Below are 57671 nucleotides of genomic sequence, written 5' to 3'. Positions count from 1 at the left end.
TAAGATCAGGACAAACTGTTTCTCAAGGAACGTTCCTAGGCTATCAAGGTAACACTGGGGCTTCACGCGGTCAGCATCTTCACTTTGAGCTACACAAAGGACCATGGAATGCTTCAAAATCAAATGCGGTCGATCCAAGACCATATATTCAATAATAAAACATAAAAAGACGCAGAGAACTCTTACTCTCTGCGTCTTTTTTATATGACTCCTGCAAGAAGACGACGGACTGGATGCCGTGTGTATTCTGCCATGAGTCGGTAATTCGGACGGATGATTTCAGCTGTTAAGTACGCTGGAACGGTCGCCCCTGGTCTTCTTTTTTTGTTTAAGATATCAATTATCTCGCCGATCGTGCCCGTCCCGATTCCATGTCCGAATACTAAGCCGTTCCCAAGGTCGATCACGTTCTCACCTTGCCATTGCGGCGTGTTCGGATGATGGTCTGGGTTCTTAATGTACCTCACATCTCCAGGCATTGAATCTCCGGATGGCACGGCAACGATCTGCAGATCAGCGTCATGTTCTGTACTATATAGAAGCAGTCCGTTGAACAATTGATTAAACATTTTTGTTCCAATTGACTCAAGCAATGCTTTATATAACATGATCATGATCGCCGTTGTGCATTCAAAGCCATATCGTTTTCCATTAATGAAAATATCCGTTATGGCATCAGATGGGTTAACATCTGGCCGAAGCAAAAATCCGCCATAAGCTGTACGTCTCCAATATTGAGGATTACAGCGCGAATTAACAAAAGTGGAAAAGCCAGCACCACTGTCACGCATGGCGAAAGCGGCCGCTACGATATTTGAACGCATAATTACTTCAAATAAGAATTGGTGGGGACTTCTGTAATAAAACGATTCTCTTGAATTCTTTAGCTTTTGGCCAATTTGTTTCTGAGTGGCTGTAAGCTGGTTGAAACCGGAAATCTGATTCGTATCAACTGAATAGCCTTGAACAAATATCAATTCTCTCCCCCCTGTCTGCACAGGATATTACATACTATGGCAAGAGGAGAAAGTTGGTGTTTTTTAAATATTGAAATCTGGTACTGAAGCTCTTCGTCCGTTTTTTAAAATCCATTTGATTCAAAAACCATTGTTTCTACCAAACACTGCTCTATATATAACTTTCTCAAAAAAAAAAGGGTTTATATCCTATATTTCTGTTCCATTTGAAGACCAAGGAAATCCTTCATTACCTTTCTCCAGACTAAGGATAAAAATAAAAAATTTACCCATATTAAGGAAGAGAAATTTAGGAAGCGAGGCTTCAACCATGTGGAAGAAAATTGTTATTGGGACCTTACTGGTCAGTAGTCTTTTTGCGTACCCTGAACCCTACCTCGCAAAAGAACCGTTAACGTATTTTCCAATCGTAAAAAAGGGAGACGTTTTACCGTGGAAGAAAGTAAGTAAACTGATTCCGAAAGGTTCAACTTTTAAAGTAATCGATCTTGAAACCGGTTTTTATTTTCGAGTACAGCGAAGAGCTGGAAATCAGCATGCAGATGTTCAGCCTTTAACCCACGATGATACTGCTGTTTTAAAGCATCTATATAACGGAAAATGGAGCTGGAAACGCAGGGCGGTGCTAATCCCTGTGAAAGGGAGAATGATTGCAGGAAGCATGCATGGAATGCCTCATGGAGCTGGTGCGTTAGAGAATGGCTTTCCGGGTCACTTTTGCATTCATTTTTCAGGTAGTTCTACTCATCGCTCAAGGAATATCGACCCATCTCATCAATTGATGATCTTAAAAGCTGGAGACAAGCTGAATCGATATGCTGCAGGTGCAAGCGCAAAACAAACCGTGTCCATGTTCCTTATCGGCATGAAACAGCAAGATATTAAAATCGCCAAACCCATCCTTAGTACTGCTTTGTTACATAACGCTAAGATTAAGGATCTATTTAAAGGCGTAACCGGCTTGAATTATGAAATAAAGAAGAATAACTCAAGGTACCCGCCTATCGTGCGTACTGAAGTTTCCGCAAGAGTTAAACAATATGATGAAGACGGCAAGCATAACAGGGTTTATCGATTTTCGTTAGAGCGTAAGTCTATGACAGATGGATGGAAAATCATAAAGATTAAGTACTAATTGAGGACAGTTCACAAGCAGGATGCCCTGCTTGTGAACTGTTTTTTAATACAAATACGAATGATTTATAACTTTTTTTGAAAATTGTTCGGTTTTTAGTTGAAATTTGATCGGATAATTGTTATATTTACCAAGGGTTACAATATATCAATGAACTTAACGACTTTTTCAAGGGGGATATCATGAATACCCATTATGATGTAATTGTTGTTGGAGCAGGTCCTGCCGGAATATTTACAAGTTATGAACTAACTAGACAATTGCCAGAAGCGAAAATTTTATTAATCGATAAAGGACACGATATTTACGCGAGATCATGCCCTATTTTAGAAAAGAAAATTAAAAAATGTCCGCCAGCTGCTGGGCGAAAAGAGTTTGCTGGATGTCTTCCTGCTTGCTCCATTACAAACGGTTTCGGCGGTGCCGGTGCTTATTCGGACGGAAAGTTCAACATTACTTCTGAATTTGGCGGATGGATGACAGATTACCTTCCTGAAGATAAAGTTGTAGAACTTATAAAATATGTGGATGAAGTCAATCTAGAGCATGGTGCAACAGATTCCATTACAGATCCTCTTACACCAAAAGTAAAAGAGATTGAAAAAAGAGGCTATGCTGCAGGCTTGAAACTATTGCGTGCACAAGTCCGTCACTTAGGAACGGAACAAAACTTAGAGATTTTAAAAAGTATATATGAGTATTTAAAAACGCGAATTGACATGAAATATAAAGCAGAAGTTGAGGATATTCTTACGGAACGAACAGAATCAGGCTATGTTTCAAAAGGGATTCTTTTAAAGGATGGAACTTCGCTAACTGCTACAAAGACAGTCATTGTTCCTGGCCGTGACGGATCTACATGGCTGACTAAGATTTTAAAGAAGCGCCGTGTTAAGATGACCGCAAATCAAGTGGATATTGGTGTTCGTGTGGAAACATCAAATCTTGTGATGGAAGAGATCAATGAGCATCTGTATGAAGGAAAGTTTGTTTTCAATACCTCTGTCGGAACAAAAGTCCGTACTTTCTGTTCCAATCCTTCAGGACACGTCGTGGTTGAAAATCATTCAGGAATCATGCTGGCCAACGGTCATGCTTATAAAGATCCTAAACTGGGAAGCGAGAATACAAACTTTGCTCTGCTAGTGTCCCATCAGTTTGCTGAGCCGTTTGACCAACCGACTGAATATGCGCATGAAGTATCAAAATTAGCGAATCAGCTTTCAATGGGTGGTCTTGTTGTACAAAAATACGGAGATATCCTAAAAGGCCGTCGTTCAACAGAGAAACGTATAAAAGAAGGATTCTTACGCCCTACTTTAAAAGAAGCTGTGCCTGGCGATCTTGGTCTTGTCCTTCCCTATAACACAATGAAAAGTCTTATTGAGATGACAGAAGCGCTTGACAAAGTAACGCCAGGAATCGCATCTGAGCATACTCTCTTTTATGGTGTGGAAGCCAAATTCTATTCAGCACGTCCTAAACTTGATGATAAGTTTGAATCTGAAATCAGCGGATTATATGTGGGTGGAGACGGAGCCGGAATCACTCGCGGCCTAGCCCAAGCAAGTGCATGCGGTGTTTGGATCGCTCAAAATGTTGCGGCTAAGCTAAAAGAAAAAGTACCAGCGATGGTGTAAATAGAAAGCTTGTCCATATCACTTCAAACACAACAAAAAAACGATGCAAGAAGGATTACTCCTCTCGCATCGTTTTTGTTCAAGTTGAGAATATAACGATTCTTCCTCTGACCAAAGCGATAATGAAACCAACGATTGCTCCTATGATCGCCGGAATCAGCCATCCGATCCCATCAGCATACATAGGAATGTGAGAATAAATCTGATCAATCGTTCCTAGGTTCAAACCAAATGCTTTTAATCCATCTGCAATCGAAATTAAAGCTGTTGCGATAATAGCACCTAGATAAACTTCCTGTCGCCCAGAAAATGCGTCATGAAGGAATGATAAAAGGATCAGCACAATAGCCACAGGATAAATTGCTGTCAGCACAGGCACAGATATAGAAATCAGTTGACTAAGACCAACATTTGAAACGGCTGCACTAAAGATACTTAAGGCAAGAATGACTCCTTTATAAGACAGCTTCGGGAATCTTTTTTGTGCAAATTCGCCCGTAGCTGTTACAAGTCCGACAGATGTCGTCAAACAAGCGAGTGCCACTGCTAATCCGAGTAACAAGTTCCCCGTTTCTCCAAACAATTGATAAACGACATTCGTTAAAATTTGTCCGCCATTCTCCGATTTTCCAAGACTCTGGCTTGTTGCGCCAAGATAAGCAAGAATGCCATAGACTGCCGCTAAACAAACTGCCGCAATCACACCTGCTTTTATAACCATCTTTGTTACATTTTCTTTTTTCATGCCTGGTGTCTTCACGGCTGTAATGACTACGATACCAAATGCGAGAGCACCCAGCGTGTCCATCGTTAAATAACCGTCCATAAATCCTTTAACCAACGGGCTAGCCTCATATTCTGGCGTAGGGTTACCCAGTTTACCGACAGGTGTAATTAGTGCTTTTACAAGTACGGAACCTATAATAAAAAGTAAAACCGGCGTTAAGATATTCCCAATTCGATCTACTAGCTTAGAGGGATTTAACGCAAGCCAATACGTAATTGCAAAAAATACAATAGTAAAAATGAACAGTGGTAGTCCTGTATTTATTCCTTCAGGAAGGAAGGGTAATGCGGCCATTTCAAAGGCCACTGTCCCAGTCCTTGGAATACCAAAGAACGGTCCGATCGCTAAATATAAGACAATGGCAAAAACTGATCCAAATAAGGGATTAACGCGTTCAGTTAGAGTATGCAGTCCCCCGCCTACTCGTGCTAGTGCAATCACTCCTAAAAGCGGCAGACCTACTCCAGTTATGAAAAAGCCGGCCATGGAAAGCCAGACCTTATCCCCCGCTGCCTGACCTAATGCCGGCGGAAATATTAAATTTCCTGCTCCAAAGAACAATGCAAATAACATTAATCCCACCGAGAGCGTTCGTTTCTCCATGTAGTGTTCCTCCTCTGTGGTCCAAAAAACGATCTATTTTTATCGAATTATGTCGAATTTATTTAATTACCATATGTAGTTGTAACACGATTACCGATTGGAGTCAATATTCAGATATAATGAATTTTCTAATAAATCGTGACAAGGGAGAAGGACTGAGAAATTCTCAGCCCTCTTTAAGAGTTAATTAACGATCTGTAGGGAAAATACGGCGGATCGTATCGTTGAATTCTTTGATGAATTCAGTCACAGGATTTCCTTTGTTGATCTCATCTGCCCATTCGTTCATTCTGTCCAAAAAGTCTGGATTTGTTGAAACGAATACATCGTTGATATCAGGATCTGTATTTCGAACCTTATCCGCGATCTTCTCTTCCGTTTCTTTTGTTAGCTTCATGTTTTCTCCGCCTTCAAGCTTGGCAGCTACATAAGCATTATTATCTGTCACGATTACTGTTGCATCTTCAACTTCTTTTAATTCAGTTACTTTATCAGCGGCTTCGTCAGCAACATCCATACGTGCATTTTCATCATACTGATTGTCCATACCCACGTCCAGATTGTTGTCTAAATCATTATCTAGATCACGGTCAGCACGGTTATCGTAGTTTACTTCTGTCATGTTATCGCGTGATTCTTCTCCTAAGTCTTTATCTTTATCATTCATTGCGCAAGCCCCAAGAAAAGAAGACAGCACGATAGCCATAGTAGTAACTAAAATGGTCTTTTTCATATTTAGATGACACTCCCTTGTTAAATTTTTGACTGTCATCTTATAAAATTTGTAGGGAGAAGAGAAAATATACATCCTGTAAAGTTTTAACCCTGATAAAGTCAATTAAAAAAAGCTCCCTTGAGGAGCCTCTTATTTATACCATTCATTGGAGTATGTGCTCTTATTTTTCGGCTTGAAGATCAGCCAAGCAATGACACTTAAAGCAAGAAGAGAAAATGCATATATTCCGATTTTATGAATAACATCCATGACAATGTACCAGCGCCCCGCAAGTTGATAGCCAATTAAAATGAAGAAAGAACACCAAAAAACAGCACCAAAATAAGCATAGACGGCAAACTGTTTAAACTTCAAAGAGTACATACCTGCAAAATAAGCTGTAAGGTGTCTGACTCCAGGAACAAAGTAACCAAACAACAATGCCGCTTTTCCGTACTTTAAAAAGAATTGCTGCGTTTTATTTATTTTATCATCAGAGATCCCAACTTTTGGACCAACTTTATATAAGAGTGGTTTCCCACATATTCTTCCAAAAAAATAGCTCCCCGTACTACCTGTTAGCGCTCCCAAAAACGCACTCAGTAAAGCGGGAACCACAGGCAGGTCACCAGCAAAAATAAAATAGCCAACTGTAGCTAAAAGGATCTCATCAGGAATCGGCAATCCAATTATGCCAAGAGCTAATAGTAGAAAAATTCCAAAATAGCTATATTGATAAATAATATTTATTAAGTCAAATTCCATGACGTCACCAACTTCTTTTTTTACACCTTCTACCATTGTAACGATAATATGGGGTATTTGGAAAGAGGAAAACGAAAATTATTAAGAATAAGTGTCTATCTTAACATATGCCATGTAGGACGAGATGGCCACTAATCAATAAGGAATGACACATCATTCCACGCATAACAGTCCTCAAAAAGTTCCTGTTCGCCGATCCTAATCAACTCTTCATCTATCTTTTTCCCACCAAGTGTAAGATATGCACGTTTGGCAGGATTATCTTTTAAGACCAAACGATCTGTGTACAAAAATATATTCATTGTTGGACTTCTTTCATTTTTGTTCCTTCTCCTGGATTTGCTACAATGTGAGAAAAGAACAGGAGTTGAGAAAATGCCTATCGCAGATATTACAATCATCCCAATCGGTACGGAAACCCCAAGTGTAAGTTCATATGTAGCAAAAATACAAAAGGTCCTTCAGCAAAATGAAGGGAAAGTCAAATATCAGCTCACACCAATGAGCACGTTGATCGAAGGTGAGCTTTCTGACCTTTTTGATGTGATCCAGGAGCTTCACGAGGTTCCATTTGAAAGTGGGATTCAGCGTGTTGCTACGAATATCCGCATTGATGACCGCCGGGATAAAAAATCAACGATGGAAGGTAAACTGCAAGCCGTTGAAGAGCAGATGAATCGCTCGTAAAACTGGGCAACGTCTTTCATCGTGCATATTTCATTCTGAGCGCGCATAACAACCTCATATTTAGCAAAAAGCTTACTCGTGATGGCTGTTTCCGGCCCACGAGTAAGCTTTTTTCTATTATTCGCCTTTAACCGCTGTTACTTCTGTTGCTTTTTCTTTTGTTCCGGCAGCGTTTGGTTCTTTTTTTGCAAATTCTATGCGTAGGTCGTCAATACTTTGACGCACGTTTCCTTTTCCTGAGAAGTTTTCAAGCATTTCTTTAACATCAATCCCAGAGGAAGCCTTTAGAGACTCTTGCAAGCTTGACATCAAGTTTGTAGCATAACCTGTAATACGGTTGGCTCCGCCGTTCTCACCGCCGCCTGTATCTACTACTGTGATCTTATCGATGTTCGATAACGGTGCTGCCACTTGCTTCGCGTATTCTGGAAGCATCTTGATCATCATATCCATCATCGCTGCCTGGCCGTATAACTCGAACGCTTCGGCGATCTTTTGCTTCGCTTCTGCTTCTGCAAGACCTTTTAAGCGGATAACTTCAGCTTCAGATTCCCCTTTAGCACGTTCCGCTTCGGCTCTTGAAAGACCATCTAATCGAACTTTTTCTGCTTCCGCTTTTGCCATTGCTTCTACACGATATTTGTGTGCGTCAGCCTCAGCAACTTGCTTGCGCTTTTCAGCCTCTGCTGATTGCTCAACAGCATAGCGGTCTGCATCAGCTTTCTTCTTAACTTCTGAATCATACTGCTTTTCACGACGTGCAATTTCTTTTTCTTCTAGCTCGATCTGTTTTTGACGCTCAATGATCTTGATCTGCATCTGCTGCTCTGTAACCTGCTGTTTCGCAATCGCTTCTTCTAGGTGGTATGCCTGGTCAGCACGCGCTTTCGCAACGTCCTGTTCACGTCTGAATTCCGCTACTTTCAGCTGGTTCATCTTTTCAGCTTCCGCTACTTCTGTTGCACGGCCAAGTTCGGATTGTTTCGCTTCTTTATCTGCTTCAGCACGTTTGATTCGTGTTTCTTTTTCAGCCTCAGCTGTTGCGATGTCAGCATCACGTTTAACTTGTGCGATACGAGGCTTACCAAGTGCGTCAAGGTATCCATTCTTATCACGTACATCTTTTATCGTAAATGAAACGATGATCAATCCCATTTTTGCAAGGTCTTGAGACGCGACACGCTGAACCTCTTGAGAGAATTTTTCACGGTTTTTATAGATTTCTTCAACGGTCATTGATCCGAGGATCGAACGCAAGTGACCTTCTAGTACTTCACGCGCTTCATTCTCACGGTCTTCTTTTGTTTTTCCTAAGAACTGTTCAGCTGCCGTTGCGATTTCGCCGATTGAACTTCCGACTTTGATGATTGCCGTTCCATCAGCCATAACTGGAACACCTTGTTCTGTATATACTTCTGGTGTTTGAACATCTAGCTTGCTCGTTAATAAGCTAAGGGGTTTTGCTTGCTGGAATACCGGCAGAACAAATGTACCGCCTCCGCGTACGATTTTGATTCTGTTGCCAGACTCATCGATATTAACGTTTTTGCTTCCTAAGAAGCTTCCCGTTACGATCAAGGCTTCATCAGGACTTGCTGTACGATATTTTGTAATAAATACACTGATAAGAGCAGCTACTAGAAATACAGCAACTCCGATGACAATAAATAATGGTGAAAAACTCATGAAATCCCCTCCAGATTAATGAAAATATGTTTGTTCAACTTGCTCGTAACGCATTACTGACACGACACCTTTTTGAATATCGATGATTAGGATTTTTTCCCCTTGCTGAATCGGTTTGTTATCTATACTTATGGCAGTTTTTGAGATTCTGCCGCTGATTCCTTCAATTAAGATTTCTCCAAAACCATCGGCTGGAACCGATGTAATGACAGTTCCCACTCTTCCTTTTAGATCCTCGTCGCGATAGGCTAATGACTCTTCAGCTGATCGGATGGGTACCAAAACGAAAACATTTAAAAGGGTGACGAGTAATAGCGATAGCAGAGCACTGAATATCAGGATGAACCAGCTGTTGATGGCGGTCATAACTTCAAGCAGATAACCTGAAGCGCTGCCGATCGTGAAGAATGAAAGAACAAGTGCTGGATGCAAGAACTCCATTGCTGCATCAAGCATGTCACCAAAAAGAATATACACGAATGTGATACATCCAAAAACGATGAAACTTCCTAAGTATATAGTGGATAACGGATACCCGAACAGTTCCATAGTCATCTCTCCCTATCCCTTTTTTGAATCCTTATCATTTTTAGATAACAAGCCCCCCATGTCGAATTTCTTTAATCCTATCAAAAGCATCAAGAGAAACATGTAAGATTTTGTCGACAAATTATATAATTTCCAATATTGGTTTTATATTCATTTATTACGGAAGACTCTGTAAAAAGTTTCAGTTTATTAACTAAATTTTGTATAATTCTGTTAAAGAGAGGATGGGATGTATGTATACAGAAGATTTATGGATACATTTGAAGAAACAGGAGAACAAAGATGACGCGATTCATATGAAAAAATATATGAGAGATCAGTTTGAATTCTTTGGACTGCGGTCACCCGTTCTAAAAGAACACTTAAAAGTTTTTTTAAAAGAAAAGGGGCTTCCACCTCCAGAAGAACTCTCATCTGTCTTAAAAGAATTTTGGTCAAGACCAGAGCGTGAAATGCAATATGCGGGGTTGTCTGTTGTTAATAAGCTAAAAAAACATATGAAGAAGAGTGACATCGAATGGATTGAGTTTATCATCCTTCATAAAAGCTGGTGGGACACTATAGATCACATTGCTAAGAATATTGCAGGGTATTACTTTAAAAAGTTCCCTGAAGAAATCATTCCTGTAACGGAGCGTTGGATTGCATCTCAAAACATCTGGCTGATGAGATCAGCTATCCTATTTCAATTGGGATATAAAGAAGAGACCGATAAAGAACGGTTGGCACATATAATTAAAGAGACCAAATATGAGCAAGACTTCTTTATTCGAAAGGGAATCGGCTGGGCTTTGCGCGAATACGCGAAGGTTAACCCATTTTGGGTGTGGGATTTCGTACATAAGGAGAAATTAAGCCCTCTCTCCTATAAAGAAGCCATCAAAAACATAAAGAAAACAAAGCAGCCGTGAAGATGAACGGCTGCTTTTACTTGTTTATGACGAGATTCCTAGTTTAGAAGCGACATATCGGATGGCATAATGGAATGACACAAAGTTCTTTTGATTTGTATCAATTCCGAGTGTTACCATGTTCTTCACCATATCTTGTTTAAAACCGCAATACAAGACTTCTGCTCCCATAAGTTCAACCGTTGATGTAAGTTTTTGAATTTCGTACCCAATATCCGGATCTTCTACTGTACGGATTCCTGAAAAGTCTACGATGACATATTCAGCATGAAAGTTTAAACATTCTTTTAATAGTTTACTTGTTAAGTTTTTCATTCTTTCTAAAGTCAGCTCACCGATAAGCGGAACGAGAAGTGTGTTTTCCGCGATCGTCGGCAAAATGGGAGTAGAAAGTTCATTAATAATCGCTTTCGTTCTTTCCTTTTCTTTTTCACGTTCAGTGACGTCTCTCCATGTCAGGATATACCCTCGTCTTTCTCCTCTAACAATGAGTTCCGTTACGATCAGTCTAGCAATGAACTTGTTAAAGAGAACAAGCTGCATATCGATGGGAAAATCACCTTTTTGAAGCATCTCTTCTTGATAAGAAGGATTTTTATGAAAACGGGCCATAGGCATACCGATCAGATCATCGGCTTTTTCCAGTTTAAAATAGGCCTTCAGGGAATCAATAAATTCTTTAGCAGAATCATTCATCCAACTAATCTTATAATCTAAATCTATAATGAAAATATTTTCTTCTAAACATTGAAGTGTATCCGTAATGGTGTCTTCTAAATGATAAACCATATAAAGTTATCCCCTTCTTAACATACTGTATTTATCATATCTGAGTTCCGCACATACTTCTACAAATTTCACCTATATTCTCATCGTTTCCCATTCTATCACCTTAAATGTAAGCGCTGTCTTATTCTTTACAAAGAAAACGGTTGTAACCTTCCTTCATACCATGTAAAATGTCCCTATCAAACATACAATTGTATTTCTCAGAAAAACATAAGGGGTGGATGAAATGGTAGATCAAGTTTCGGTTGGACTTTTAGGACTAGGTACGGTTGGCAGCGGTGTTGTTAGAATGATTGAAGGAAACCGTGAAGAACTTCAGCATCGTGTGGGCTGTCCTGTGAATATTGAAAAAATCTTAGTTCAAAACACTGAAAAAGAACGTCTGGTTGCCATCAAAAATGACTGGCTGACTCAAGAACCACATGAAGTATTAGAAAATCCCGATATTCAAGTTGTCATTGAAGTAATGGGAGGCATCGACCTTGCCCGTGAATATATTACCCTTGCTTTACAAAATAAAAAACATGTTATTACAGCTAATAAAGATCTTATGGCACTTCATGGTACTGAACTCTTACAAATTGCACAAGAAAACGAATGTGACCTTTTCTATGAGGCAAGTGTTGCAGGTGGAATCCCAATTATCCGTTCACTCGTAGATGGACTTGCTTCTGACAGGATCACAAAAATGATGGGCATCGTAAACGGAACAACGAATTATATCCTTACTAAAATGGATAAACAGCAGCGTCATTATGAAGAGGTGCTAAAAGAAGCACAGTCCTTGGGTTATGCCGAAGCTGACCCGACTTCTGATGTTGAAGGAATTGATGCAGCAAGGAAGATGGCGATCCTCTCGACACTTGGTTTCTCTATGCATATCCACCTTGATGATGTACAAGTAACAGGTATCTCAAGTGTCACACAAGAAGATCTTGAATACGCGAGACAGTTTGGATATACCCTTAAGCTCATCGGAAACGCAAAGAAAGACAACGGCAAAGTAGAGATCAGTGTTGAACCTACATTGTTGCCAGATTCTCATCCATTAGCAAGTGTACAGAATGAATACAATGCCGTTTATGTATATGGAGAATCTGTTGGAGAGACGATGTTTTTCGGTCCTGGTGCCGGTCAGCTTCCAACTGCGACATCCGTCGTATCGGATCTAGTAGCTGTCGTTAAAAATATGCGTCTAGGTGTTAACGGGAAAAACGCTGTTGCTCCTCAATTTGATAAACAATTAAAACAGCCTGAAGAAATCGATGGTAAGTTCTTTTACAGACTGCACATAAAAGATGAAGCTGGCGCATTTTCAGCGATTACTTCCCTTTTTGCCCTTCATGAGATCTCTTTGGAAAAGTTAATCCAGAGTCCTGTTGGTAAAAAAGGTGTTGCAGAAGTAGTCATCGTTACTCACGGTACGAACAAGGCGCAAGACAACCATGTATACAATTTACTGCGTGATTCAGATGTGGTCCAAGAAATCAAAAGTCATTACAGAGTGGAGGGCGCTTAACATGAACTGGAATGGATTATTACAGCAATATAAAGAACACTTACCCGTGAATGAAGACACGCCTCTGCTTACTTTAAATGAAGGTCATACCCCACTCATTCCGTTAGAGCATCTTTCAAAAGAATGGGGCATCAAACTGTATGCAAAATATGAAGGTGCAAATCCAACAGGTTCTTTTAAAGACCGAGGGATGGTGCTTGCCGTAGCAAAAGCGAAAGAAGCCGGTAGCAAAGCGATTATCTGCGCATCAACAGGCAATACTTCTGCAGCGGCTGCCGCCTATGGGGCGCGTGCCGGTCTACGCTGTATTGTTGTGATTCCCGATGGAAAAATTGCTCAAGGCAAACTGGCCCAAGCGAAGATGTATGGAGCTGAAATTTTTGCTATTCAAGGAAATTTTGATGAAGCTCTAGAAATGGTTAAACAGATGAGCGAAGAAGAAGGTTATACACTTGTTAATTCGGTAAATCCCTACCGGTTAGAAGGTCAAAAAACAGCAGCTTTCGAACTGGTAGATTCACTCGAGAAAGCACCGGACGTTCTCGCGATCCCTGTCGGAAACGCGGGCAACATAAGTGCGTACTGGAAAGGATTTAAAGAATACGATTCAGTTAAAGCTTCCGGCCTGCCAAGAATACATGGCTTTCAAGCAGTGGGTGCTGCCCCTATTGTAAACGGCAGCCCTGTGAAGAATCCTGATACGATCGCAACGGCTATCCGAATCGGCAATCCGGCAAGCTGGCAGCTTGCAACCGCCGCACTTGAAGAGTCAGGCGGAATCATCGACAGTGTAACAGATGAGGAAATTTTAGAAGCTTATCAGATGCTTGCTTCAAAAGAAGGTGTGTTTGCAGAACCGGCATCTTGCAGTACGATCGCAGGTTTATATAAACAGCATAAACAAGGACTCTTGCCAAAAGGCGCTTCTGTCGTTGCCGTTTTAACGGGTAATGGATTGAAGGATCCTGACATCGCATTAAAAACGGTCTCACAGGAACCAGTTGTAATTCCTAATGACCTGGAACAATTACGTCAACAGCTGAAAGGATGTGTCGTTTAAATGAACTTTGATGCTTTTTCCATTCATGTACCCGCCAGCACTGCCAACCTTGGCCCTGGCTTCGATTCTGTAGGACTTGCCCTCAATCGTTACTTATCCGTTCATGTGCAGCCAGCATCAGAATGGAAAACATTCTTTTTTGGCGAAGAACTAGAATCTTTAAATGATGAGGAACAAAATTTAATCGTTCAAGCTGCTCAATTTACAGCAAACACTTATGATAAAGTCCTCCCTGCTTGCAGATTAGAAGTAGAGAGCGGGTTCCCTCTTTCAAAGGGAATGGGAAGTTCAGCATCAGCAATCGTAGCGGGAATCGAACTCGCTGATTGCCTTTTAGACCTCCAGCTTTCAAAGAAGGAAAAGTCAGTTTTAGCTTGTTCGTTAGAAAAACATCCGGATAACGTAATCCCTGCCATTTATGGCGGACTGACAATCAGCTTTTATAATGGAAAAGATGTTGAAACGGTCCACGTTCCGGATGTTGCCGTTGAAATGATCGTCGCGATTCCTGATGAAGTTCTTCATACAAAAGAATCCCGAAAGTCATTGCCAAATCTTCTTCCCTTTAATAAAGCGGTAGAAGCAAGTGCGATCAGCAATGTACTCGTTGCAGCCCTCATAAAGAATGACTGGGAAAAAGCGGCGGATATGATGAAACGTGATCTTTTTCATGAACCTTTCAGAACAAAGAATATGCCTTTTTATCATGAGCTAAAAGAAAAAGCTATCTCACTCGGTGCATATGGGGCTTCAATCAGTGGTTCTGGACCTTCGATCGTTTTCTTTACTCCTCATCAAAAAGCAGCAGCAATAACAGAGCAGCTGGCATATCTGTATCCAGACTACTCTTTTGAAACTGTGTTTCCTGACAGAAAAGGCACAGTGGTAAATAAGTCTTTATCCGCCGCAGCCTTATAGGACTAACGTTTCTATTCCTCCTGATCGCGTTTGGTTTTACAAGAGCGTGGTAAAGGACTATATCAAATCCTTTGGGAGGGATTAACGTGACGGAAGAAAAGAATGAAGTGATCAAGGAAAGCTTTAAAGAACAGGAAAAGAAAAGGCAAGAAAGAGAGCAAGCGAAATTTGAACAGACAAAGCGGATTCCGAATGAGCAGAATCGGATGATTGATACACAGAAACGATAATAACAAAGTGGCCGACTTGATTTATTGAAGTCGGCCACTTTCTCGTTTATTACCTTTTTATGATTTTGAATTCATCTCGAAGCAATGTCCAGTTTTCTGGGAAAGGTTCTCCAAGTACCCAATACGCAAGACCTCTTAGTTTATATTGTTTAACAAGCTTGTTTTTTGCTTCGGCACTTTGTTCATTTTCAAACCATACAACATGTTCTTTACCTCTGTCATCTGTATAGTTAAAGAATGGAGCTTGCGCATCATTATCATATTTAACCGTAGCGTTTTCTTTTAAAGCTAAATCATGTGCTTCTAGTGGAGCAACACGTTTCGCAAATTTGTTTCCTTTTTTATAAGGAAGTGTCCAGTCATATCCGTAAAGAGGGGCGCCCATGATGATCTTTTCAGGCGGTATAACGGAAACGGCATAATCAACTACTTTTTTCACTTGCGGAACAGGTGCAACAGCCATTGGAGGTCCGCCAGACCAGCCCCACTCGTAAGTCATGAGTACCACAAAATCAGCCAGTTCTCCATGGCGCTTGTAATCATGTGCACCATGCCAAGGTCCTTTTTGTTCGTCACTTGTTTTAGGAGCTAGTGCGGTTGAAACCTTGAACCCTTCTTTTTGTACTTTAGGAATAATGGTTTCTAAAAAGCCATTGTATAATTCGCGATCTTTTTCTTTGATGTGCTCAAAATCGATGTTTAGCGCTTTGTAGCCTTTTTGTTTCATCGTACTGATCACACTGCCGATCAGTGTTTTTGAGGCTTGTTTATCAGTGAAGATGTTATGTGCGATTTCAGGAGAAAAGTTTCCTTCTGAAAAGTTTGTTAACACCATCATTGGCATAGCACGTGTTTTTTTGATTTCTTTAAGTGCAGCCCAGTCCTTGATCGGTTTTAATGTTCCATTTTTGTTTACTTGGTAACTGAAGAATGCGATATAAGTAAGATCGTTTTCTGCTTCTTGCACATCTTTAACCGATTGTTTTGGTTCAATTGGCTCTAAAAACCCAAGTGTTTCAATTTTCGGCTTAGGATGTTTGGTCTCCGCTTTTGTAGTATCCGGTGTTTTTTTCTTAGGTGAGTGGATCTGTTCAACCCTAGGATTTGCTTTCGGTTTATTGCTCACATTCTTGGGCGCAGCTTCACTCTCTTCTAAATTATTATTGCCTCCGCCGCAGCCGGAAAGTACAATCGTGCACGCCACAAAGAGCGCGATTAATTTTTTCATAGATAAACCTCCTCTAGTTTTCGTTATTTTTCCTTGAGGAGGCAAGATATATTCTAAATTTTTTTAAAAGATAAGATGGTTCATATTGAAAGGTAGTCATGCTTTACCCTCCTTCTTTAGCGAGAAAAACTAAAAAGAAATCGACTATTTTTCTAAAATTTGGTATCCTGTTGATTGAGGTTTGCTTGTAAGTTCATAACGTTATATTCCATAAAAAAAAAGACTCCGCATATGGAGTCTTTTTTTGGTTTAGATCGCCCAATTTCCGTTTTTGAATAATGGGATGCGTTTGCCATCTTCAAATTCGGCTTCAATCTCAAGATCAGCAGATCCGATCATGAAATCTGTATGGCCTCTGCTGTGATTAATTTCTCTTTCTTCCATAAGTTCAGGTGTAAGGTTCCCTGCCTCTTTAACAGACATTGTGATCGCAGTGCCGATGGCCAAATGACAAGAAGCATTTTCATCATACAAGGTATTGTTAAAAATGATGCCTGAGTTTGAGATTGGTGAGTCATAAGGTACAAGCGCCACCTCCCCTAAATAACCCATACCATCGTCGATGCTGAGCAGCTGTTTCAGCGTGTCGTATCCTTCTTCAGCTGTAAAATCGATTACTTTTCCATCTTTAAACGTCAAGCTGAAGTTGTTGATCATGTTCCCCATTGCAGATAAAGGCTTTGTGCTGGATACCTTTCCATTAACACCATATTTTCTAGGCGTAGTGAAAACTTCTTCGGTTGGCAGGTTCGGAATGTAGTAAGTGCCAAACGTGGAATGATGTCCCCCGCCAATCCATGTATGATCAGGGTGTAAATCAATGCTTAGATCCGTTCCTTCTGATCTGTAATGCAGTGTTTTAATTCTTTGTTCGTTTAAGTAGTTCACTTTTTCTGAGAGTGCATGAACATGCTCTTCCCATGCAGCAACCGGATCTTCCTGGTCGACGCGAACCGTTTTGAAGATCGCTTCCCATAAAGCAGACACTGCTTCTTCTTCACTTTTCTCAGGGAAAACGGTTTTTGCCCAGCCTTCTGTTGGCGCACCAGCAATTACCCAGTGCATATCTCCTCTAAGCTGGCCAGCTGAAAAAGCCTGCAGCTTCTCGCCTCTATTTTTCTGAACAAACATCATGCGTTCAGAAGGAACACCTTTGTATGCGTTTGGATCATTGCCAGTTATCATTAAGAAACAATCATGATTTTCTACGAGAGTGTTATACTTATCGACCTCCCAAGATTGAAGGTCATCTTTAAGTACTTCTTCTTTTGCGTTCGTATAATGAATTCGGTTGGTTTGAGTATCTACCCAATCCACCATCACTTTGTGGCAGCCGTTCTTATAGGCATGCTCCGTTACTTTACGAGTAAATTCTGCTGTTTCAATTGGAGAACTAATTAATAGCTTCTGTCCCTCTTGCATGCTCAAACCAACTTTTACAACAAGTTCAGCATATTGGTCTAATTTTTCTTCAAATGATTTCATAACATACCCCTCCAGTGAGCTCAAATAAAAACGACTGATAAGTTTATAATATACATTATAAAGTAAAAAGAAAATGTAGACTAATCAAAACTAAAAAAAGAGCCATTTTTTATCCTGGCCCTTACTCTTAAAGTCTATGATTTTTTATTTAATACAAATCCAATATGAGAGAGTGCACTCTCTAAGTTACTAGTTATGACTATATCTTCAAAATCCACGTCTACTTCCATCGTCTTTATCGCCAAATCAGGTCTGAAGCCTGTAAGAATTGGTGATACACCTATTAATTTTAAAAGCTTCACGATATTGAGAAGATAGCTGCTTACAGAATTATTAATCTGACTGATCCCCGATAGATCGATAATCATGTACTCTAAGTCTAAGTCCATACTGCTGTTTAACGTATTTTGTATGATAATATCAGCTCGGTATTCGCTAATATGTCCAATGATCGGTAATATGGCAATGCCTTTCGTCAGTGGAACAATTGGTACGGATAAATCCTTTATTTCTTTGTTGGCTTTGTCCAGCTCCAATACATAAGTCAAAAGAGAAGACATCGTCTGAAAAAGTTCGACATGCTGGTCGGTAAATTCAAAGCGTTTTGTATCCAGCCCACAGATCGTACCGTAATTTTCTCCATCTTCGTAATAGATGGGTATCGCTATAAAACTCCCACCACCTAAACTGGCTGTCACACTTAGCTCTTTCGTCCGCTCATTTTCGTTAATATCTTCAATCATCAGGATTTCCCTGCCTTTATCTACACTAATCTTACAAAAGGTTTCATGGAATGGCAGAGTAGATCCCTCTTCTAATAACGTTTCTTCTTTATTGATTACTTTTTTTATTTCGTTCACTTTTTGATCGTTTTTCGCAATAAATAACGTGTTAATGTTAATCAGCTTACTCATAAAAGTAAGAATGTTCTCCGTTGCTTCCTCGAAATTCTTCACGGATTTAGGGTGAATAGAAAATGACAATGGATTGACCGACCTTTCATGTCATGGAATTGACTTATTTATGTAGATGAAAAGACTCCACCTTTCTAATTTCCCTATATAAGTAAAAGTAAACATGTTGAGCCTAATGTTTTTGGTGGAGAAATGAGAAAGATGTTTGTTTGGTAGAGTTTTCACGGTACGTGTCTTTTCATTTATTACACGTTCGCGCAAACTGCACTACATTTCGCACAACTTCCTCTAGTTTCGCTCAATGCCGATCTTAAATTCTTGATCTTCGCTCAAAATAGGTACCTTTTCGCGCAAACTGCCTGCTGCTGGGTTTAGTATCTTCTTTAATCAACACATTTAATAGTAATAATTTCCCATCACAGATTTAAAACAAGGGATATATCTCCTATTCTAGTATTCGACATTGCGTGGTAACATTTTGAATATGCGGAATTATTCGACAATGATTATTGTTGATTCCGGCTGTGAAAATACGACTAGGGGGGGAATTTTAGTGAAAAAGGGAAAATGGGTATCAGCTGCCCTTGCGGCATTGTTGAGCTGCAGCACTTTTGCAAGCGTAAGCGCCGCACCTGTCAATGTTCAGTCTGATGCAAAAACATCACCGGTAGAGGAAAAAAGTCTTAAACACGCGGGTGGTCCTTTCGATTTAGCAGTGGCTAATGATGAAAAATTAATAGAAATGCTCAAGAAGAACGGACAGATCTCAAAAAATGCAAGTGAAACACAGGCACAAGCAAAGCTTCAACAATTCTTGAAAAACAAACAAGAGAATGCACAATCTCTTCCAAAGGGAGAACTGGAAGACAAACATGCTAAACATGATGAAAAAGGACACAAAAAACATAAAAAAGATGGTCTTAAGCACGGCAAGAAAGGTAAAGGAAAAAAAGACATCAAGCCTGTTGAGGAAGAAAAATGGACAGGCGATCAGCGTGTGGATAATGTTCTGGTATTACTAGTCGAATATCCAGATTTTCCTGCTTCTAACATCACACCAGAAGAAACAGATATGTACTATGCGAATTACTCAAAAGAACATTATGAAGATATGATTTTCGGTGAAGATGGATATGAAGGTCCAAATGGTGAAGATTTAATCTCTGTAAAAGAGTTTTATGAGCAGCAATCCGGAGGAAGCTATTCGATCACAGGTAAAGTCGGCGGCTGGTATCAAGCTAAATACCCTGCTGCTTACTATGGTGGGAACGATCCAGCGCCAGATGGTAGTGATGCGAATCCGCGCGAGCTAGTAAGAGAAGCATTAACAGCTGCAGCTAACGACCCAAACATTGATTTAAGTGAATTTGACCAAGAAGATCGCTATGATTTGGACGGAGATGGAAATCTTCGTGAACCAGATGGCTTAGTCGATCACTTGATGATTGTTCACTCTAGTGTTGGTGAAGAAGCTGGAGGCGGACAACTTGGTGGGGATGCCGTATGGAGCCATCGTTGGAACCTTGGAGATGTATTCCCAATGGATGGTACGGAAGCAGAGGTCCCTTATTGGGGTGGAAACATGGCGGCTTACGATTATACAATCGAACCTGCTGATGGAGCCGCTGGCGTATTCGCTCATGAATACGGCCATGACTTAGGTCTGCCTGATGAATATGACACGCAATACTCTGGAACTGGTGAACCGATCGCATACTGGTCCATCATGTCTAGCGGAAGCTGGGCTGGAGATATTCCGGGAACAGAGCCAACTGGATTCAGTGCTTGGTCAAAAGAATATTTACAATCCAGTATGGAAGGATCTAACTGGTTAACAGGCGAAACGTTCGATTTGAAGGAATTAAGCCCTAAAGGCACAGAAGTTTTATTAGATCAAGCGAATACAAAAGGAACAAACCATGATGCTGTTCGTGTCGATCTTCCTCAAAAGGAAACGGTTGTTAATACTCCATTCAGCGGAGCGTATGAGTATCATGGCGGCAGCGGAAATAACTTGGATAACGACATGATTACATCCGTTGATCTAACAAACGCATCTTCTGCAACCCTTTCTTTTAAAGCGTGGTATGACATTGAAACAGATTGGGATTATGCATCTGTTCAAGTGAAAGAAGAAGGTTCTGAAGCTTGGGTAGCTATCCCTGGTAATATAACAACAGATACTGATCCGCACGAGCAAAATCCTGGTCATGGAATTACAGGTAAATCTGATGGATGGATTGATGCAACCTTTGACCTTTCCGCTTTTGCAGGCAAGAATATTCAAGTAAAGCTTAACTATTGGACAGATGTTGCAGCAGTTAATCCAGGGATCTATGTTGATGATGTAAGTGTAACCGTAGACGGTACACAAACATTGTTTGATGATGCAGAAGGTGAGCCTGCTTTTACGTTAGAAGGCTTTAAGAAAGACCAAGGGAAATTCTACTCTGACCACTACTATCTATTAGAGTGGAGAAATCATGAAGGCGTTGACGAAGGTTTAGCACATATCCGCCGTGGCAATAGCTTAATGCAATATGATGGAGGTTTACTCGTTTGGTATGTGGATAATAGCTACAGTGATAACTGGACAGGTATTCACCCTGGAGACGGATTCCTCGGTGTGGTGGATGCGAATCAAGAAACGCTAAAATGGAGCGACAAGTCCGTTGCATCTTCTCGCTACCAAATCCATGATGCAGCGTTCAGCAAGAAAAAGAGCGCCAAAATGTTCCTTGATTATCGTGAGTTGCTCGGGTTGACGCTAACTGATAACAAAGTTAACCCAACTCATAAATTTAACGATAAAAAAGACTACAGCAACCCTGGAATGCCTGATGCTGGCCGTGACATTCCAACATTCGGACTTCAGTTTGAAGTTGTAGGTACAAGCAAGGATGATTCAGTAGCGAAGATCAAGTTAGCCCGCAGATAAATAAAACATCAGCAAAACCCAATTGCCCTCATGCAATTGGGTTTTGTGTCATAATAAATAGAAAAGAAGAAACAAGCGTAAAGGAGTGATTCTATGAAACAATGGCTGACTCTATTCTTTCTTGTTTTATTCACCGTTTCATTTACAGCCTGTTCAAACTCAGAAAGCTCCAAAAAGAATCAACCTGTTGAAAAAAAACCTACAACCGAGGCGGTTCAAATGATAGCGAACGATGAGAAAATTATTGAGATGCTTAAGAAAAAAGGTGAGATTCCTGAAGATGCTTCACCAGAGGATATCAAGACAGCTCTGGAAAAATATCTAAAAAACAAGGCACCTGGACCTGGCAGTTTACAGGACGAAAAAGAAAAAAAGAATTATATTAATAAACTGAAAGAAGAAATTCAAAAGAATCATAATAACAATCAAGAGGATAAATCATGATTAGATTTATCCCCTTTTTTTCTACTTAGATATTTGATATACCCTAGTGGACCTACTTGTTATTATTGGTGCTGCAGCGAGTACAGATAAAAAACATAATCAATGGAGGCTCCTTTGTGCCCTAGCTGATTTAGTATAGCTGATATATGCCCGCGATGATAGGTTCCATGGTTCACAACATGCTGAATCAGATCAGCATAATTCGAATGAAGGGTTCCAAAATGAGGATGATGCACCGTTGTTCCTACATATAAATCCTCTATATTCTGAATAAATGAGTCGTACTTTTGGCTTAATTCTTTAAACTTCTCTTCTATCTCTTCTATACTTGCAGCCTTTAGATCTTCCGTTACCTGCCCAAGTTCCGCTAAAATTTCATAAAAATCTTCTCCGCTCATAGCTTTAAGCCAGACATAATCCACTTGATACATATGTAATAGCACGGCTGTAACCGATGGAAATACACTCTTCGTTTCCTTACGATAGATTTCTAGAGGAAGTTTTTTTAATTGCTCGAAAACCTTTTCATTTGCCCATACATTAAACTGATGCAGCTTTACCGTTTTGTCCATTTTAACCGTCCTCCCTATCATCTTTTTAAATCAGTAAAATATAACACTACTTATTTTCTATATCGATTCATCAATCTCCTCTCATAGTTAGATACTTTCCGAACATATGTTCTCGAAATTCGTTTAAATGCCAAAAAAGCATACACCATGGATATCGGTGTACGCCTTTCATTACTATTCCTTTATCGCATTTGCTAATAATTCAAACGATCGAAGTCTAGCTTGATGATCGTAAATCTGGCTGTTAACAATAATTTCATCTGCTCCCGTTTCATCAAGAAATGATTGTAACTTCCCTTTCACTGTCTCTTGATTTCCTACAAATGTTGTTTGCAGTTGCTTGTCTATGGTAGCTTTTTCAAATGGACTCCAGAGTTCTTCTATTCCTTCAACCGGGGGCTTCAATTGTGTAGGATTTCCCCGGATTAAATTCAAAAACTGCTGCTGCAGTGAAGTTGCAAGCCACTTTGCCTCATCATCTGTATCAGCTGCGACGACATTCGCTCCAACCATCGCGTAAGGCTCGTCAAGTATTGCTGATGGTGTAAAGGAATTTCTGTACAGCTCAAGTGCAGGCAATGTATTTTCTGGTGAAAAATGACTCGCGAAAGCAAAAGGAAGTCCGAGCCTGCCGGCAAGTCTTGCACTGAACCCGCTTGAACCGAGTAGCCAGATCGGGATATTAAGCCCTTCTCCTGGGATGGCTCTTACTTTTATGCTGCCATCTGCTAATTCAGGATTCAAATACGTGCGCAATTCATCAAGCTGCATAGGAAATTCATCTCCACTCATGCTAAGTTCACGTCTTAAAGCCTGAGCTGTCAGCTGGTCCGTTCCCGGTGCACGTCCTAGCCCGAGATCGATACGGCCAGGATACATGGATTCTAATGTACCAAATTGTTCAGCGATGACGAGCGGTGCATGGTTCGGGAGCATAATGCCGCCTGATCCTACGCGAATCTTTGAAGTTCCCCCTGCCACATAACCGATGACGACGGATGTTGCAGAACTCGCAATTCCCGGCATATTATGATGCTCAGCTAGCCAATACCGGTTAAATCCCCATTTCTCAGCATGCTGTGCCAGGTCTAATGTATTTTTAAAAGAATCGGATGCCGTTCCACCTTCGATTATCGGAGCCAAATCTAAAACGGAAAACGGAATCTTACTCATACTCTTTTTGGACATAAATGTGTCCTCCTTATCTATAGAGCAACAAAAAATTAGCTACTATATTTTAATAATTGCTTCTAGTATAACAAGATGCCTTCGTAATGAAAAAAGTTATGCTTACCCTCGATTATGTAATCGTATAGATCATTTCTCCACGGAATAACGAAAAAACAATAAAGGGACTCCAGGATGTGGGAGCCCCTTTATATTTATTGAACAGCATGCTCCGTTTGAGCATTATAAACTGATCCGCCGAGAGAATGCTTTCTTAATAATGCCGCAACCAATTCACATTTTTTGTATAAAGGCAGCACCTTGAAATTACCTTATTATAGATATTGATCCATAAAATATAAACAAGTGCACTACGAAAATGTTTATTAAAGGAATCGGTATAGTCATTTATATCTATACTCATATACCTCCATTATAGTAACTTAGACTTAAAAATACATAAATGCGTTTCATCACATCCGTCTTTGGGAACAAAATTTACGTAGTAATCATCTCACAAAGGAGGAAGTCGATGGATAAACATAACAAAGTAGTAGGCATTTTCCGTACAGAAGATGATGCAATTGATGCAATCAAAGAATTACGAGCACAAGGGTATGATGAGAATGACATCTCGGTAATTGCCAAGGATAAAAAAGAGGTAAAACAGATTCATGAAGAAACCGGCACGAAGGCTCCAGAAGGGGCTGCTACCGGAATGGCTACAGGTGGAATTCTTGGCGGCTTAGGCGGATTACTCTTGGGAGCAGGAGCACTTGCTATCCCCGGAATAGGACCGATCGTAGCTGCTGGCCCGATTGCAGCTGCTCTAGGAGGGGCTGCTGTTGGCGCAGGTGCTGGAGGAATTGTCGGTACTCTCGTAGGATTAGGTATTCCTGAAAAAGAAGCGAAAGAATACGAGGAAGCCGTCGAAGGTGGAGATATTCTTGTCCTTGTTGATGCCAATGAAGTAGATCGTTACAGATCCGTAAACGATACATTCCGCACGTATCGTTCTACGAATGCTCATCGTTATGAAGATTCTTATTCGAATAAATATTAGAATAGAGGATGATTCAAGATGAAACACGATACAATGGAAGGCAAGTGGAAACAGCTCAAAGGCGAAGCAAAGAAACAGTGGGGAAACTTAACCGATGACGATTATGATCAAGCACAAGGCGATCGTGAGAAAATGATCGGTAAGATTCAAGAACGACATGGTAAAACAAGAGAAGACGCGGAACGCGAATACGATGAATGGAACCGCAGATTCAGCGGTTATTAAAAAATAATTGAAACCCCGTCAGACCTTCTGACGGGGCTTTCTTCTGTTAATAATCCAAAAGTGAATGAAGTTTATCTTTATCAAGAGCCTTAACAAGTTCAACAACTAATTTTGCACTGTTCTCTAAATCGCTTTTACTGATCATGGATGTATGACTGTGTATGTAGCGTGCAGCCACACCTACTACGATACTAGGAATACCTTTTTTAAAGAGATGAAATTTACCTGCGTCCGTTCCTCCACCCAGCATCACATCCACTTGATACGGGATATTATTTTTCTCCGCTACCTCAATAATAAGATCACGAAACGCCGTGTGTGGAATCATGGATGAATCTAAGAATGTAATCAGTGGTCCTTTTCCTAATTTAGCTTTATTGGCATTGCCGCCGGGACCATCTTCAGCCACACCTACATCAAGAGCTATAGCAACATCAGGTTCCATAATATAAGGTGCTGTGATTGCTCCTCTTAAGCCGACTTCTTCTTGTACAGTAGCTCCGCAATATACCGTATTAGGATGTTCTGCGTCTTGAAGCTGCTTCAGTACGTTAAGTGCGGTATAGCAACCCGCACGGTTATCTAGGGCTTTAGCAAGAATGGTATCATTATTCGGCATAAGTTCAAATGGACAAATGGGCAGGATAGGATCACCTACTTTAATCCCCCATTCTTTCACTTGATCCTTATCATTTGCTCCGATATCAATAAACATCTCTTTCATCGGGTACACTTTTTTGCGTTCTTCAGGCTGAAGAATATGAGGAGCTTTTGAACCAACGACTCCTGTATATGTTTTATCTTTTGTCTGTACATGCACGCGCTGTGCCAAAAGCACTTGAGACCACCAGCCCCCTAACGGAACAAAGCGAAGGTAACCATTCTCTGTTACCTCACTAACCATAAAGCCTACTTCGTCCATATGCCCCGCTAGAAGAATCTTAGGGCCATCCGCTGTCGATCCCTTTTTCTCTCCAAAAATACTTCCTAAATGATCAGTAACCAAGTTGGCTCCCGTTTTTTCAATCTCTCGTTTCATAATCGCTCTGATTGCTTTCTCAAAACCAGGTGCCCCATTCGTTTCTGTTAACTCTTTCAATAAATCCAACATAATCACCGTCCTATACGTTTAGGATGGGAAGAAATAAGCAAATTATTACTTCGGAAAAGAAAGATATGTAAAAAAATACCCTGTTTTTGAAAAACAGGGTATACCTATTAAAGTCTAAACCAGCCTCTTGATTCTAAATCATCACAATGTTTTTTCTTTTCTTTTTTACAACAAATATGGTGACGTGAGGATGATTCTTTGCAACAAATGTTTGATGAACTAGAAGATTCTTTTTTACACCAGAACTCAAAGCTAGAAGATGACTCTTCTTTTTTGCAGCATACAGGAGATTCCTTTTTGCAGTCATCTTTCTTTTTGCAGCAGTCATCTTTCTTTTTACAACACTTGTCTTTCTTTTTCCCGCATGGATCTTCTTTTCTACAGCATAAAATTCTGCAGTTGCTGCTTTCGTGATCTCCTAATTCGCCCGCTTGAACAATAAAGTTAATAGCGCCAATCGGTATCGTTACGATATTTAATGTTTCTTCTTCTACGATTTGAATGGATGTTCGGTTTACTGCGGTAAGAATCCCTTCGATTTCTTCTTCGCCACCGTCATTAACCCTTACTCTGCAATTGATTAATTTCTTTAAAATCCCACGGAAAGTATCATTACATACTTTTCTACGATGATTGTCACAGCATTTGTCCGATACAACTGCGAGGTTTCTTACATTGTTTAGAGGTAAATAGAATACTTCTCTTTCATCTGTTTTGATCGCGATAAAATCCCTACCTACACAGACAAGTTTACCCTCTATTTCTATATCATCGAATCCTTCGTTTGCAATGACACGTTTACATATAAACTGTGCGACCTCTCGGGCTGAGAGTTTATTCTTTTTGCAACTCAAAAAACTTCCTCCTGAAAATAAAATTATTGACATCTCTTGTCCATGTATTATATGTAGCACAGCTCTAAAAGGCATGGTTACTTGTCTATATTTTCAGGAATTAAGTCAATTGTTTAGTTGTCTATCATTAAATTACATTCGTTTATATTTACGAAGGAAGTTGATTCCGCTTAAGGTTTCTCGATTTCCATGATACGGAGGGGACTTTAATGAACCTGAAAAGGAACTATCAAAAGTAGGGGGTATTTTGGGACAAATAAAAAAAGACCAACAAATGTGTTGGTCTGTATCCACCTATGTATTGGTGGAGACGGTGGGACATGTTGTTCCATGCTTTCGTCATGGCACTGACTATATCTTGAACCTGCTTATCAGGTCCCCCGGCGTATTATACGAAATATAGATTTACTTGGTATCCAAGCAGAATTTCGTATCCTAGTACTACCATAACTTTGGCAGCCTATAAGTCGATACATGGCTGTTGGATTGCTCCACATACCACTCGGCATCGCCTTGCAGTGAAGTATTCACTGGTTAGGTTTCACCGATAAAGCCGGATTTTCACTTATGTGTTACCACATAAGGCGACTAATCCTAATCGAACCCACGTCCAGAGATATTGGCACTTAAGCTTCTACGAGTGTATTCGGTTTATTCGTGTTTCAAGAATCCATCTGCCAGCCGACAGGCGTCCAGATCGCTAGCCTGATTATTCTCTTCCATCGTCCTCAGGCGGAGGACAACCGGCGTAGCCCACTAAGAGTGAGTCCCTTACCCTACCACATGGGCGATGGAGGGAGGAACAGCTAAAGTGCTATTACGCAGCTAAAGCTAAGTTGTTGTTTGTTTTGCCAGTTATTGGCTTTGGCGTTTTAACGAGGCCGACCCCCTCGACTCGCAACTTAAGCTCAAACTACCCCTGTCGAATCCGTAACGTCCCCATTATAATAATGGATTGCAGAAATTTAATTCTGCTAAAACCACGGAAAGAGATAAAAGCTTATTGCTCTTATTCACTTGTGTACTCAGTATAACATTTTTACATCATCGTCTCAATTGTAAGTTCCTGTAAGAATACCCAATCTAAACTTTTTGACGATCGCGAAAGGCACGCTCGATTTCTCGTTTTGCATCTTTCTTTTTCAGATCATCACGCTTATCATAATGCTTCTTCCCTTTTGCTAGACCAATTAACAGCTTAGCAAAACCATTTTTAAGGTACATCTTTAAAGGTACGATTGAATACCCTTGTTCTTTTGTTGCACCTAATAGCTTATTAATTTCCTTACGATGCAAAAGTAATTTACGGGTACGAAGCGGATCATGATTGTAGCGATTTCCTTGCTCATACGTGCTGATATGCATGTTGTGTAAGAACAACTCGCCGTTTTGCACACGGGCAAATGAATCTTTAAGGTTTGCACGTCCTGCGCGAATGGATTTTATCTCTGTGCCCTGAAGGACAATTCCAGCTTCAAATGTTTCTTCGACATGGTAATCGTGCCGCGCTTTCTTATTTTGTGCGACTACTTTCCCTTCCCCTTTTGGCATATAAACTCAATCCTCCCCACAGCAAGTGAACTCTAATTATATCAATTTGGTCAAATAACGTCAAGGTTCACCACTCCTGATGAACCTTGATCATCACTATCCATTATTTCTTCTTTTTCTTACCCTTCTTAGCTACAGGCTTATAAAATGGCTTCTTCTTGCCTTTTTTGGAATCCTGCGGTCCGCTGGATCGATCAGACTCATTACTTCGATTCTTGCTGCGTCTTCCTCGACCACGTTTCGGTGTATCACCGATATCGATCACCTGTTGGCGATCTTTATGCCGCTTTCGTGGTGTACCTTTCATACCTACGATCTCAAAATCAACCGCACGTTCATCCACGTTGACGTTTACAACACGAATTGAGATCTCGTCACCGATTCGGAACACGTTCCCTGTACGCTCTCCGATCATAGCCATGAACTTCTCATCAAATCGGTAATAATCGTCTGTTAAGTAGCTGACATGGACAAGACCTTCAATCGTATTCGGCAGTTCAACAAAAAGACCGAAATTCGTAACGGAACTGATAACTCCATCAAACTCTTCCCCAATCTTATCAACCATAAACTGAGCTTTTTTCAGTTCGTCCGTCTCACGTTCGGCATCGACTGCACGTCGTTCCATAGCAGATGAGTGTTTCGCGATCGTTGGCAGCTCTGCTTTCCAATGGCTGATCGTTTTTGGACTGGTATCTTTTTCGAACAAATACGTTCGAATCAATCTGTGAACGATCAAGTCCGGATAACGGCGGATCGGAGAAGTGAAATGGGTATAGAATTCAGTAGCCAAGCCGTAGTGACCAAGTGACATATGATCGTATTTTGCTTGCTTCATGGAACGAAGCATGATCTTACTGATAACCATCTCTTCTGGTTCGCCTCTAACTGTTTCAAGAAGCTGCTGAAGACTGCGCGGATGAATATCACTTGGAGTACCCTTTAACGCATATCCGAACATCCCGATAAATTCTAAGAAGCGTTCTAGCTTACCCTCATCCGGATCTTCGTGAATACGGTACATGAACGGAAGCTCTAACTCATGGAAATGCTGCGCAATCGTTTCATTCGCACAAAGCATAAACTCCTCGATCAGCTTTTCCGCCACTGATCGCTCACGCAGAACAACATCCTGAGGATTGCTATTTTCATCTACAATCACTTTTGCTTCTGAAAAATCAAAGTCAATCGCTCCACGAGCAAAACGTTTTTTACGAAGAATTTCTGCCAGTTCACCCATCAGTTTAAAGAACGGAATTAAAGGCTCGTAGCGTTTTGTAACTTCTTCATCTTCGTCTTGTAAGATTTTTCTCACATCTGTATAGGTCATGCGTTCAGTTGTTTTTATAACGCTCGGAAAGATTTCGTGTTTAACGACATCCCCGTCTTGATTGATCTCCATCTCACAAGAAATCGTTAAACGGTCAACTTTCGGGTTTAACGAACAGATTCCGTTTGAAAGGCGGTGTGGAATCATCGGGATCACTCGGTCTACCAAATACACACTTGTACCACGTTCACGCGCTTCTTGATCAATTGATGAGTCTTCTGTTACATAATGGGTAACATCAGCAATGTGAACGCCAAGTTTATAGTGACCGTTCGGGAGTTTTATAACATGAACGGCGTCATCCAAGTCTTTTGCGTCCGCTCCATCAATCGTAACGATCGTTTCATTACGAAGATCACGGCGTCCTTCAATGTCTTTCGGATCGATCTCATCTGGTGTATTATGTGCCTGCTCCAATGCTTCTTCCGGGAATTCCCTTGGCAGTCCATGTTTAAAAATAACCGAGATTATATCTACACCCGGATCATTTTTATGACCGATAATATGGATGATCTCCCCTTCAGCGCTGTTTCGGCCTTCAGGATATTTCGTGATCTTAACAACGACTTTATGTCCTTCTACCGCTCCATTCACACCTTCTGCTGGAATAAAGATATCGTTTGGAATCCTTTTGTCGTCAGCCACCACAAAACCAAATTTACGGCTTTCTTGGAATGTACCGACTACTTCCGTTACGCCTCGTTCTAAAATGCGGATGATCGTTCCTTCTGGGCGTGATCCGGAAGAAGTATTGTTCAAACGAACTAAAACGGTGTCCCCGCTCATCGCGCCATTCATATCAGACTGTGAGATATAAACATCTTTTTGTTCACTGTCTTCAGCTATTAAAAAGGCAAACCCTTTGGCATGTCCTTGTACGCGTCCTTTAATCAGACTCATTTTTTCTGGAAGTCCATAGCGATTCGTCCGTGTTCTTACGACTGAACCTTCATCTTCTAGTTGGTTTAGTGTTAAAACCAGTTCCTTGAAAGCATCAGCGTCCGGAAGTTGAAGGGCTTCTTCAATCTCGGTTACTGTCATCGGTTTTTCCGACTCTTTCATAAGCTGGAGTATTTGCTGTTTATCCAAAAACTGACCTCCTTTTTTAAGGAAAAGATTCTATTCAGACCAGTCCAGATCTTCTAAGAATGCATAAACATCTTCATGCAATTGTTCTTTTTCCTTATCTAATGTAATAACGTGTGTTGAATGTTCATACCACTTTAAATCCTTCTTTTCACTTTCAACTTCGTTATAAATAATATTTGCAGAATCTGTATTAATCATTTCATCATGTCTAGCCTGCACAATAAATATAGGTGCGTATACAAGATCGACCGAATTTCTAACACTTTGAAGCAACTCTTGGAGCGCTTTTAGTGTGTTCATTGGTGTCTTCTTAAACTCTTCCATTTCTTGTTTAATTTGTTCAGGCGATTTTTGTTCCCTCTTTTTATATTCTTCCGCGTACTCACAAACCCCTTTATACATCACTTCCTCGCTTTTGATGTACATAGGCGCACACATTGGGACAACACCCTTTACAGGATATTCTGTTGCAAGTTTTAAGGAGAATACCCCCCCAAGCGAAAGCCCGACAACTGCAACTTCGTCAAAACCTTTTTCTTTTAAGTGATTGTAGCCTCCGATAACATCTTGCCACCAGTCATCTGGACCCGTATGAACGAGTTCTTCAGGTGGAACCGCGTGTCCTTTATATTGTGGCGCGTGACATGTGTAGCCTTTCTTTTGAAGGAATCTCCCCATCATTCTTACGTCGGCTGAACTGCCTGTAAATCCGTGCAGCATCAGGACCGCCCGTTTTCCTCCTTCAAAGAAAAACGGTTTTGGTGCTGTAATTTTCATGCTGTTTCTCTCCTATTCATTCATTAAAAATTGATAAACCTCATCGATCAGCTGATCTTTTTCAACATCATGACAAATCATGTGTTTCGATTCTTTAAAATAGCAGATTCGTTTATTGGATGCTGCAATCGTCCCATATAAATACTCGGCACTCTTTCTCGGTACAAGTCCATCACATTCTCCTTGGACGATCAACGTAGGTGCTGAGATCTGTGCTAGTTCTGGTCTAAGCAGCTTTACCAGCTTACGAAATTCCCTTGTTGCACTTAGAGGGGTATCAATCAGTTTCTTTTTATACCTTTTATAAAGCTCATGATCTTTTAACTGACCACTGAATCCCGATATCATCATATTCGCTATATCTTTAATCATCTGGCCAGGGTTTAGATAATAAGCACTTGCATTTAATAAGATCAATTTGTCACAGCCATATTTGGACGCGAGATAACCCGCGATCATTCCGCCCATTGAAAATCCAACAATGTAGATTTTATCGACTTTTTTACGAAGTTCTAAATAAGCCTTTTCTGCTTCTTCCAACCATTCTGTATGTGTTTTCCCTTTTAACGAAAGCTCTGATCCGTGCCCTGGATAAGTCGGAGCAGAAATCATCCAATCGGTATGTTTCTGCAGATATTCTGTAATGGGCTCGATCTCATATGGGCCGCCAGTAAAACCATGCAAACAAAGACAACCGATCATGCTACCACCTTTTTGACTTTAGATTACCCTTTTATGTACGTATCAAATCATATCACAATCAATATTCAAAATGGTAAGCAACGATTTGAGCATAAAAAAACAACAAGCGATGTTTCGCCTGCTGTCTTTAAGTACGGATTAATTTGTAGGTAAGAAATACGCTACTGAAATGGTTAAAATGAAAAATAAAACTGCAAGAATCACTGTAAGCTTACTAAGCAATGCATCAATACCGCGTGCTTTTTGTTTACCAAAAAGCTGCTCAGCTCCACCTGTTATCGCTCCAGATAATCCGGCCGAACGACCTGATTGAAGAACAACGACAACAATTAAAGATAGTGATACTAAAATAAGAAGGATTTTTACTGCTGTTAGCATGAATGTTACACCTCCACCGTTCCACGTTACATTACTATAAATGTATCATAGTGGAAGGGACGAGGCAAAAGTTTTTTTCTGAACCTTCTTACTTAATTCGCACCGAAATAGTTGATATCAAATTCCTTATGGAAAATATAAAGCCGGACAGCTTTTATGAGGTTGAGCCTTTTGTTCAGAAGTCCCACGATTTGGACTTTAACTCCAGGCTGAACAGCTTCATCTGGCGCAATATCAAGTGTCTTATCTCCGTCAAGAAGCTCTGTATTGGAATCTAATTGTACTCTCATCACCGTTTTTTTATGGTGGATCGTAAATGAATTCCCTTTTACTTCTTTTACTTTTCCAACAAAGCTGATTGGATTCAATTTTTCTTGTTTAATTGCTGCACCATCCGAAGATTCTTGTTTAAGTGGTTGCATCATAAACATCCCCTCTTCGCATTATGGGGACATCCCCCATATTCATTTTACTAATCTTTTGATTGTTTTATGTCTGCTCCTGATGGTGTGTCCTTCTGTGAGGAATAATAGTTGTCGTTGAATATGGACTTCTTTATTACAACATCTTCATAGTTTTCTGATTGAATACGGGCTTTTTCGCCGTTAATAATCTGCAGGTCATACGTCCTGTAAATTAAGATAATAAATAAAAGAATAATAAATCCAAAATACAAATGAAAACGAAATGCCCTATCTCTTCGATGCTGTATAGTTTCCTCTACCCTCATTTTTAGTTCACCACACCTATTTGGAAGAAACATTAATCATTAAAGGGTTTTTCCCTTTTAATTAATTTACTCTCTTTACGTCAGCACTAAAATGGCTTTTGCATGATTCTTCTATCATACGAACATGATAATTTTCTGAAAATTATCCTCTTTTCCCGTCGGTAATGATCGATAGTAAAAGATTTAAAAAAGCCTGCATCAGTGATTAACTTATGCAGGCTTTTACAAACTCGTTACTTATTTAATTTGCAGCATATATCCGTATCGCGGAACGGTAACGATAGCGTCACCATAACTGCCTAATTTTTTTCGCAAACGATAGACTAGTGCATTGATCTCATCTTTCCCTACATCAGGCAGTGCATTCGATCCGGCTACCATTCTTTCAGGCCAGATTTGGATCTTAATCTCATCACTGCTAACGGCCTGATTCTTTTTTCTATAGAGGAGCACGAGGAGATCAGTGTGTTTTCCTGATAGAAATAAAGGCTCACCATCGATCGATATCTGACGTCGCTCTGGAATGATATGGAGCCCGTTCGTGATCTTCTTTTCAGGCGGTTCAATGGGAGAGGTAAACTCCATCGTCAATTCGGATTCTTCTGTTTCGGTATTCAAATAGGTTAACAGAACTACCCCTTTTGCCAGGCTGATCACATCACCTGAATGTATCTCTTTTGGAACATTCGGATCGAGTTTAACCTGATTCAGCTCAGTCCCATGTTTTGAATCCAAATCTCGAATAAAAGATTTGCCGTCTTGTATAAAGATTTCAGCATGATTGCGTGAAACATATGGACTTAGCAGTGAGATATCCGTCTCATGGGTATGCGCGGACCTTCCAATGGTTAGATACTCACCTTCAGGCTTAAGCGGAATCAAACTCCCCGTATCGTAAGGATCCCCTGCTTCTATTCGTATATATAAGCTTTGTTTCATTCTAGTTCCCCCGTACAAAAACAATAACTTGTTACTAGCATTTTATATGATAACAGATCAAAAGAGAAGGAATATGAGTATAGGGTCTGGTTGAAAGATAGAATCGTTTATCCGTCTTACTATTTTCAAAATTTTTAATTTGTACCGTATAGGACAACCCCGCTTTTACAAATCTTAAGGGTAACAAGATTGGAGGGATCAAAAATGACTGTTTTTGAAACGATGTCACTGATGATTAGTTTCTCAATGCTCATTGTTACAATCCTTCATTCTAATGACCGCTCTCGATAAGCAGCAGGGTTTTTAGTTGGTTCGACAGGTTCTTAATGTCAGATTCTCCGTTATCAGTTTTAAAAGAAGACAGCCCCCGGATGCGGCTCTGAGGCGCCTATCCGGGGGCTGTCTTTGTCAGAAAGACAAAATGGCGGTTTGTCTTTGTTTGGGGTCAGACCCCTACTTTTGTACTACTTACTTCTTAAGGTTGTAGAATGCGCTCATTCCTGGGTATACAGCAAGGTTGCCTAGCTCGTCTTCGATGCGAAGAAGCTGGTTGTACTTAGCAACACGGTCTGTACGTGAAGGAGCACCTGTTTTGATCTGACCAGCATTTGTTGCAACAGCGATGTCAGCGATCGTGCTGTCTTCTGATTCACCAGAACGGTGAGAGATTACAGCTGTGTAGCCAGCGCGCTTCGCCATTTCGATCGCATCAAATGTTTCAGTTAATGTACCGATTTGGTTCACTTTGATAAGGATTGAGTTACCGATACCTTTTTCGATACCTTCAGAAAGCTTTGTTGTGTTTGTAACGAACAAGTCGTCACCTACTAGCTGAACGCGGTCACCAATACGCTCTGTTAATAGCTTAAAGCCATCCCAGTCGTTTTCATCAAGTCCGTCTTCGATAGATACGATTGGATACTTGTTAACAAGCTCTTCGTAGAATGCAACCATCTCTTCAGAAGATTTAACAACACCTTCACCAGAAAGATGGTATTTGCCGTCTTCTTTCTTGTATAGTTCAGAAGCCGCAACGTCCATAGCAAGACGAACTTCTTCACCAGGCTTGTAACCCGCTTTTTCAATCGCTTCCATGATCGTTTGAAGAGCTTCTTCGTTTGAACCAAGGTTAGGAGCGAATCCACCTTCGTCACCTACAGCTGTGTTAAGGCCTTTTTCTTTAAGAACGGCTTTAAGGCTGTGGAAGATTTCAGCACCCATGCGAAGTGCTTCAGGGAAGTTTTCAGCACCAACAGGCATAACCATGAATTCTTGAATATCAACGTTATTGTCCGCGTGCTCTCCTCCGTTAAGGATGTTCATCATTGGTACTGGAAGAGTCTTAGAGTTGAATCCACCAAGGTACATGTAAAGAGGTACGTTTAGGAAGTCAGCAGCAGCGTGTGCAACAGCCATGGAAACACCAAGGATTGCATTAGCCCCTAACTTGCCTTTGTTCTCAGTTCCATCAAGCTCGATCAGCGTTTGGTCGATACCCACTTGGTCTAATACATCGAAACCGATTAGTTCTGGAGCGATGTTTTCGTTTACGTTGTTTACAGCGTTCATAACGCCTTTTCCAAGGTAGCGCTCTTTGTCGCCATCACGAAGCTCAACTGCTTCGTATTCACCAGTAGAAGCACCAGATGGAACGATTGCGCGTCCAAAAGCACCTGATTCCGTGTAAACTTCAACTTCAACCGTTGGATTACCGCGAGAGTCAAGAACTTCGCGAGCATAAATTTCAATAATCGTTGACATAAAATTCTCTCCTTTTAATAAAAAGTTTTCAAACATATAGCTGCGTTAAAAATAGGTAAGCCTCGTCAACTTGTTGATTAAAGCGTAAGGTGGTGACTCCTGCGGGATCAGCGGGACAGCTGTGACTCCTAATAGCATAATGCGTAAGAACTCATCGCACTCCCGTGGAAAGCAATCACCCGAAGCTGAAATCAATAGCTTTCAGAGCTACTATTTAATTAACGTTTTACCTGTCATTTCTTTCGGCTGTTTACCACCTAATAACGTTAAAACTGTTGGTGCAAGATCGGCCAAGATCCCGTCCTTGCGCAGCTCTACTCCCTCTTGAGTGACAATGACCGGTACAGGGTTTGTAGTGTGAGCGGTCATCGGGTTGCCATCCATCGTAATAACCTCGTCGGCGTTACCATGGTCAGCTGTAATGATCGCTGCTCCACCTTTTGCAATAATCGCATCTACAACTTTCCCTAAACACTCATCTACGGTTTCTACCGCTTTAATCGTAGGTTCTAGCATTCCAGAGTGTCCTACCATATCAGGGTTAGCAAAGTTTAAGATGATTGCATCATGCTTGTCCGCTTCAATCTCTCCTAAAAGCGCATCCGTCACTTCATAAGCACTCATTTCTGGCTGTAAGTCATAGGTTGCGACTTTTGGTGAGTCGATCAATATACGAGTTTCACCAGGGAACTCAGCTTCACGACCTCCGCTAAAGAAAAACGTAACATGCGGATATTTTTCCGTTTCAGCAATACGGAGCTGTTTATAGTTTTGTTGCGATAAAACTTCTCCAAGCGTATTATCCAAGTTTGTCGGCTTGAATGCCACGTCACCATCTACTGTTTCACTAAAATGCGTTAAGCATACAAAATGAAGATTTTTTGGGAACGCTTCACCGCGGTTAAAACCACGGAAGTCTTCATTCGTGAATACCTGAGAGATCTGGATCGCACGGTCAGGGCGGAAATTACAGAAGATGACTGCATCTCCGTCTTGAACAGTTGCGACAGGCTCACCATTTTCTTTTTTCAGAACAGATGGTAAGACGAACTCATCATATACGCCGTTGCTATAAGAATCTTCTACAACTTCGAACGGATCTTTGTAATCTGGTCCTTCACCATAGACCATCGCACGGTACGACTTTTCAACACGATCCCATCGCTTGTCGCGGTCCATCGAATAATAGCGTCCTGATAATGTAGCGATTTCTCCAATACCGAGTTCATTCATTTTATCAACTGTTGTTTGAATATAGCCCTTAGCAGATTGAGGTGGTACATCGCGCCCGTCCAAGAATCCGTGCAGATAAACCTTTTCTACATTCTGCTTTTTCGCAAGTTCAAGCAAAGATAAAATGTGATCAATATGGCTGTGGATTCCGCCATCAGAAAGTAAACCAAAGATATGAAGAGCTTTCCCTTCCTTCTTTACATGGTCCATGGCTTCGATAAAGGTTTGATTTTCGTAAAAATCTCCCTCTTTGATCGATAGATTCACGCGGGTTAAACTTTGATACACGATACGACCTGCACCAATGTTCAAATGACCCACTTCTGAATTTCCCATCTGGCCATCAGGAAGTCCAACCGCTTCTCCAGAAGCAGTCAGCTGTGCATGTGGATACGTTTCCCAGTAGCGGTCAAAGTTGGGCTTTTTCGCTTGTGCCACCGCATTTCCTTTGTCTTCCTCACGGCAAGCAAAGCCGTCTAAGATGATTAAAGCTACCGGTTTTTTACTCATCGGCTAACGCCCTCCAACAGCATAAGGTAAGATTTCGGTTCTAGGCTGGCACCACCAACTAAAGCGCCATCGATATCAGACATGCTCATTAGTTCTTTAATGTTATCCGGCTTAACACTGCCGCCGTATTGAATACGAACAGCATCTGCTACGTCTTGTGAGTATTGCTCTGCCACAACACTGCGGATGTAAGCACATACTTCATTTGCATCTTCTGAAGATGCTGTCTTTCCTGTTCCGATCGCCCAAACAGGCTCATACGCGATAACCGTTTGTTTCACTTGGTCAGCAGAAAGACCTTGAAGTCCTTTTTCCGTTTGTTCTTTTACAATATCTTTCGTTTTGTCCGACTCACGCTGTTCTAACGTTTCACCCACACAAACAATCGGAGTTAATCCGTGTTTGAATGCAGCATGTGTCTTTTGATTAACCAGTTCGTCTGTTTCGCCAAAAAGTTCACGGCGTTCAGAATGGCCAAGAATTACATACTGAACGTTTAGATCTTTTAGCATGACAGGACTGATTTCACCTGTGAATGCACCGCTCTCTTCGAAGTGCATGTTCTGAGCACCGATCGCAAGAGGTGTCCCCTCTGCTTCGTCTGCTAAACAGTCAAGAAAAAGAGCAGGAGCACAGATCACAGAATCAACCGTTTCCGCTGAAGGCACAAGACCTTTCACTTCTTCAACGAAATTGCGTGCTTCTGTTAACGTCTTATTCATTTTCCAGTTACCTGCAATAATAGGTTTACGCATTCAAATTCACCTCTTTAAAGAGTTTGTAAGTGGTCGATTTACGCTCCAGGTGCTCGCTTTCCACGGGGCGTGCGGTGAGCCTCCTAGCGCTCTGCGCTGTTAGGAGTCTCACCTGTCACCCTCGTCCCGTAGGAGTCTCGCACCTTCCGCTCCAATCAACTGTCACTCTTGTAAAACTGATTTTTTTCCTTATCGATCGTTAAGAGCTTCAACGCCTGGAAGTGCTTTACCTTCCATGAACTCAAGGGAAGCTCCGCCACCTGTTGAGATATGGCTCATCTTGTCAGCAAGACCGAACTTCTCAACAGCTGCAGCTGAATCTCCGCCGCCGATCACGCTGTAAGTGTCAGGTGATTCTGCAAGCGCGTTTGCAATAGAACGCGTACCGTTTGCGAATGCATCAATTTCAAATACACCCATCGGTCCATTCCATATCACAAGCTTCGATTCTTTAATAACCTTTACGTACTTTTCAATCGTTTTCGCACCGATATCAAGACCTTCCCAATCAGAAGGAATAGAATCGATGTCTACATTTTTTGTATTAGCATCGTTTGAAAAATCGTCAGCAACTAAAACATCTTCAGCAATCATGAGGTTTACACCGTTTTTCTTTGCTTTTTCCATGAATGTTTTAGCTGTTTCGATCTTGTCTTCTTCTAAAAGAGACTTTCCTACGTCATGACCTAGAGCCTTAATGAATGTGTAGCCAAGGCCTCCGCCAATGATCAAGTTATCTACTTTGTCTAAAAGATTGTCAATAACGTCAATCTTGTCCTTAACTTTTGCACCGCCAATAATAGCAGTGAACGGACGGTCAGGATTGGATAGAGCTTTTCCAAGCACTTCAAGTTCTTTTTCCATTAACAAACCTGATACAGCAGGAAGATGTTTCGCGATTCCTTCTGTTGAAGCATGCGCACGGTGAGCTGCTCCGAAAGCATCGTTCACATAAACATCAGCCAAAGCTGCAAATTTTTCTGCTAGTTCAGGGTCATTCTTTTCCTCACCAGGGTAGAAACGAACGTTTTCCAATAGGATTACGCCGCCTTCTTCAAGGTCTGCTAATGCTTTTTCTACTTCTTCACCGTATGCTTCATCTGTTTTTAGAACTTCTTTTCCAAGAAGATCGCTCAAACGCTGTGCAACTGGATCTAAACGAAGTTCTTCCACTACTTGTCCTTTTGGACGACCTAAGTGGCTTGCTAAAAGAACTTTTGCACCTTGCTCTGTTAAGTATTTGATGGTTGGAAGAGCAGCGTTAATACGCGTTTCGTCCGTAATCTTTCCATCTTCCATCGGTACGTTGAAATCAACGCGGCAAAAAACGACTTTGCCTTTAAAATCGATGTCGCGAACACTTTTTTTGTTCATAAGTACAAGTAACCTCCTGACAGTCAAAAAGATTAAAAGAATGACAAACCCCAGATTATACATGGGAAAGAGGAGTAGAAGCCTTGAAAAATGACTTCTCCCCCTCCTTATTGTTCTTCTCTATCTATTAAAGTCCTTTTTTAGCGATATAGTCAATTAAATCTACTACACGATTTGAGTATCCAGTCTCGTTATCGTACCAAGATACAACTTTAACCATGTTGCCTTCCATAACCATTGTAGAAAGAGCATCGATTGTAGAAGAATGAGTGTCGCCATTGTAGTCAGTTGATACAAGCGGCTCTTCAGAGTAGCCAAGGATTCCTTTAAGGTTGCCTTCAGCTTCTGCTTTAAGTGCAGCATTTACTTCGTCAACTGTTACTTCTTTGTCTAGTTCAACCACTAAGTCAACTAGAGATACGTTTGGAGTTGGAACACGCATTGCCATACCGTTAAGTTTTCCTTTTAGTTCAGGAAGTACTAGAGATACCGCTTTTGCAGCACCAGTTGAAGTAGGAATGATGTTTTCAGCAGCCGCACGAGCACGACGAAGATCTTTATGTGGAAGATCTAGAATTTGCTGATCGTTTGTGTATGAGTGAACAGTTGTCATCATACCGCGCTTCACGCCGAATTTTTCGTGAAGAACTTTTGCGAATGGTGCAAGACAGTTTGTTGTGCAAGATGCGTTAGAGATAACATCGTGGCTAGCAGCATCGTACTTTTCTTCGTTAACACCAAGAACTACAGTGATATCCTCATCTGAAGCAGGAGCAGAAATGATAACTTTTTTAGCACCAGCTTCTAAGTGTTTCGCTGCGTCAGCACGCTTTGTGAAACGTCCAGTTGATTCAACAACAACTTCTACACCTAGGTCACCCCAGCCAAGTTGTGCTGGATCACGTTCAGCTAAAACTTTGATTTCTTTGCCATCTACAACTAATGTATTTTCCTTAACTTCTACAGAACCAGTGAACTTGCCATGAACAGTGTCATGCTTCAAAAGGAAAGCAAGAGTATCTGCATCTGTTAAGTCGTTTACAGCTACAACTTCTACCTCAGGGTTGTTGAATGCTGCGCGGAATACATTACGGCCAATACGACCGAAACCATTAATACCAATCTTTGTTGCCATGTAAAATGACCTCCTTGATTTAAGAGAGAATTTATTTTTTATATAAAGGGATAACCCCTTAATAACGAAATGAAAATAGACTTACGGGCGACCCAATAGTTTGCGGGCAGCTCCCTCGTCTGTAATAAGTACCTTTTTGGGACCATGTTTCATAAAAGCTGCAATCGCATCTGCTTTTGACGAACCGCCTGCAATTGCCATGATGAAATCACTGTTGTGAAGCTCATCAAGCTGCAGTCCGATCGTTCGGACGCGATGAACGACTTCCCCTTGCTGGTTAAAGTAGTAGCCAAACGCCTCAGCGACGGCTTTTTCTTTATCCAATTTTTCGAGCAGGGAGGGGTTGGAATTCCTGCGTTCTGCCATTGTTTTAGCATCACCAATCCCATGCAGCACTATACCAGCGGAGTGTATGAGCTCCATCACTTCTTTTACACCAGGTTCGGCCATTAAAGAAAGATAGGTTTCTTTGCTGAGCTGATCCGGCAAATGAAGCAGCCTGTATTCACCTTTCGCTTTTTGTGCCATTGTTGAACAGATCGTGTTGGCTTGGTTTTCAACTTTCTCGCCAAGTCCTCCGCGCGCAGGAACAAATAGCAACTGCTGCCCTTTTTGGATCGGTGTCATCATTTCTGCAACTGCAGCAAGTGTTGTGCCGCCTGTTACAGCTATGATGCTTTTGGCAGATAGCTGACGTTTGAGCCTGTCAACTGCCGCTTTCCCCATCTCGTTCTTGACCCAAAGATCTTGATCACTGTCACCTGGTACCACGATGACTTCAGACAGATTTAACATTTCCTTAAGATCTGATTCTAAAACATGCAAACCTGACAGTTCTTTCATCATCTCAGAGAGTTCTACTAAAATATCATGCCCCTCAGAAGTTAATGACATGCCAGAAGTCTGAATGGTAAGAAGTCCTTGATCTTTTAAAAAGGAAACTTCAGAACGCAAAACTCGTTCTGTCATGTTCAGGGTGGAAGCTAAACTTCTTCTTCCAATGGGCTCATGAATTCTTACCACATTTAAAACGTTATAGCGTTTCCGCATCGTATCCAGAAGGTCTGGCAGCAATTTCTTTTGAACATCTATTAAATTCTTCATTGCACATTCTCCTGATTGAATGGGATTACCGTACGTTTTGATCGTGTTGAGAAAAAAACTCCCTCCCTGGACATCTTTCGTCCCGGTTAGTCATTTTTTGTCCCATTAGCGTAAGAAAATAACTTGGTGTTACCCAAGTATATTATTGCCAATTGTATATTTCCCTGATCACATGAGTTTCAAACGTACCAGAATAATTTTTTGTCATAAAAAAGTCAAAATTCTTTCTGGCAAGTTAATATTATCAAATACTTTCACTAGATTTCAACAACTTTTACTTATTAAAAATTAGTAAGCGCTTTCTTTACTTTATCGATGGAGATGATCCCATAATCGATTTCTGTGCCATCTACTTCAATGACAGGAATCATTAATCCGTATTTTTCAAGAAGTGTGTCGTCTTTATAAATGTCTACCGTTTTAATGTTGAAGGTTATTTCTTTTTGCAGATCTTTTAATAGATTATGCGCTTTATCGCAAAGTGGACAATGTTCCTTCGTATAAAAGATTAAGTTTTTTGTGCCCATTTTTCGTTCTCCTTTTAAATGATTCTTTATTATGAAGTAAGTTTATCATGAAGTATGGGGTCGGCAGGTAAAGTTCTATTTCTTAGTGGTGTGGGAATGCTGCGTCCAAGTAAAGGGAAAGCCCCCTTCCGGCTGGAAGGGGGCTTAGATAACCATTATGATGTATAACGTTTTCTTTTAGAAGAAGAAGGGATGTTTAATTCTTCTCTATATTTTGCAACCGTTCTACGTGAGATGCTTAATCCGCTATTTTGTTCTAATAGAGCTGCAAGTACTTGATCAGACAAAGGTTTTCGTTTATTCTCGCTGTCTACTAGTTTTTTTATTTCTGTTTTTGCAGATGTTGCGGACGCACTCCCGCCATCAGGCGTATAAATTTTTGCTGAGAAAAAAGACTTTAACTCAACTGCTCCTTTGGACGTCTGCAAAACCTTATTCTTCACAGCACGACTTACCGTAGATTCATGAACACCGATCTGTTCAGCTACCTCTTTTAACGTTAAAGGAATGAGGTCTCTTTTATCGAACGTGTAAAAATATTTCTTTTGGGCTCTCACGATCTCAGAAGTAATTTTGAGCAAGGTTTCTTTCCTCTGTTCTAACGCTTTTTTTAGCCAGTTAAACTTTTGATACGCTTCATTTATAAATTTTGACGCTTGCTTTTTGTCATTTAAAAGAGGTACGTAGCTATCATTCAGTTTCATGACTGGTGAATATTGTTCGTTAATGGAAATATGTAGCTTGCCGTTTTCCATAGTCACAGACACATCAGGGTATAAGAAAGATTGCTTATCGGCTGGTGAAAAAGCAGCTCCTGGCCTTGGATCAAGTTTCTGCAAAAAATCTGCCGCTTCTTCTATCTCATGTGGTGTGACATTCAGCAGTTCCGATAAGGCTTGGATTTTTCTTTCTCCGAGTAGTTCTAAGTGTTGATCGGCGATCGTGTAGCTTAACGAATGTACTAAGTTTAATTCTGAGAGCTGGATCAAAAGGCACTCCCTTAAATTACGAGCTCCGATCCCAGCAGGTTCTAACTTCTGCAGTATCGCGATTAGTTTTTCACACTCTTCGACAGTTGTGTTGAATCGAGTGGCAGTCTCTTCTGCTGAGACGGTTAGATAACCGCTTTCATTTAAGCTTAATAAAAGGTAATTAAAGATTTTACGGTCGAGCTCTTGAAGCGGGAGCAGGATAGATTGTTTATATAGATAGTCATACAGTGTTTCTTGTTCGATGATCAGGTGATCGAAACTTTGTTTTTCTTCTGATTGAGCACCGAATCCTTTTTTCTCGCCGCTTTTTTTTAGCGTCGTAAACATGCCGGGCGGCTCGGCAACTTCGATTAACGGATTTTCTAGTGCCTGCTCTTGCAGATAGGAAGTAAGTTCATAACTCGGAACTTGTAAAATGGCGATGGCCTGGCGTAGTTCAGTTGTCATGACGAGGTTCATGCTCTGTTGCTGGTACAAACCCATTTCCATTTTAAATCCCTCCCCTTACTTATGATACTACAGATGAAAGCGCTATACATCCTACAAAATTTGGCGGAGAAACAACTTAACGCGAGAATTGTAAGAATTGTTTGGGGTCTGTCCCGGGACAGACCCCAAACAATTCTCACACAATTTATAATACTTTTTAGGACATAAAAAAATGCCAGCACCGCCCTGAGGCAGTCTGGCATTTTAAACTTTACTATTAAAGTTTTGTTACGTTAGCAGCTTGTGGTCCACGCTCGCCATCAACGATTTCGAAAGATACTTCTTGTCCTTCTTCAAGAGACTTGAAGCCTTCTGATTGAATCGCAGAAAAGTGAACGAATACGTCGTTTCCGCCTTCAACTTCGATGAAGCCGAAACCTTTCTCAGCGTTAAACCATTTTACTTTACCATTTTGCATGGGTGTTTCCTCCTTACAAACGCTATGTAAGCGTTTTAACTCTTTTAACCGTTTTACTATGTAAATAAAAAGGCATAAAAAAATGCGTACTCATCTGAATATTTCAGAAGTGGATTTAAGTGTTCCACTTCTTATTCAAAAAGTACGACCGCTTTAAATCCATAAATATTCACACCGTAAATGGTTAAATAAACTATACCACGCCTCTATTTAATTGTCAAAACAAGGGATGACTTTTTTTATTTATTTTAATCAGGCGCAAGAATAGGCTATGATAGATAAGGGTTTTATATACATGAAATTTAAATTTTTTTCAATTAGGAGGATCAACTATGAGCGAAGCATTTTCAGTCCCTTATTTTAAAGAAAACTTTCAACAATACATCGAAAGAAATAAAGATGTTTTTACTAAAACACATGCCATGAACGCTTATTACCGTTCCATTGTTGGCACGTTGATCAATGATAACTTAAATAAAAACAGTGAGATCGTTCGCCGCATTCGTAACTTAGAAAAAGCGTACAACGAAGTAAAAAATCAAAATTAAGCTTACCCTGATAAGAAAAAGGGTAATGTTTTTACATCCAGAGGTTTAAAATCCTACTCCTCGCGGGCATTATGATGATAGCCCATACATAAGGTAAAGAAGGATATTTCGCAGTTTTGGCGAAATCAAAAGTTACACAGCATATCGTTTGACCTTGTTTGACCTTTTTTGTATGATGACAGTACAGTATGAGTGAAAAAGGAGAAGGAGGATTTCCATGAATTTAATTCCAACAGTAATTGAACAAACGAACCGTGGGGAGCGCGCTTATGATATCTACTCCCGATTATTAAAAGACCGTATTATCATGCTTGGTAGCGCGATCGATGACAACGTTTCAAACTCTATCGTCGCACAGCTTTTATTCTTAGCTGCTGAAGATCCAGATAAGGACATTTCGTTATACATAAACAGTCCTGGTGGATCCATCACAGCTGGTATGGCGATTTATGATACGATGAACTTTATCAAACCAGATGTATCTACAATCTGTATCGGTATGGCTGCATCTATGGGTGCATTCTTGCTTGCTGCAGGTGAAAAAGGGAAACGTTACGTACTTCCAAACTCAGAGGTCATGATTCACCAACCATTAGGCGGAACACGCGGTCAAGCGAGTGACATCGAAATCCACGCTCGCCGTATCATTCAAATGCGTGAGCAGCTAAACAAAATCTTGGCAGAAAAAACAGGCCAACCACTTGAAGTAATCGAGCGCGACACAGATCGTGACAACTTCTTAACAGCAGAAGCAGCTGTTAAATACGGGTTGGTTGATAAGCTGATCACTACAGTGGATAACACAGATATTAAAAAATAAGGCATTTAAAAAACAGGATCGCGGTTAGCGATCCTGTTTTTTTGTTTGCAGCTATTCAGATGATTAAGCTGCTGTGTCTTCACCGAATGGACAAACTAGGGATTTGTATTTGTATGGGGTCTGTCCCCCCCTCGATTGCTTTGAGCATAGCTTTGGCTTTGTTGACGGTTTCTTCGTATTCACGCTCTGGAACCGAATCTGCTACAACGCCTGCGCCTGCTTGAACATAGGCTTTTCCATCTTGGAAAACGATCGTACGAATGGCAATACAGGAGTCCATTTGGCCATTAAAGCCTAGATAGCCGATTGCCCCCCCATATACCCCTCTTGCTTCTTTTTCAAGCTCGGAGATAATCTGCATCGCTCTAACCTTAGGAGCACCGGATACGGTACCAGCTGGCATACAGGACCGGAGCGCATCGAAGAAGTCTTTATCTTTTCGCATTTTTCCTTTTACGTGAGAAACGATATGCATCACGTGTGAATATCGTTCGATCTCCATATAAGAATCGAGTTCCACTGTTCCGAATTCACTAACCCGGCCCACATCATTTCGGCCAAGGTCAACGAGCATAACATGTTCCGCGCGTTCTTTTTCATCGGCTAAAAGATCTTTTTCAAACGCCAAGTCTTCTTCTCGTGTTTTTCCTCTTGGCCGCGTTCCGGCGATCGGCCGGTTCTCCACGCAGCCGTCATCCACTTTTACTAGAAGTTCCGGTGATGCACCAACAATGTAAGTGCCCTTTGACTTGTAAAAGTACATGTACGGTGAAGGATTCATGGAACGAAGCAGTCTATACACATCAAAGGGATCTGCTTCGGTTTCCTGCTCAAATCGCTGTGACAGAACGACTTGAAAAATGTCACCTGTTTTAATATACTCTTTTGCTTTTTCGACCATGGAGCAGAACTCTTCTTTCGAATGGGTAGAGCGAACTTTTCCGGATTGCTTTCGTCTTTCAAACGTAAAGTCACTTTTAATCGAATTCTTTTTTGGACTTTCCTGCAATTCTCGGTAAGCCTTACGGATGTTTTCACAAACTTTTTCATATTTCTTCTGAATAGTTTCTTCTTGATCTTCAGGGTCAATGTGCATGTTACAGATGATCGTTGTTTTTTGTTTAAGATGATCAAACACGATGATCTCATCTGTAAATAAAAACTCCATTTCATTCGTCTGATTAGATGGAGTTGGGGGTGAAGGAACATTTTCGAAAGTATGAATCAGATCATAACCGAAGAATCCAACAGCACCTCCCGTGAATGGTGGCAGTTGAGAGAGTTTTGGAGATTTATAGCGTGTGATATGCTGCTTTACGACCTCTAATGGAGAGCCGTGCTCTTGAATCTTTTTATTTTCATTGCTGTTCAAATAGGTTAGATTCACATCATACCCTTTTGAAGAGATAACAAGGAAAGGCTTCCTGCCAATATAAGAGTACCTAGCCCAACGTTCTCCGCCTTCTACACTTTCGAGTAAAAACGAATAATCTTCATGACGGACCTTCTCAAATTGCGAGATACACGTTTCATGATCCGAAAGGTATGTAAAGCCGACCGGAATCACATTATAATTTTCTTTGGTTAGAGACTTCACGTCCCGTAACGATGGAGTAAACATGTTCAACCACCTCTTTCAAATAATAAAAGCCTCGCGCTTGATACAGCGGAGGCTAGTTAATCATTCAGCATAAATAAACTAAGAAAGAGGTATCATCTAGGATTAATACGCTCAACTCAGCTAAAGCTATACTCTCTTCTCTCCACTCATCTCAACTAACTACTATTCCTGATTAGGAATAATATAAAGGCTAGCCCTTTGCCTGTCAACTGTTTGCCGTGAACAAAAAAGAGATAATCAGCGATAAAAGGAGTGCCTAATGACCCAGATCCAGCACACACAAAAAAATAAGAGGATACTAAAGGTTGTCGTGATTCCAAAAGCCAAGCTTAAAAACAGCCCTGGACTCGAAGAATCTGCAAATGAATAGCCGAGCAATGCAAGAGGATAGATGATGATAAAAATCAGCATGAACACCCAATAGATCCTCCTCAGGGTGCTCTTTTTTGGTTTAAGGATATAAAGGGTTAAGAGGATGTTTATCACCGTTAAACCCACGGCAAACGACCAGTCATACATAATGCTCGTATGTTCCAAAGCAATCGCCTCCCTTTCCTCCTTATAACTATATTAAGAAAAGGAGCGCGGCCAACCCTGAAAAATAAAAAATGCCAACTTGTCCTTCTCATATGGACAAATTGGCGTTTTGTATTTGTTTGGGGTCAGACCCCTACTCAGATTTTGAGACAAAATCAGTGAGGGCTTCGATTGCTTCGTTTTCATCAGGGCCATCCACTGCCAGCACGAGTTCAGCCCCCGAACCTACTGCTAAGCTCATGATCCCCATGATGCTTTTCGCGTTAACTTTCTTTCCATCTTTTTCAACGAACACATTTGAAGAAAAACGGTTGGCTTCTTGAACAAAAAGTGCAGCCGGACGCGCCTGAAGTCCGGTTTTCAACTGGACAGTTACCTTTTTCTCAACCATTCTACTCTACCTCCTCTATCTCTTTATATCGAAACATCAATTGATGGGTTGACCGGTTCTAATTTTTTCTGCAATTTCATCGATTTTTCTCAGACGATGATTAACGCCTGATTTGCTGACAGGACCGGATGATACCATCTCTCCCAATTCTTTCAGCGTAATTTCCTGATGAGTGACACGCAGCCGAGCGATTTCACGCAGCTTGTCTGGCAGCACTTCAAGTCCTACTTGCTCTTCGATGTATTTGATATTCTCAACCTGTCTCATCGCAGCTCCCACGGTTTTGTTCAGGTTCGCTGTTTCACAGTTAACGAGGCGGTTAACCGAGTTTCTCATATCTTTTAAAATACGAATATCTTCAAAGAACAGAACGGCATGGTGAGCACCGATCAAAGTTAGAAACTCTGAAATCTTCTCTCCGTCTTTTAAGTAAATGATGTACCCTTTTTTCCGCTCGAGCACTTTGGCTTTCAGCTTATACTTGTTCATCAGTTCAGCCAATGCAACCGTATGCTCTTCGTACATAGAAAAAATCTCAAGATGATAGCTCGTCTCCGGGTGGTTTACGGAACCACCTGCTAGAAAAGCCCCCCTCATATATGCACGGCGGCAGCAGCTTTTCTTTTTAAATTCCTCTGCAATGTTACGAGTAAACGTGAATGCACCGTCAATGATCTTTAAATCTTCCAACAATGCTCTTGATTCTTCTGAAACACGTACGATATACACGTTGTTCTTTTTCAAGCGCATCTTTTTACGTACCAACAGTTCAACATGATAAGGATACACACGTTTGATCAACGTATAAATTCTTCTTGCGATTGCCGCGTTCTCAGTTGGAATATCTAAAACCAGCTTTCTGTTGCTGAAAGAGATGGAGCCATTCATTCGAATCAATGCAGCCAGTTCTGCTTTTTTACAGCAGTCCTTCGGTTCGAGCTGCGTTAATTCTTTTTTTGTATCTGCAGCGAATGACATCTGCTTCACCACCTCTCTTTTGTTCAATAAACACTTTTTACTTTTCAATAAGTCCTAACAATAGGTCAGATACACGCTTTGCATCATGTCTGACGAGTGTTCCGTACTGGATGATATTATCACAAACCAATCCGATTCCGAACGACCGAAGACGCTCCTCATCAAATAAAACTTGTGACGCCCCTTCTTCTAGATAAAGATCTAGAAACTCAGGAGGTATTGTTTCATTATTCACAATAACAACATCAATAAAATTATGCCCTACATGATCGATCAAAGCCTGAACATGATCTCCTGCTGTGTAATCCGTAGTTTCACCTGGCTGAGTCATAACGTTGCACACATACACTCTAGGTGCCGTTGCCTCGCGGATCGCCTTGGAAATACCACCGACGAGAAGGTTAGGCAGAATGCTCGTATAAAGACTTCCCGGCCCGATTACAATAAGATCAGCATCTTGAATGGCTTTCACACTTTCACGAAGCGGTTCGATATTTTCATCATTTAAGAAAACTCTTCTAATCTTTTTATTCGACAGTGGAATTTTAGATTCCCCCTGTACAATCGTCCCATCTTCTAATTCAGCACTTAAAATAATACTGTTCTTCGCTGCAGGCAGTACTTGACCTCTTACGTTTAAAACGCGGGAAAGTTCCCGGATTCCGGTTAAAAAGTCTCCCGTAATATCATGCATCGCAGCTAAAAGAAGGTTTCCAAGCGAGTGGCCAGTAATTCCATCCCCCACTTTGAACCGGTGCTGAAACATTTTTTCTACCAATGGCTCCACTTCAGAAAGTGCGGCGATTACGTTTCTGACATCACCAGGAGGAGGCATGTCATAATCCCTCCTCAGTCTTCCTGAGCTTCCGCCATCATCTGCAACCGTAACGATAGCAGTAATTTCTACAGGATAGTGCTTCAAACCGCGAAGGAGAACGGAAAGACCCGTACCGCCGCCTAGCACTACCACTTTCGGCTGCTTTTTCATCTATTCTTTATCCTTTCCCATATCTCTGTGGCTGCTGAACGTAACATACTCTTTTGATAGCGTGTTTCCGATATATTCAGCAAGAGCTACAGAACGGTGTTTTCCGCCCGTACAGCCGATTCCGATTATAAGCTGGCTTTTCCCTTCACGCTTGTATTGCGGAACCATAAAGTGAAGAAGGTCAAGCAGCTTCTCTAAAAATTTGTTTGTTTCCGGCCACTTTAGTACGTATTCAGAAATGTCGGGCTCAAGCCCTGTTCTCGGTCTCATATGCTCAATATAATGAGGATTCGGTAAGAAACGAACGTCGAACACTAAGTCAGCATCGATCGGCATGCCGTATTTAAAACCAAACGACATTACATTAACCGTAAACGGATGTGCAGCGTTCGCAGAGTATCGCTGAATGATTCGCTCACGCAACTGCAATGGTTTAAGGTCTGAAGTATCAATGACTTGCTGCGCTCTTCCCTTTAACTCTTCCAGCATTTCGCGTTCCTGCGTGATCCCTTGAAGAGGGTTTCCGCTTTTCGCCAGCGGATGCGAACGCCGTGTTTCTTTATACCTGCGGACAAGGGTAGCGTCCTTACAATCTAAATATAAAATCTGCGGCTGAATATCTGAAGAGACCGCTAGCTGATCTAGTGTAGAGAACAGCTGATCAAAGAACTCTCGGCCACGAAGGTCCATTACGAGTGCGACTTTATTCAGATTACCGGCAGATTCTTGCATTAATTCTACAAATTTAGGGAGTAATGCAGGCGGCAGATTATCTACACAGAAGAAGCCTAAATCCTCGAAGCTCTGCATGGCCACCGTTTTTCCGGCTCCTGACATTCCTGTAATAATCACCATTTGTACGTCTTGTCTCTCCATGCCATTTCCCCCCTGTTACTTTTGTCCAACTATTGCTATTGGCACATGTTTAAGCCGGATCTAATCGATAAGAAAGCAGTTCAAAATCAGGTGTGTAGGTGAATGTACCAAAAATCATATTACTTCCTTTTGTCATATAATCCAAAATGTGATGATCTCCTGGTGCCATCGGAAGTTCCCGAATTTCATCAACCGACTTCCATGCTAGCTTCCCTTCCTCACATTCCTCTAACGCTTCACCTTCTGATTCCGTAGCTAAAAAGGTAAACATCATCCATTCTGAGACGATTTTGTCACCTTGTTTAATAATAAAATTAAAAACACCCTTTAATTGCGGGTTCTTTAAATAAATTCCTGTTTCTTCCCGGTATTCCCGGATGACAGAGTCACGAATGGACTCTTCTGACTCCATTTTACCTCCGGGAGCTACCCACCAGCCCCGTCTAGGTTTTTGCAGCAAAAGCACTTTATTCTCTTTGATTAACACGCAGTTTGTTACTCTTTGCACTTATTTCACCTCAGGGCTTCGTTATATCTTTAGTATACTAAATTATGTAACCCCTCACAATACTGACGCCTCAAGGGTTTCTCGTATTTAGTATTCTTCGTTTAGCGTATCGTTTTTGTCTTATTATGTGAAAAAAACTTGGAATTAACGCTGTAGTCTTAAGTAAGATGTTGATTTCCTCTCCAGTTTGCTTGCTTTCCGAGGGGCGTGCGGTGAGCCCTCAGGAGTCTCGCACCTTACATTCCAATCAACTTACAAAAGTAGTTTGAAAGAAATATTTCCTTAAAACAAACATAAAAAAAGGACACGAAGCTTAGCTCCGTGTCAAAGTCTTGCCTTTATAAAAAGGGGGTCAATTTCTTATAATCATATTACCCCACAATTGTTTCACCACTGTTACAACTTGATTAATTAGAAGTTACGTTTTTTAACTTTTCAGCCAAATTTTCCACATAGTGCTGTGCTGCCTGAGCAGCGATACTTCCATCACCTGTTGCGGTAACGATTTGACGTAGTGATTTTTCACGGATATCACCTGCAGCGAAGATACCAGGGATTCTTGTTTCCATGTTCTCATTGGTTTCAACATATCCGTTCTCGTTCGTAATTCCTAAGTCTTTGAAAGCCGCATTCAGCGGAAGCATTCCGATATAAATGAATACACCATCTGTTTTAAAATCAGACTCTTCGCCGGTTTCTGTATTCACAAGTGTAACGTTGCTCACTTTGTTGTTTTCAGCGTGAATTTCTTTAACAGAGTGATTCCAGATAAATTCGATCTTTTCATTGTCGAATGCACGCTGTTGAAGGATTTTTTGTGCACGAAGCTTATCACGTCTGTGAACGATTGTTACTTTTGATGCAAAACGTGTTAAGTACACGCCTTCCTCAACAGCAGAGTCTCCGCCGCCGACAACCACGAGCTCGCGGCCTTTAAAGAAAGCTCCGTCACATACCGCACAATACGATACACCGCGGCCGGAAAATTCCTTTTCACCCGGTACACCTAGCTTTTTATATTCGGCACCAGTAGAAATAATAATCGAACGGGCTTTGTACGTTTTGCTTCCCGCGTTGATGGTTTTATATTCTTCACCGTCAATGATTTCTTTTACATCACCATAGGCATATTCAGCACCGAATTTTTTGGCGTGCTCAAACATCTTGTTGGATAGTTCTGGTCCTAAGATATGGTCAAATCCAGGATAGTTCTCAACGTCTTCTGTGTTAGCCATCTGTCCACCCGGAATTCCGCGTTCGATCATAATCGTGTCCAAATTGGCACGTGATGTATAGACCGCTGCAGTCATTCCAGCTGGTCCTGCACCTAATATTGCTACATCATAAATTTTTTCTTCACTCATTCAAGTACACTCCTTATATAAGGAAATTCTTATTTACTATACGTCTATCCTATCGGCTCATAGGAGCAAAGTCCAAGATTCTGCTCATACGTTACGATTTACCCAGCTGATCAGCTTTTTAATCCTTAAGGAGAGCACGGAAACTGATACATCATACAATTCTGCGACTGCTTTTTGAGTCGATTTCACCTTTTGCTTTCGTGCTAAGTGATCGATTGTCGCTGCGATCGCTCTTTCGTTATCAAAGATTTTTTCACCTTTCACTTCTGACAACTTTATCGCTTCTGACCAATAAAAAAGAACTTGCTCATCGATCGCAGAGCGGCTTTCTTTAATCATCTGAAGAACATTAAGTGCCTGAGTTAATAGAACCGATGGACTTCCTACTTCGACGAGAGCTTCTTCATGTGCGAGCTTGACCGGAAGATCCGGACGATGCTCAAGCATAATGTTAGCCGCAATTTCTTTTACAAAGAGAGATTCTTCTTTACGCAGACAAAAATCACGAAGCGTCTCATAGGCCTCTTCATTTTTATTCCCTCTCAATAAAAATAAATGCGTAATTTTGGTTTTTTCCAGCCCTTTACGTACTTGCTGGATATGTTCCATCGCTTTTCTGTGGCGATCTTTCTTCGGCTTGTTCTGATTATTTGTTGGAATACGGTACTGATAGTCTCCGCCTGACACCGTCAGTTCCCCTTGTTGAGCTTTCTCCATATAGTATGGTGCAACATGGCCTTCGGGATCTAATTCAAGTACTTTTTTCCACGTTTTTAAAGCTAGCTCCCTATGTCCGAGTGCGTAATAAGAAACCGCAAGCATATGTGTCGTAACAGGATCATAGATGAACGACGATTTTCGTAGTGTCTGGAGCCACTTATTCGCATAAACATGCTCTTCTAAAAGTCCAAACGTGTTTCCTAGCTTGTACCGGTGCTCAGGGTGCATCGGGTGTACCGTTTTAAGACGTTCCACTAGTTTGTTTCCAGTCTCATCCATACCTAAATGGAACAAGAAGATTGCTAAATTACATAATGCGTTCAGATTTCCAGGGTTCTTATCCAAAATATCCTGAAGAACATCCATCGCCTCATCATATTCACTTTTATAGAAATGCGTAAGAGCTAAGTTGTTGTATGCCGCCCAAAACTTCGGATGATCTTCTATGATATTACGAAGCTGCTCTTGGGCAAGAGTAAGGTCTCCGCGCTCGATTGATTGTCTTGCCTCATCATGAAGTTTGATCAGCTCTTCTTCCGTTGAAAGAGGAAGACCGTTCGTAAACTTGCCTGTTTCAAGGCTGATCAGATCAAGCAGTTCCTGTGTATCATCAACAAACTCACCATTTGGATCGTATTGCATGTATAACAAAGCATGTTCTTCTGCATCCGAATACATGCCTAAATGAGCAAAATTGTTCGCAAGGAAAAAGTGGCACTCTGACATGTCAGATCCACTCTCAATTACGTTCAATAGATACTTGTTTGATTCCTCATATTCACCGATCTCAGCAAGCGTTGAAGCCAACTGACATAAAAAAGAGGGCTCTTCCGGCTGGAAAGTAACGGCCCGCTCAAACATTTTTTTTGCTGTATATAAATCACGCCTGTTATAGGCTTTAATTCCTTTATCAAAAAAATAGTCCCCATCCTGAATAAAGGGAAGAACGGTGCCGCCTGCTTCAGTGGCCCTATTTCTTTTATACATATACTAGTTCCCCCATCTACTATGTAAACTCTTTACCTCTTTATCGTTCAGTTCACAAAGTTTTCAACCCAAAAATTATAACACAGGCTAAAAATACTAACACCCCTTTGGATATAAATAATGTGCAGGAAACTTTCGACAAAAACTAATTTAATGAGGTTTCGGGTGAGACTAAAAACAAAAAAACAACCGAGAATTTACTTCTCAGTTGTCCTTTTTTGTATGTCTTTCCTTTAATGTTGCTAAAATATCGTCCAACGGTACCTTTTGTTCCTGTAAAAGAACCAATACATGATAAAACAGGTCCGAAACTTCCCACTTAAGCTCTTCAGGGTCGCGGTTTTTTGCGGCAATGATGACTTCTCCCGCTTCTTCCCCAACTTTTTTCAAAATCTTATCTACACCATGTTCAAAAAGATAAGTCGTATAGGCTCCTTCAGGCATTTCATGTTCCCGCTGCGCAATAATTTCTTGCAGCTCACTTAAGATGGCGTATCGATCTGGGTTCGGTCCATCCTTTTTATGATCAGCATTATAGAGTGTCTCTGAGAAACAACTGTACGTTCCTGTGTGGCAGGCTGGTCCTTGAGGTTCTACTAAAACAACTAAAGCGTCCTGATCACAATCGTAACGAATACTCTTTACTTTTTGTGTATTACCGGACGTTTCTCCTTTATGCCACAATTCTTTTCGAGATCTTGAAAAAAATACAGTTTCGCCCATTTCGACTGTTTTTTCGAGCGACTCTTCACTCATGTAGGCGACCGTCAAAACCTCTTTTGACTGATAATCCTGTACTACTGCTGGAATCAGCCCGTTTTCATCAAATTTCAACTTTTCCCATTTCAACGTACAGACACCCCCAACTTTTGCAATTCTGACTTTAGCTCTCCGATCGATGTTTCTTTATAATGAAAAATACTAGCGGCAAGACCAGCATCGGCTTTGCCTTCTGTGAACGCATCATAAAAATGTTCAGCGTTTCCTGCGCCGCCTGATGCGATTACCGGAACAGTCACGGCTTCACCGACTGCTTTTGTAAGAGCTAGGTTAAATCCAGATTTTTCTCCGTCCTTGTCCATGCTGGTTAGAAGAATCTCTCCAGCACCTCGCTTCACTGCCTCCTGCGCCCATTCAGTGACTTCCCACTGAGTGGGTTTGCGCCCCCCATGCGTGTATACACGCCATGAAGCAAGCTCTTCGTCATACTTAGCATCGATCGCAACCACCATGCACTGAGCGCCAAAGTAATCGGATCCTTCTGTAACAAGTTCGGGTCGTAAAAGGGCCGCCGTATTTACAGAAACTTTGTCAGCACCTGCTCTTAAGACTCTTTTCATATCTTCTAACTTGTTGATTCCGCCTCCAACCGTAAAAGGGATGGCGAGTTCAGCGGCAACACGTTCTACGACTTCGATCATCGTATCACGCCCTTCGTGGCTCGCTGAAATGTCTAGAAAAACCAGTTCATCTGCACCTGCTTTATCATAAAACCTGGCAAGCTCAACAGGGTCTCCTGCATCTACTAAGTTTAAAAACTGAATGCCTTTTACAACCCGACCTTCTTTTACATCTAAACAAGGAATAATTCGTTTTGTTAGCATTACTTCACACTTCCTAACGCATCCGAAAGAGTAAATCGCCCTGTGTAGAGGGCTTTTCCGATAATCGCACCTGCGATGTTTCTTTCATCTTTCTTTAAGGAGACCAAGTCATCAATCGAGCTGACACCACCTGATGCGATTACTTCCTTACCCGTAATGCGAGCCAGTTCTCCTATCGCTTCTACATTCGGTCCCTGGAGCATGCCGTCTTTTGAGATATCGGTAAAAATAAACGTTTCAGCACCTTCAGCTACGAGTCTTTTTGCAAGATCAACTGCTAGGATATGAGACGTTTCAAGCCAGCCTTCCGTTGCCACAAAACCATCTCTCGCATCTAATCCGATCGCTATTCTTGACCCGCCATAACGACTTAAAGCTTCTCGCACAAAATCAGGATTTGAAACCGCTGCGCTGCCAAGAATAACCCGGTCAACACCGTTATCTAAGTAAAAAGAAACGTCATCCATAGATCGGATACCGCCGCCGATCTGTACGTTTGCAGACAATTCTTTTGATACACGGACTACATGTTCATGGTTCACTTTTTTTCCGTCCTTTGCACCATCAAGGTCTACCATATGAATCCACTCGGCCCCTTGACCCACAAACTGTTTTGCCATATCAAACGGTGAATCACCATAAACCGTTTCCTGGTCGTAGTCTCCCTGCAAAAGCCTGACACATTTCCCGCCTCGCATATCGATTGCTGGATATAATATGAATGAACTCACTTCTGGTTTCCCTCCTCAACGAAACGGCAAAAGTTTTTCAGCATCCCCATGCCTGTTTCTGAACTTTTCTCAGGGTGGAACTGCGTACCCATAATTTGTCCGCGCCCCACTACTGCCGGCACTTCCACGTCTTCATAATGAGCGGCCGCTGCTAACACACTTCTGTCCTCCGTTTGCACGACATAGGAATGAACGAAATAGACGTAACCTTCATCAAGTCCTGTTAAGAGAG

60 protein-coding genes and 1 other RNA gene (2 of these 61 cut by a window edge) are annotated in these 57671 nt (G+C 41.1%); 16 read left to right on the top strand and 45 right to left on the bottom strand.

What is annotated here, in order from left to right:
- Positions 1–155, top strand: the final stretch of a protein-coding gene (locus tag M3206_RS07805; protein ID WP_251311956.1) for a murein hydrolase activator EnvC family protein. Its footprint begins 1153 nt before the window's first position; the window shows 155 of its 1308 coding nt (coding positions 1154–1308); the start codon falls outside the window, past its left edge; its stop codon occupies positions 153–155.
- Positions 156–200: 45 nt separating this feature from the next.
- Here the strand turns inward: M3206_RS07805 and M3206_RS07800 are convergent, their stop codons facing one another.
- Positions 201–977 carry a protein-glutamine gamma-glutamyltransferase gene (locus M3206_RS07800; protein WP_251311955.1) on the bottom strand — a complete coding sequence of 259 codons (777 nt, stop codon included), beginning with the start codon at positions 975–977 and terminating at the stop codon, positions 201–203.
- A 310-nt stretch (positions 978–1287) separates the two neighbouring features.
- Between M3206_RS07800 and M3206_RS07795 the strand changes: the two genes are divergently transcribed.
- Both M3206_RS07795 and M3206_RS07790 read left to right on the top strand, forming a co-directional pair.
- Positions 1288–2112, top strand: coding sequence for a hypothetical protein (locus tag M3206_RS07795; protein WP_251311954.1), 825 nt, complete (start codon positions 1288–1290; stop codon positions 2110–2112).
- Between the two features lie 182 nt (positions 2113–2294).
- Entirely contained in the window at positions 2295–3752 is a 1458-nt protein-coding gene (locus M3206_RS07790; protein ID WP_251311953.1) for an NAD(P)/FAD-dependent oxidoreductase, read from the top strand.
- Positions 3753–3831: 79 nt separating this feature from the next.
- Here the strand turns inward: M3206_RS07790 and brnQ are convergent, their stop codons facing one another.
- From brnQ to M3206_RS07770, 4 genes are all read right to left on the bottom strand, one after another.
- Positions 3832–5142 carry a branched-chain amino acid transport system II carrier protein gene (brnQ, locus tag M3206_RS07785; protein WP_251311952.1) on the bottom strand — a complete coding sequence of 437 codons (1311 nt, stop codon included), beginning with the start codon at positions 5140–5142 and terminating at the stop codon, positions 3832–3834.
- 187 nt (positions 5143–5329) lie between these two features.
- Complete coding sequence (locus M3206_RS07780; RefSeq protein WP_251311951.1) at positions 5330–5875, bottom strand: YhcN/YlaJ family sporulation lipoprotein; 546 nt, start codon at positions 5873–5875, stop codon at positions 5330–5332.
- Positions 5876–6007: 132 nt separating this feature from the next.
- The gene (locus M3206_RS07775; RefSeq protein ID WP_251311950.1) at positions 6008–6622 is read right to left on the bottom strand and encodes a DedA family protein; all 615 of its coding nucleotides are present in this window, start codon (positions 6620–6622) and stop codon (positions 6008–6010) included.
- Positions 6623–6753: 131 nt separating this feature from the next.
- On the bottom strand, positions 6754–6924 hold the full coding sequence (locus M3206_RS07770; protein ID WP_251311949.1) for a hypothetical protein: 171 nt from the start codon (positions 6922–6924) through the stop codon (positions 6754–6756).
- A 73-nt stretch (positions 6925–6997) separates the two neighbouring features.
- Here M3206_RS07770 and M3206_RS07765 point away from each other — a divergent pair, with 73 nt between their 5' ends.
- Entirely contained in the window at positions 6998–7309 is a 312-nt protein-coding gene (locus M3206_RS07765) for an MTH1187 family thiamine-binding protein (RefSeq protein ID WP_251311948.1), read from the top strand.
- A 117-nt stretch (positions 7310–7426) separates the two neighbouring features.
- Here the strand turns inward: M3206_RS07765 and M3206_RS07760 are convergent, their stop codons facing one another.
- A complete protein-coding gene (locus tag M3206_RS07760; protein ID WP_251311947.1) occupies positions 7427–8995 on the bottom strand; it encodes a flotillin family protein in 1569 nt (522 codons plus the stop codon).
- Between the two features lie 15 nt (positions 8996–9010).
- Positions 9011–9544: an NfeD family protein gene (locus tag M3206_RS07755; RefSeq protein WP_251311946.1), complete on the bottom strand. Its 534-nt coding sequence runs from the start codon at positions 9542–9544 to the stop codon at positions 9011–9013.
- 233 nt (positions 9545–9777) lie between these two features.
- On the opposite strand from M3206_RS07755, the gene M3206_RS07750 reads away from it, so the two are divergent.
- Positions 9778–10455, top strand: coding sequence for a DNA alkylation repair protein (locus M3206_RS07750; protein ID WP_251311945.1), 678 nt, complete (start codon positions 9778–9780; stop codon positions 10453–10455).
- A gap of 24 nt (positions 10456–10479) precedes the next feature.
- On the opposite strand, the gene M3206_RS07745 is transcribed toward M3206_RS07750, so the two are convergent.
- Positions 10480–11244 carry a hypothetical protein gene (locus tag M3206_RS07745; protein WP_251311944.1) on the bottom strand — a complete coding sequence of 255 codons (765 nt, stop codon included), beginning with the start codon at positions 11242–11244 and terminating at the stop codon, positions 10480–10482.
- A 226-nt stretch (positions 11245–11470) separates the two neighbouring features.
- Here M3206_RS07745 and M3206_RS07740 point away from each other — a divergent pair, with 226 nt between their 5' ends.
- The 4 genes from M3206_RS07740 (at position 11471) to M3206_RS07725 (ending at position 14971) form a co-directional block, all read left to right on the top strand.
- Positions 11471–12763: a homoserine dehydrogenase gene (locus tag M3206_RS07740; RefSeq protein WP_251311943.1), complete on the top strand. Its 1293-nt coding sequence runs from the start codon at positions 11471–11473 to the stop codon at positions 12761–12763.
- Between the two features lies 1 nt (position 12764).
- Entirely contained in the window at positions 12765–13823 is a 1059-nt protein-coding gene (gene thrC / locus M3206_RS07735) for a threonine synthase (protein WP_251311942.1), read from the top strand.
- Positions 13824–14741, top strand: coding sequence for a homoserine kinase (gene thrB, locus M3206_RS07730; RefSeq protein WP_251311941.1), 918 nt, complete (start codon positions 13824–13826; stop codon positions 14739–14741). It begins immediately after the preceding gene.
- 86 nt (positions 14742–14827) lie between these two features.
- Positions 14828–14971 carry a hypothetical protein gene (locus M3206_RS07725; protein WP_251311940.1) on the top strand — a complete coding sequence of 48 codons (144 nt, stop codon included), beginning with the start codon at positions 14828–14830 and terminating at the stop codon, positions 14969–14971.
- A gap of 49 nt (positions 14972–15020) precedes the next feature.
- Here M3206_RS07725 and M3206_RS07720 read toward each other — a convergent pair whose 3' ends face one another.
- From M3206_RS07720 to M3206_RS07710, 3 genes are all read right to left on the bottom strand, one after another.
- Positions 15021–16199, bottom strand: a complete 1179-nt coding sequence (locus M3206_RS07720) for a glycosyl hydrolase family 18 protein (protein WP_251311939.1) — start codon at positions 16197–16199, stop codon at positions 15021–15023.
- 249 nt (positions 16200–16448) lie between these two features.
- Positions 16449–17684, bottom strand: coding sequence for an aminopeptidase (locus tag M3206_RS07715; RefSeq protein WP_251311938.1), 1236 nt, complete (start codon positions 17682–17684; stop codon positions 16449–16451).
- Positions 17685–17818: 134 nt separating this feature from the next.
- A complete protein-coding gene (locus tag M3206_RS07710) occupies positions 17819–18640 on the bottom strand; it encodes a GAF domain-containing protein (protein ID WP_349774005.1) in 822 nt (273 codons plus the stop codon).
- A 511-nt stretch (positions 18641–19151) separates the two neighbouring features.
- On the opposite strand from M3206_RS07710, the gene M3206_RS07705 reads away from it, so the two are divergent.
- Positions 19152–21536: an immune inhibitor A domain-containing protein gene (locus tag M3206_RS07705; RefSeq protein WP_251311936.1), complete on the top strand. Its 2385-nt coding sequence runs from the start codon at positions 19152–19154 to the stop codon at positions 21534–21536.
- Positions 21537–21629: 93 nt separating this feature from the next.
- Complete coding sequence (locus M3206_RS07700) at positions 21630–21980, top strand: hypothetical protein (RefSeq protein WP_251311935.1); 351 nt, start codon at positions 21630–21632, stop codon at positions 21978–21980.
- A gap of 62 nt (positions 21981–22042) precedes the next feature.
- On the opposite strand, the gene M3206_RS07695 is transcribed toward M3206_RS07700, so the two are convergent.
- On the bottom strand, positions 22043–22552 hold the full coding sequence (locus M3206_RS07695) for a DinB family protein (RefSeq protein ID WP_251311934.1): 510 nt from the start codon (positions 22550–22552) through the stop codon (positions 22043–22045).
- 174 nt (positions 22553–22726) lie between these two features.
- Complete coding sequence (locus tag M3206_RS07690) at positions 22727–23740, bottom strand: LLM class flavin-dependent oxidoreductase (protein WP_251311933.1); 1014 nt, start codon at positions 23738–23740, stop codon at positions 22727–22729.
- A gap of 511 nt (positions 23741–24251) precedes the next feature.
- On the opposite strand from M3206_RS07690, the gene M3206_RS07685 reads away from it, so the two are divergent.
- The gene (locus M3206_RS07685; RefSeq protein ID WP_251311932.1) at positions 24252–24782 is read left to right on the top strand and encodes a general stress protein; all 531 of its coding nucleotides are present in this window, start codon (positions 24252–24254) and stop codon (positions 24780–24782) included.
- An 18-nt stretch (positions 24783–24800) separates the two neighbouring features.
- On the top strand, positions 24801–25007 hold the full coding sequence (locus M3206_RS07680) for a CsbD family protein (RefSeq protein ID WP_251311931.1): 207 nt from the start codon (positions 24801–24803) through the stop codon (positions 25005–25007).
- Positions 25008–25053: 46 nt separating this feature from the next.
- Here M3206_RS07680 and M3206_RS07675 read toward each other — a convergent pair whose 3' ends face one another.
- From M3206_RS07675 to M3206_RS07625, 11 genes are all read right to left on the bottom strand, one after another.
- Positions 25054–26118, bottom strand: coding sequence for a M42 family metallopeptidase (locus M3206_RS07675; RefSeq protein ID WP_251311930.1), 1065 nt, complete (start codon positions 26116–26118; stop codon positions 25054–25056).
- Between the two features lie 107 nt (positions 26119–26225).
- Complete coding sequence (locus tag M3206_RS07670; protein ID WP_251311929.1) at positions 26226–26972, bottom strand: hypothetical protein; 747 nt, start codon at positions 26970–26972, stop codon at positions 26226–26228.
- A gap of 595 nt (positions 26973–27567) precedes the next feature.
- Positions 27568–27905: a transfer-messenger RNA gene (gene ssrA, locus M3206_RS07665) on the bottom strand.
- A gap of 150 nt (positions 27906–28055) precedes the next feature.
- On the bottom strand, positions 28056–28523 hold the full coding sequence (gene smpB, locus M3206_RS07660; RefSeq protein WP_066292503.1) for an SsrA-binding protein SmpB: 468 nt from the start codon (positions 28521–28523) through the stop codon (positions 28056–28058).
- Between the two features lie 103 nt (positions 28524–28626).
- Entirely contained in the window at positions 28627–30942 is a 2316-nt protein-coding gene (gene rnr / locus M3206_RS07655) for a ribonuclease R (RefSeq protein WP_285876829.1), read from the bottom strand.
- A gap of 30 nt (positions 30943–30972) precedes the next feature.
- Positions 30973–31719: an alpha/beta hydrolase gene (locus tag M3206_RS07650; RefSeq protein WP_251311928.1), complete on the bottom strand. Its 747-nt coding sequence runs from the start codon at positions 31717–31719 to the stop codon at positions 30973–30975.
- Between the two features lie 12 nt (positions 31720–31731).
- Positions 31732–32421, bottom strand: a complete 690-nt coding sequence (locus M3206_RS07645) for an alpha/beta hydrolase (protein ID WP_251311927.1) — start codon at positions 32419–32421, stop codon at positions 31732–31734.
- Positions 32422–32559: 138 nt separating this feature from the next.
- On the bottom strand, positions 32560–32799 hold the full coding sequence (gene secG / locus M3206_RS07640; RefSeq protein ID WP_251311926.1) for a preprotein translocase subunit SecG: 240 nt from the start codon (positions 32797–32799) through the stop codon (positions 32560–32562).
- 92 nt (positions 32800–32891) lie between these two features.
- A complete protein-coding gene (locus M3206_RS07635) occupies positions 32892–33224 on the bottom strand; it encodes a hypothetical protein (RefSeq protein WP_251311925.1) in 333 nt (110 codons plus the stop codon).
- Between the two features lie 47 nt (positions 33225–33271).
- Positions 33272–33529, bottom strand: coding sequence for a hypothetical protein (locus tag M3206_RS07630; RefSeq protein ID WP_251311924.1), 258 nt, complete (start codon positions 33527–33529; stop codon positions 33272–33274).
- A 237-nt stretch (positions 33530–33766) separates the two neighbouring features.
- On the bottom strand, positions 33767–34468 hold the full coding sequence (locus M3206_RS07625; protein ID WP_251311923.1) for an FHA domain-containing protein: 702 nt from the start codon (positions 34466–34468) through the stop codon (positions 33767–33769).
- A gap of 204 nt (positions 34469–34672) precedes the next feature.
- Between M3206_RS07625 and M3206_RS19185 the strand changes: the two genes are divergently transcribed.
- Entirely contained in the window at positions 34673–34759 is an 87-nt protein-coding gene (locus M3206_RS19185; protein WP_425590716.1) for a putative holin-like toxin, read from the top strand.
- Between the two features lie 177 nt (positions 34760–34936).
- On the opposite strand, the gene eno is transcribed toward M3206_RS19185, so the two are convergent.
- From eno to cspD, 9 genes are all read right to left on the bottom strand, one after another.
- Entirely contained in the window at positions 34937–36229 is a 1293-nt protein-coding gene (eno, locus tag M3206_RS07620; protein ID WP_251311922.1) for a phosphopyruvate hydratase, read from the bottom strand.
- 210 nt (positions 36230–36439) lie between these two features.
- Entirely contained in the window at positions 36440–37972 is a 1533-nt protein-coding gene (gene gpmI, locus M3206_RS07615; protein ID WP_251311921.1) for a 2,3-bisphosphoglycerate-independent phosphoglycerate mutase, read from the bottom strand.
- Positions 37969–38727, bottom strand: coding sequence for a triose-phosphate isomerase (tpiA, locus tag M3206_RS07610; protein WP_251311920.1), 759 nt, complete (start codon positions 38725–38727; stop codon positions 37969–37971). The genes gpmI and tpiA overlap by 4 nt, the downstream gene beginning before the upstream one ends.
- 189 nt (positions 38728–38916) lie before the next feature.
- Positions 38917–40101, bottom strand: coding sequence for a phosphoglycerate kinase (locus M3206_RS07605; RefSeq protein WP_251311919.1), 1185 nt, complete (start codon positions 40099–40101; stop codon positions 38917–38919).
- A gap of 127 nt (positions 40102–40228) precedes the next feature.
- Positions 40229–41236 carry a type I glyceraldehyde-3-phosphate dehydrogenase gene (gap, locus tag M3206_RS07600; RefSeq protein ID WP_251311918.1) on the bottom strand — a complete coding sequence of 336 codons (1008 nt, stop codon included), beginning with the start codon at positions 41234–41236 and terminating at the stop codon, positions 40229–40231.
- Positions 41237–41317: 81 nt separating this feature from the next.
- Positions 41318–42340 carry a sugar-binding transcriptional regulator gene (locus tag M3206_RS07595; protein WP_251311917.1) on the bottom strand — a complete coding sequence of 341 codons (1023 nt, stop codon included), beginning with the start codon at positions 42338–42340 and terminating at the stop codon, positions 41318–41320.
- A 281-nt stretch (positions 42341–42621) separates the two neighbouring features.
- Entirely contained in the window at positions 42622–42867 is a 246-nt protein-coding gene (locus M3206_RS07590; RefSeq protein ID WP_251311916.1) for a glutaredoxin family protein, read from the bottom strand.
- A 155-nt stretch (positions 42868–43022) separates the two neighbouring features.
- The gene (gene rpoN / locus M3206_RS07585) at positions 43023–44348 is read right to left on the bottom strand and encodes an RNA polymerase factor sigma-54 (RefSeq protein ID WP_251311915.1); all 1326 of its coding nucleotides are present in this window, start codon (positions 44346–44348) and stop codon (positions 43023–43025) included.
- Between the two features lie 217 nt (positions 44349–44565).
- The gene (gene cspD, locus M3206_RS07580; RefSeq protein WP_066245685.1) at positions 44566–44766 is read right to left on the bottom strand and encodes a cold-shock protein CspD; all 201 of its coding nucleotides are present in this window, start codon (positions 44764–44766) and stop codon (positions 44566–44568) included.
- A 332-nt stretch (positions 44767–45098) separates the two neighbouring features.
- Here cspD and yvfG point away from each other — a divergent pair, with 332 nt between their 5' ends.
- Positions 45099–45314: a protein YvfG gene (yvfG, locus tag M3206_RS07575; protein ID WP_251311914.1), complete on the top strand. Its 216-nt coding sequence runs from the start codon at positions 45099–45101 to the stop codon at positions 45312–45314.
- A gap of 217 nt (positions 45315–45531) precedes the next feature.
- On the top strand, positions 45532–46134 hold the full coding sequence (gene clpP / locus M3206_RS07570; RefSeq protein ID WP_251311913.1) for an ATP-dependent Clp endopeptidase proteolytic subunit ClpP: 603 nt from the start codon (positions 45532–45534) through the stop codon (positions 46132–46134).
- A 79-nt stretch (positions 46135–46213) separates the two neighbouring features.
- Here the strand turns inward: clpP and trpE are convergent, their stop codons facing one another.
- The 12 genes from trpE to hisH form a co-directional block, all read right to left on the bottom strand.
- Positions 46214–47755: an anthranilate synthase component I gene (trpE, locus tag M3206_RS07565; protein WP_251311912.1), complete on the bottom strand. Its 1542-nt coding sequence runs from the start codon at positions 47753–47755 to the stop codon at positions 46214–46216.
- Between the two features lie 670 nt (positions 47756–48425).
- Positions 48426–48683 (bottom strand): HPr family phosphocarrier protein, encoded by a 258-nt coding sequence (locus M3206_RS07560; protein WP_251311911.1) that lies wholly within the window; start codon positions 48681–48683, stop codon positions 48426–48428.
- Positions 48684–48719: 36 nt separating this feature from the next.
- A complete protein-coding gene (gene whiA, locus M3206_RS07555) occupies positions 48720–49661 on the bottom strand; it encodes a DNA-binding protein WhiA (RefSeq protein WP_251311910.1) in 942 nt (313 codons plus the stop codon).
- Positions 49662–49698: 37 nt separating this feature from the next.
- Complete coding sequence (locus M3206_RS07550) at positions 49699–50649, bottom strand: gluconeogenesis factor YvcK family protein (protein ID WP_251311909.1); 951 nt, start codon at positions 50647–50649, stop codon at positions 49699–49701.
- Positions 50650–51525 (bottom strand): RNase adapter RapZ, encoded by an 876-nt coding sequence (gene rapZ / locus M3206_RS07545; RefSeq protein WP_251311908.1) that lies wholly within the window; start codon positions 51523–51525, stop codon positions 50650–50652.
- Between the two features lie 49 nt (positions 51526–51574).
- Positions 51575–52033, bottom strand: coding sequence for an NUDIX hydrolase (locus M3206_RS07540; protein WP_251311907.1), 459 nt, complete (start codon positions 52031–52033; stop codon positions 51575–51577).
- A gap of 407 nt (positions 52034–52440) precedes the next feature.
- The gene (gene trxB, locus M3206_RS07535; protein WP_251311906.1) at positions 52441–53397 is read right to left on the bottom strand and encodes a thioredoxin-disulfide reductase; all 957 of its coding nucleotides are present in this window, start codon (positions 53395–53397) and stop codon (positions 52441–52443) included.
- Positions 53398–53481: 84 nt separating this feature from the next.
- Entirely contained in the window at positions 53482–55104 is a 1623-nt protein-coding gene (locus M3206_RS07530) for a tetratricopeptide repeat protein (protein WP_251311905.1), read from the bottom strand.
- 204 nt (positions 55105–55308) lie between these two features.
- The gene (hisIE, locus tag M3206_RS07525) at positions 55309–55953 is read right to left on the bottom strand and encodes a bifunctional phosphoribosyl-AMP cyclohydrolase/phosphoribosyl-ATP diphosphatase HisIE (protein ID WP_251311904.1); all 645 of its coding nucleotides are present in this window, start codon (positions 55951–55953) and stop codon (positions 55309–55311) included.
- Positions 55950–56708 carry an imidazole glycerol phosphate synthase subunit HisF gene (gene hisF, locus M3206_RS07520; protein WP_251311903.1) on the bottom strand — a complete coding sequence of 253 codons (759 nt, stop codon included), beginning with the start codon at positions 56706–56708 and terminating at the stop codon, positions 55950–55952. The genes hisIE and hisF overlap by 4 nt, the downstream gene beginning before the upstream one ends.
- Positions 56708–57439, bottom strand: coding sequence for a 1-(5-phosphoribosyl)-5-[(5-phosphoribosylamino)methylideneamino]imidazole-4-carboxamide isomerase (gene hisA, locus M3206_RS07515; RefSeq protein WP_251311902.1), 732 nt, complete (start codon positions 57437–57439; stop codon positions 56708–56710). The genes hisF and hisA overlap by 1 nt, the downstream gene beginning before the upstream one ends.
- A protein-coding gene (gene hisH, locus M3206_RS07510; RefSeq protein ID WP_251311901.1) for an imidazole glycerol phosphate synthase subunit HisH crosses the window boundary here: on the bottom strand, positions 57436–57671 show its 3' end. It continues 406 nt past the right edge of the window; only the last 236 of its 642 coding nucleotides appear in the window; the start codon falls outside the window, past its right edge; it ends in the stop codon at positions 57436–57438. The genes hisA and hisH overlap by 4 nt, the downstream gene beginning before the upstream one ends.

The organism is Fictibacillus phosphorivorans (assembly GCF_023715845.1).
Classification (GTDB): Bacteria; Bacillota; Bacilli; order Bacillales; family Fictibacillaceae; genus Fictibacillus; species Fictibacillus phosphorivorans_D.
Note: the sequence above shows the minus strand (reverse complement) of the source record. Positions and strands in the feature narration are given on the sequence as shown.

Coding starts and splice junctions, on each gene's coding strand:
- M3206_RS07795 (WP_251311954.1), top strand. CDS start 1,288: ATGTGGAAGAAAATTGTTATTGGGACCTTACTGGTCAGTAGTCTTTTT.
- M3206_RS07790 (WP_251311953.1), top strand. CDS start 2,295: ATGAATACCCATTATGATGTAATTGTTGTTGGAGCAGGTCCTGCCGGA.
- brnQ (WP_251311952.1), bottom strand. CDS start 5,142: ATGGAGAAACGAACGCTCTCGGTGGGATTAATGTTATTTGCATTGTTC.
- M3206_RS07780 (WP_251311951.1), bottom strand. CDS start 5,875: ATGAAAAAGACCATTTTAGTTACTACTATGGCTATCGTGCTGTCTTCT.
- M3206_RS07775 (WP_251311950.1), bottom strand. CDS start 6,622: ATGGAATTTGACTTAATAAATATTATTTATCAATATAGCTATTTTGGA.
- M3206_RS07770 (WP_251311949.1), bottom strand. CDS start 6,924: ATGAATATATTTTTGTACACAGATCGTTTGGTCTTAAAAGATAATCCT.
- M3206_RS07765 (WP_251311948.1), top strand. CDS start 6,998: ATGCCTATCGCAGATATTACAATCATCCCAATCGGTACGGAAACCCCA.
- M3206_RS07760 (WP_251311947.1), bottom strand. CDS start 8,995: ATGAGTTTTTCACCATTATTTATTGTCATCGGAGTTGCTGTATTTCTA.
- M3206_RS07755 (WP_251311946.1), bottom strand. CDS start 9,544: ATGGAACTGTTCGGGTATCCGTTATCCACTATATACTTAGGAAGTTTC.
- M3206_RS07750 (WP_251311945.1), top strand. CDS start 9,778: ATGTATACAGAAGATTTATGGATACATTTGAAGAAACAGGAGAACAAA.
- M3206_RS07745 (WP_251311944.1), bottom strand. CDS start 11,244: ATGGTTTATCATTTAGAAGACACCATTACGGATACACTTCAATGTTTA.
- M3206_RS07740 (WP_251311943.1), top strand. CDS start 11,471: ATGGTAGATCAAGTTTCGGTTGGACTTTTAGGACTAGGTACGGTTGGC.
- thrC (WP_251311942.1), top strand. CDS start 12,765: ATGAACTGGAATGGATTATTACAGCAATATAAAGAACACTTACCCGTG.
- thrB (WP_251311941.1), top strand. CDS start 13,824: ATGAACTTTGATGCTTTTTCCATTCATGTACCCGCCAGCACTGCCAAC.
- M3206_RS07720 (WP_251311939.1), bottom strand. CDS start 16,199: ATGAAAAAATTAATCGCGCTCTTTGTGGCGTGCACGATTGTACTTTCC.
- M3206_RS07715 (WP_251311938.1), bottom strand. CDS start 17,684: ATGAAATCATTTGAAGAAAAATTAGACCAATATGCTGAACTTGTTGTA.
- M3206_RS07700 (WP_251311935.1), top strand. CDS start 21,630: ATGAAACAATGGCTGACTCTATTCTTTCTTGTTTTATTCACCGTTTCA.
- M3206_RS07695 (WP_251311934.1), bottom strand. CDS start 22,552: ATGGACAAAACGGTAAAGCTGCATCAGTTTAATGTATGGGCAAATGAA.
- M3206_RS07690 (WP_251311933.1), bottom strand. CDS start 23,740: ATGTCCAAAAAGAGTATGAGTAAGATTCCGTTTTCCGTTTTAGATTTG.
- M3206_RS07685 (WP_251311932.1), top strand. CDS start 24,252: ATGGATAAACATAACAAAGTAGTAGGCATTTTCCGTACAGAAGATGAT.
- M3206_RS07680 (WP_251311931.1), top strand. CDS start 24,801: ATGAAACACGATACAATGGAAGGCAAGTGGAAACAGCTCAAAGGCGAA.
- M3206_RS07675 (WP_251311930.1), bottom strand. CDS start 26,118: ATGTTGGATTTATTGAAAGAGTTAACAGAAACGAATGGGGCACCTGGT.
- smpB (WP_066292503.1), bottom strand. CDS start 28,523: ATGCCAAAAGGGGAAGGGAAAGTAGTCGCACAAAATAAGAAAGCGCGG.
- M3206_RS07650 (WP_251311928.1), bottom strand. CDS start 31,719: ATGAAAATTACAGCACCAAAACCGTTTTTCTTTGAAGGAGGAAAACGG.
- M3206_RS07645 (WP_251311927.1), bottom strand. CDS start 32,421: ATGATCGGTTGTCTTTGTTTGCATGGTTTTACTGGCGGCCCATATGAG.
- secG (WP_251311926.1), bottom strand. CDS start 32,799: ATGCTAACAGCAGTAAAAATCCTTCTTATTTTAGTATCACTATCTTTA.
- M3206_RS07635 (WP_251311925.1), bottom strand. CDS start 33,224: ATGATGCAACCACTTAAACAAGAATCTTCGGATGGTGCAGCAATTAAA.
- M3206_RS07630 (WP_251311924.1), bottom strand. CDS start 33,529: ATGAGGGTAGAGGAAACTATACAGCATCGAAGAGATAGGGCATTTCGT.
- M3206_RS07625 (WP_251311923.1), bottom strand. CDS start 34,468: ATGAAACAAAGCTTATATATACGAATAGAAGCAGGGGATCCTTACGAT.
- M3206_RS19185 (WP_425590716.1), top strand. CDS start 34,673: ATGACTGTTTTTGAAACGATGTCACTGATGATTAGTTTCTCAATGCTC.
- eno (WP_251311922.1), bottom strand. CDS start 36,229: ATGTCAACGATTATTGAAATTTATGCTCGCGAAGTTCTTGACTCTCGC.
- gpmI (WP_251311921.1), bottom strand. CDS start 37,972: ATGAGTAAAAAACCGGTAGCTTTAATCATCTTAGACGGCTTTGCTTGC.
- tpiA (WP_251311920.1), bottom strand. CDS start 38,727: ATGCGTAAACCTATTATTGCAGGTAACTGGAAAATGAATAAGACGTTA.
- M3206_RS07605 (WP_251311919.1), bottom strand. CDS start 40,101: ATGAACAAAAAAAGTGTTCGCGACATCGATTTTAAAGGCAAAGTCGTT.
- gap (WP_251311918.1), bottom strand. CDS start 41,236: ATGGCAACAAAGATTGGTATTAATGGTTTCGGTCGTATTGGCCGTAAT.
- M3206_RS07595 (WP_251311917.1), bottom strand. CDS start 42,340: ATGAAGAATTTAATAGATGTTCAAAAGAAATTGCTGCCAGACCTTCTG.
- M3206_RS07590 (WP_251311916.1), bottom strand. CDS start 42,867: ATGGGCACAAAAAACTTAATCTTTTATACGAAGGAACATTGTCCACTT.
- rpoN (WP_251311915.1), bottom strand. CDS start 44,348: ATGGAAATGGGTTTGTACCAGCAACAGAGCATGAACCTCGTCATGACA.
- cspD (WP_066245685.1), bottom strand. CDS start 44,766: ATGCAAAATGGTAAAGTAAAATGGTTTAACGCTGAGAAAGGTTTCGGC.
- yvfG (WP_251311914.1), top strand. CDS start 45,099: ATGAGCGAAGCATTTTCAGTCCCTTATTTTAAAGAAAACTTTCAACAA.
- clpP (WP_251311913.1), top strand. CDS start 45,532: ATGAATTTAATTCCAACAGTAATTGAACAAACGAACCGTGGGGAGCGC.
- trpE (WP_251311912.1), bottom strand. CDS start 47,755: ATGTTTACTCCATCGTTACGGGACGTGAAGTCTCTAACCAAAGAAAAT.
- M3206_RS07560 (WP_251311911.1), bottom strand. CDS start 48,683: ATGGTTGAGAAAAAGGTAACTGTCCAGTTGAAAACCGGACTTCAGGCG.
- whiA (WP_251311910.1), bottom strand. CDS start 49,661: ATGTCATTCGCTGCAGATACAAAAAAAGAATTAACGCAGCTCGAACCG.
- M3206_RS07550 (WP_251311909.1), bottom strand. CDS start 50,649: ATGAAAAAGCAGCCGAAAGTGGTAGTGCTAGGCGGCGGTACGGGTCTT.
- rapZ (WP_251311908.1), bottom strand. CDS start 51,525: ATGGAGAGACAAGACGTACAAATGGTGATTATTACAGGAATGTCAGGA.
- trxB (WP_251311906.1), bottom strand. CDS start 53,397: ATGAGTGAAGAAAAAATTTATGATGTAGCAATATTAGGTGCAGGACCA.
- M3206_RS07530 (WP_251311905.1), bottom strand. CDS start 55,104: ATGTATAAAAGAAATAGGGCCACTGAAGCAGGCGGCACCGTTCTTCCC.
- hisF (WP_251311903.1), bottom strand. CDS start 56,708: ATGCTAACAAAACGAATTATTCCTTGTTTAGATGTAAAAGAAGGTCGG.